Annotated in this window: 58 protein-coding genes (2 of these 58 only partly in view); 28 read left to right on the top strand and 30 right to left on the bottom strand. The window is 66.8% G+C overall.

The window, feature by feature from the left end; translation table 11 throughout:
- Together G6N32_RS13795 and G6N32_RS13790 are read left to right on the top strand one after the other, a co-directional pair.
- A protein-coding gene (locus G6N32_RS13795) for a fatty acyl-AMP ligase (RefSeq protein ID WP_115320077.1) crosses the window boundary here: on the top strand, positions 1–1,723 show its 3' portion. The gene continues 131 nt to the left of window position 1, outside the view; the window shows 1,723 of its 1,854 coding nt (coding positions 132–1,854); its start codon lies beyond the left edge, outside the window; its stop codon occupies positions 1,721–1,723.
- Positions 1,724–1,727: 4 nt separating this feature from the next.
- Positions 1,728–2,516, top strand: coding sequence for a transporter substrate-binding domain-containing protein (locus G6N32_RS13790; protein ID WP_163789261.1), 789 nt, complete (start codon positions 1,728–1,730; stop codon positions 2,514–2,516).
- A 5-nt stretch (positions 2,517–2,521) separates the two neighbouring features.
- Here the strand turns inward: G6N32_RS13790 and G6N32_RS13785 are convergent, their stop codons facing one another.
- The 8 genes from G6N32_RS13785 to G6N32_RS13750 all read right to left on the bottom strand — a co-directional run bounded on the left by G6N32_RS13785 (position 2,522) and on the right by G6N32_RS13750 (position 10,657).
- Positions 2,522–3,295, bottom strand: a complete 774-nt coding sequence (locus G6N32_RS13785) for an enoyl-CoA hydratase/isomerase family protein (RefSeq protein WP_115320075.1) — start codon at positions 3,293–3,295, stop codon at positions 2,522–2,524.
- Positions 3,296–3,331: 36 nt separating this feature from the next.
- Complete coding sequence (locus G6N32_RS13780) at positions 3,332–4,222, bottom strand: acyl-CoA thioesterase domain-containing protein (protein ID WP_232077654.1); 891 nt, start codon at positions 4,220–4,222, stop codon at positions 3,332–3,334.
- A gap of 101 nt (positions 4,223–4,323) precedes the next feature.
- Positions 4,324–4,659 carry a thiocyanate hydrolase gene (locus tag G6N32_RS13775; RefSeq protein ID WP_115320074.1) on the bottom strand — a complete coding sequence of 112 codons (336 nt, stop codon included), beginning with the start codon at positions 4,657–4,659 and terminating at the stop codon, positions 4,324–4,326.
- Complete coding sequence (gene scnC / locus G6N32_RS13770) at positions 4,656–5,372, bottom strand: thiocyanate hydrolase subunit gamma (protein ID WP_115320073.1); 717 nt, start codon at positions 5,370–5,372, stop codon at positions 4,656–4,658. Before scnC ends, G6N32_RS13775 begins: the two co-directional genes overlap by 4 nt.
- 12 nt (positions 5,373–5,384) lie before the next feature.
- Positions 5,385–6,221 carry an SH3-like domain-containing protein gene (locus G6N32_RS13765; RefSeq protein WP_115320072.1) on the bottom strand — a complete coding sequence of 279 codons (837 nt, stop codon included), beginning with the start codon at positions 6,219–6,221 and terminating at the stop codon, positions 5,385–5,387.
- 115 nt (positions 6,222–6,336) lie between these two features.
- Positions 6,337–6,840, bottom strand: coding sequence for an isoprenylcysteine carboxyl methyltransferase family protein (locus G6N32_RS13760; RefSeq protein ID WP_115321164.1), 504 nt, complete (start codon positions 6,838–6,840; stop codon positions 6,337–6,339).
- Between the two features lie 25 nt (positions 6,841–6,865).
- A complete protein-coding gene (locus tag G6N32_RS13755) occupies positions 6,866–7,972 on the bottom strand; it encodes a type III polyketide synthase (protein WP_115320071.1) in 1,107 nt (368 codons plus the stop codon).
- Positions 7,973–8,308: 336 nt separating this feature from the next.
- Positions 8,309–10,657, bottom strand: a complete 2,349-nt coding sequence (locus G6N32_RS13750) for a Tex family protein (RefSeq protein WP_115320070.1) — start codon at positions 10,655–10,657, stop codon at positions 8,309–8,311.
- Between the two features lie 196 nt (positions 10,658–10,853).
- On the opposite strand from G6N32_RS13750, the gene G6N32_RS13745 reads away from it, so the two are divergent.
- Positions 10,854–11,285, top strand: coding sequence for a pyridoxamine 5'-phosphate oxidase family protein (locus G6N32_RS13745; RefSeq protein WP_115320069.1), 432 nt, complete (start codon positions 10,854–10,856; stop codon positions 11,283–11,285).
- Between the two features lie 3 nt (positions 11,286–11,288).
- Here the strand turns inward: G6N32_RS13745 and G6N32_RS13740 are convergent, their stop codons facing one another.
- The gene (locus tag G6N32_RS13740; protein ID WP_115320068.1) at positions 11,289–12,140 is read right to left on the bottom strand and encodes a helix-turn-helix transcriptional regulator; all 852 of its coding nucleotides are present in this window, start codon (positions 12,138–12,140) and stop codon (positions 11,289–11,291) included.
- 84 nt (positions 12,141–12,224) lie between these two features.
- On the opposite strand from G6N32_RS13740, the gene G6N32_RS13735 reads away from it, so the two are divergent.
- The 6 genes from G6N32_RS13735 to G6N32_RS13710 all read left to right on the top strand — a co-directional run bounded on the left by G6N32_RS13735 (position 12,225) and on the right by G6N32_RS13710 (position 15,767).
- Positions 12,225–12,998 (top strand): SDR family NAD(P)-dependent oxidoreductase, encoded by a 774-nt coding sequence (locus G6N32_RS13735; RefSeq protein ID WP_115320067.1) that lies wholly within the window; start codon positions 12,225–12,227, stop codon positions 12,996–12,998.
- Position 12,999: 1 nt separating this feature from the next.
- Positions 13,000–13,365 carry a hypothetical protein gene (locus G6N32_RS13730; RefSeq protein WP_410432757.1) on the top strand — a complete coding sequence of 122 codons (366 nt, stop codon included), beginning with the start codon at positions 13,000–13,002 and terminating at the stop codon, positions 13,363–13,365.
- 214 nt (positions 13,366–13,579) lie between these two features.
- Positions 13,580–14,185, top strand: coding sequence for a hypothetical protein (locus tag G6N32_RS13725; protein WP_115320066.1), 606 nt, complete (start codon positions 13,580–13,582; stop codon positions 14,183–14,185).
- 99 nt (positions 14,186–14,284) lie between these two features.
- Positions 14,285–14,551, top strand: coding sequence for a hypothetical protein (locus G6N32_RS13720; protein WP_115320065.1), 267 nt, complete (start codon positions 14,285–14,287; stop codon positions 14,549–14,551).
- A gap of 139 nt (positions 14,552–14,690) precedes the next feature.
- Positions 14,691–15,149: a DUF5078 domain-containing protein gene (locus tag G6N32_RS13715; RefSeq protein ID WP_232077652.1), complete on the top strand. Its 459-nt coding sequence runs from the start codon at positions 14,691–14,693 to the stop codon at positions 15,147–15,149.
- A gap of 90 nt (positions 15,150–15,239) precedes the next feature.
- Positions 15,240–15,767, top strand: a complete 528-nt coding sequence (locus G6N32_RS13710) for a hypothetical protein (protein WP_115320063.1) — start codon at positions 15,240–15,242, stop codon at positions 15,765–15,767.
- A gap of 4 nt (positions 15,768–15,771) precedes the next feature.
- On the opposite strand, the gene G6N32_RS13705 is transcribed toward G6N32_RS13710, so the two are convergent.
- Positions 15,772–16,392 carry an FKBP-type peptidyl-prolyl cis-trans isomerase gene (locus tag G6N32_RS13705; protein WP_410432754.1) on the bottom strand — a complete coding sequence of 207 codons (621 nt, stop codon included), beginning with the start codon at positions 16,390–16,392 and terminating at the stop codon, positions 15,772–15,774.
- 287 nt (positions 16,393–16,679) lie between these two features.
- Here G6N32_RS13705 and G6N32_RS13700 point away from each other — a divergent pair, with 287 nt between their 5' ends.
- From G6N32_RS13700 to G6N32_RS13675, 6 genes are all read left to right on the top strand, one after another.
- Positions 16,680–17,954 (top strand): S1C family serine protease, encoded by a 1,275-nt coding sequence (locus G6N32_RS13700; RefSeq protein WP_115320061.1) that lies wholly within the window; start codon positions 16,680–16,682, stop codon positions 17,952–17,954.
- Positions 17,955–18,046: 92 nt separating this feature from the next.
- The gene (locus tag G6N32_RS13695) at positions 18,047–18,484 is read left to right on the top strand and encodes a hypothetical protein (RefSeq protein WP_147292026.1); all 438 of its coding nucleotides are present in this window, start codon (positions 18,047–18,049) and stop codon (positions 18,482–18,484) included.
- 37 nt (positions 18,485–18,521) lie between these two features.
- Positions 18,522–20,135, top strand: coding sequence for a S53 family peptidase (locus G6N32_RS13690; RefSeq protein WP_232077648.1), 1,614 nt, complete (start codon positions 18,522–18,524; stop codon positions 20,133–20,135).
- The gene (locus tag G6N32_RS13685; RefSeq protein WP_115320058.1) at positions 20,132–21,313 is read left to right on the top strand and encodes a zinc ribbon domain-containing protein; all 1,182 of its coding nucleotides are present in this window, start codon (positions 20,132–20,134) and stop codon (positions 21,311–21,313) included. Before G6N32_RS13690 ends, G6N32_RS13685 begins: the two co-directional genes overlap by 4 nt.
- Entirely contained in the window at positions 21,310–22,050 is a 741-nt protein-coding gene (locus tag G6N32_RS13680; protein WP_115320057.1) for a hypothetical protein, read from the top strand. The genes G6N32_RS13685 and G6N32_RS13680 overlap by 4 nt, the downstream gene beginning before the upstream one ends.
- 21 nt (positions 22,051–22,071) lie before the next feature.
- Positions 22,072–23,112: an alpha/beta fold hydrolase gene (locus tag G6N32_RS13675; protein WP_115320056.1), complete on the top strand. Its 1,041-nt coding sequence runs from the start codon at positions 22,072–22,074 to the stop codon at positions 23,110–23,112.
- A gap of 2 nt (positions 23,113–23,114) precedes the next feature.
- On the opposite strand, the gene G6N32_RS13670 is transcribed toward G6N32_RS13675, so the two are convergent.
- The 4 genes from G6N32_RS13670 to G6N32_RS13655 form a co-directional block, all read right to left on the bottom strand.
- Positions 23,115–24,359, bottom strand: coding sequence for a glycosyltransferase (locus tag G6N32_RS13670; protein WP_115320055.1), 1,245 nt, complete (start codon positions 24,357–24,359; stop codon positions 23,115–23,117).
- Positions 24,360–24,397: 38 nt separating this feature from the next.
- The gene (locus tag G6N32_RS13665) at positions 24,398–25,345 is read right to left on the bottom strand and encodes a phytoene/squalene synthase family protein (RefSeq protein ID WP_115320054.1); all 948 of its coding nucleotides are present in this window, start codon (positions 25,343–25,345) and stop codon (positions 24,398–24,400) included.
- 36 nt (positions 25,346–25,381) lie between these two features.
- Complete coding sequence (locus G6N32_RS13660) at positions 25,382–26,497, bottom strand: polyprenyl synthetase family protein (RefSeq protein WP_115320053.1); 1,116 nt, start codon at positions 26,495–26,497, stop codon at positions 25,382–25,384.
- Between the two features lie 112 nt (positions 26,498–26,609).
- Positions 26,610–28,856 carry an MMPL family transporter gene (locus tag G6N32_RS13655; RefSeq protein ID WP_172507313.1) on the bottom strand — a complete coding sequence of 749 codons (2,247 nt, stop codon included), beginning with the start codon at positions 28,854–28,856 and terminating at the stop codon, positions 26,610–26,612.
- A gap of 232 nt (positions 28,857–29,088) precedes the next feature.
- Between G6N32_RS13655 and G6N32_RS13650 the strand changes: the two genes are divergently transcribed.
- Entirely contained in the window at positions 29,089–30,012 is a 924-nt protein-coding gene (locus tag G6N32_RS13650; protein ID WP_115321161.1) for a TIGR03564 family F420-dependent LLM class oxidoreductase, read from the top strand.
- Between the two features lie 178 nt (positions 30,013–30,190).
- On the top strand, positions 30,191–30,964 hold the full coding sequence (locus tag G6N32_RS13645) for a cutinase family protein (protein ID WP_115320051.1): 774 nt from the start codon (positions 30,191–30,193) through the stop codon (positions 30,962–30,964).
- A 68-nt stretch (positions 30,965–31,032) separates the two neighbouring features.
- On the opposite strand, the gene G6N32_RS13640 is transcribed toward G6N32_RS13645, so the two are convergent.
- On the bottom strand, positions 31,033–32,406 hold the full coding sequence (locus tag G6N32_RS13640; protein ID WP_115320050.1) for an NAD(P)/FAD-dependent oxidoreductase: 1,374 nt from the start codon (positions 32,404–32,406) through the stop codon (positions 31,033–31,035).
- A gap of 175 nt (positions 32,407–32,581) precedes the next feature.
- Between G6N32_RS13640 and G6N32_RS13635 the strand changes: the two genes are divergently transcribed.
- A complete protein-coding gene (locus G6N32_RS13635) occupies positions 32,582–34,852 on the top strand; it encodes a putative bifunctional diguanylate cyclase/phosphodiesterase (protein ID WP_232077644.1) in 2,271 nt (756 codons plus the stop codon).
- 40 nt (positions 34,853–34,892) lie between these two features.
- Here the strand turns inward: G6N32_RS13635 and G6N32_RS13630 are convergent, their stop codons facing one another.
- The 4 genes from G6N32_RS13630 to G6N32_RS13615 form a co-directional block, all read right to left on the bottom strand.
- A complete protein-coding gene (locus tag G6N32_RS13630) occupies positions 34,893–36,104 on the bottom strand; it encodes a thiolase family protein (protein WP_115320048.1) in 1,212 nt (403 codons plus the stop codon).
- A gap of 35 nt (positions 36,105–36,139) precedes the next feature.
- Positions 36,140–36,538, bottom strand: a complete 399-nt coding sequence (locus tag G6N32_RS13625) for a Zn-ribbon domain-containing OB-fold protein (RefSeq protein WP_115320047.1) — start codon at positions 36,536–36,538, stop codon at positions 36,140–36,142.
- Between the two features lie 75 nt (positions 36,539–36,613).
- Positions 36,614–37,057 (bottom strand): thiol-disulfide oxidoreductase DCC family protein, encoded by a 444-nt coding sequence (locus G6N32_RS13620; RefSeq protein ID WP_115320046.1) that lies wholly within the window; start codon positions 37,055–37,057, stop codon positions 36,614–36,616.
- Positions 37,058–37,115: 58 nt separating this feature from the next.
- Positions 37,116–39,470, bottom strand: a complete 2,355-nt coding sequence (locus tag G6N32_RS13615) for a putative bifunctional diguanylate cyclase/phosphodiesterase (protein ID WP_232077641.1) — start codon at positions 39,468–39,470, stop codon at positions 37,116–37,118.
- Between the two features lie 212 nt (positions 39,471–39,682).
- Between G6N32_RS13615 and G6N32_RS13610 the strand changes: the two genes are divergently transcribed.
- The gene (locus G6N32_RS13610; protein ID WP_115321159.1) at positions 39,683–40,474 is read left to right on the top strand and encodes an SDR family oxidoreductase; all 792 of its coding nucleotides are present in this window, start codon (positions 39,683–39,685) and stop codon (positions 40,472–40,474) included.
- Between the two features lie 216 nt (positions 40,475–40,690).
- Here the strand turns inward: G6N32_RS13610 and G6N32_RS13605 are convergent, their stop codons facing one another.
- The 5 genes from G6N32_RS13605 to G6N32_RS13585 all read right to left on the bottom strand — a co-directional run bounded on the left by G6N32_RS13605 (position 40,691) and on the right by G6N32_RS13585 (position 43,951).
- Positions 40,691–41,260, bottom strand: coding sequence for an HD domain-containing protein (locus tag G6N32_RS13605; RefSeq protein WP_115320045.1), 570 nt, complete (start codon positions 41,258–41,260; stop codon positions 40,691–40,693).
- Positions 41,261–41,343: 83 nt separating this feature from the next.
- The gene (locus G6N32_RS13600; protein ID WP_115320044.1) at positions 41,344–42,132 is read right to left on the bottom strand and encodes a DUF1906 domain-containing protein; all 789 of its coding nucleotides are present in this window, start codon (positions 42,130–42,132) and stop codon (positions 41,344–41,346) included.
- Between the two features lie 89 nt (positions 42,133–42,221).
- Positions 42,222–42,623 carry a type II toxin-antitoxin system VapC family toxin gene (locus G6N32_RS13595; protein WP_115320043.1) on the bottom strand — a complete coding sequence of 134 codons (402 nt, stop codon included), beginning with the start codon at positions 42,621–42,623 and terminating at the stop codon, positions 42,222–42,224.
- Positions 42,624–42,665: 42 nt separating this feature from the next.
- Positions 42,666–43,409: a DUF5666 domain-containing protein gene (locus tag G6N32_RS13590; RefSeq protein ID WP_147292025.1), complete on the bottom strand. Its 744-nt coding sequence runs from the start codon at positions 43,407–43,409 to the stop codon at positions 42,666–42,668.
- 68 nt (positions 43,410–43,477) lie between these two features.
- Positions 43,478–43,951 carry an SRPBCC family protein gene (locus G6N32_RS13585; RefSeq protein WP_115320041.1) on the bottom strand — a complete coding sequence of 158 codons (474 nt, stop codon included), beginning with the start codon at positions 43,949–43,951 and terminating at the stop codon, positions 43,478–43,480.
- Positions 43,952–44,023: 72 nt separating this feature from the next.
- Between G6N32_RS13585 and G6N32_RS13580 the strand changes: the two genes are divergently transcribed.
- The gene (locus G6N32_RS13580) at positions 44,024–45,574 is read left to right on the top strand and encodes a phospholipase D family protein (protein WP_115320040.1); all 1,551 of its coding nucleotides are present in this window, start codon (positions 44,024–44,026) and stop codon (positions 45,572–45,574) included.
- A gap of 6 nt (positions 45,575–45,580) precedes the next feature.
- On the opposite strand, the gene G6N32_RS13575 is transcribed toward G6N32_RS13580, so the two are convergent.
- Positions 45,581–45,907: a hypothetical protein gene (locus tag G6N32_RS13575; RefSeq protein WP_115320039.1), complete on the bottom strand. Its 327-nt coding sequence runs from the start codon at positions 45,905–45,907 to the stop codon at positions 45,581–45,583.
- Positions 45,908–45,984: 77 nt separating this feature from the next.
- Positions 45,985–46,194 (bottom strand): hypothetical protein, encoded by a 210-nt coding sequence (locus tag G6N32_RS13570; RefSeq protein WP_115321158.1) that lies wholly within the window; start codon positions 46,192–46,194, stop codon positions 45,985–45,987.
- Positions 46,195–46,630: 436 nt separating this feature from the next.
- Here G6N32_RS13570 and G6N32_RS13565 point away from each other — a divergent pair, with 436 nt between their 5' ends.
- Entirely contained in the window at positions 46,631–48,097 is a 1,467-nt protein-coding gene (locus G6N32_RS13565) for a sugar transferase (RefSeq protein WP_232077639.1), read from the top strand.
- A gap of 84 nt (positions 48,098–48,181) precedes the next feature.
- Here G6N32_RS13565 and bla read toward each other — a convergent pair whose 3' ends face one another.
- On the bottom strand, positions 48,182–49,081 hold the full coding sequence (bla, locus tag G6N32_RS13560; RefSeq protein WP_115320037.1) for a class A beta-lactamase: 900 nt from the start codon (positions 49,079–49,081) through the stop codon (positions 48,182–48,184).
- Positions 49,082–49,244: 163 nt separating this feature from the next.
- On the opposite strand from bla, the gene G6N32_RS29110 reads away from it, so the two are divergent.
- The 5 genes from G6N32_RS29110 (at position 49,245) to G6N32_RS13535 (ending at position 53,269) form a co-directional block, all read left to right on the top strand.
- Entirely contained in the window at positions 49,245–50,126 is an 882-nt protein-coding gene (locus tag G6N32_RS29110; protein WP_115320036.1) for a LysR family transcriptional regulator, read from the top strand.
- Positions 50,123–51,022 carry a serine hydrolase gene (locus G6N32_RS13550; RefSeq protein WP_115320035.1) on the top strand — a complete coding sequence of 300 codons (900 nt, stop codon included), beginning with the start codon at positions 50,123–50,125 and terminating at the stop codon, positions 51,020–51,022. Before G6N32_RS29110 ends, G6N32_RS13550 begins: the two co-directional genes overlap by 4 nt.
- Before the next feature lie 28 nt (positions 51,023–51,050).
- Positions 51,051–51,368: a hypothetical protein gene (locus G6N32_RS13545; protein WP_147292024.1), complete on the top strand. Its 318-nt coding sequence runs from the start codon at positions 51,051–51,053 to the stop codon at positions 51,366–51,368.
- 174 nt (positions 51,369–51,542) lie between these two features.
- Complete coding sequence (locus G6N32_RS13540) at positions 51,543–52,337, top strand: SDR family oxidoreductase (RefSeq protein ID WP_115320033.1); 795 nt, start codon at positions 51,543–51,545, stop codon at positions 52,335–52,337.
- 38 nt (positions 52,338–52,375) lie between these two features.
- On the top strand, positions 52,376–53,269 hold the full coding sequence (locus G6N32_RS13535; RefSeq protein ID WP_115320032.1) for a helix-turn-helix transcriptional regulator: 894 nt from the start codon (positions 52,376–52,378) through the stop codon (positions 53,267–53,269).
- Here G6N32_RS13535 and G6N32_RS13530 read toward each other — a convergent pair.
- Positions 53,227–53,814 (bottom strand): TetR/AcrR family transcriptional regulator, encoded by a 588-nt coding sequence (locus G6N32_RS13530; protein ID WP_115320031.1) that lies wholly within the window; start codon positions 53,812–53,814, stop codon positions 53,227–53,229. The two genes, G6N32_RS13535 and G6N32_RS13530, sit on opposite strands and share 43 nt — an antisense overlap.
- Before the next feature lie 103 nt (positions 53,815–53,917).
- Between G6N32_RS13530 and G6N32_RS13525 the strand changes: the two genes are divergently transcribed.
- A complete protein-coding gene (locus G6N32_RS13525) occupies positions 53,918–54,544 on the top strand; it encodes a stage II sporulation protein M (protein WP_115320030.1) in 627 nt (208 codons plus the stop codon).
- Between the two features lie 117 nt (positions 54,545–54,661).
- Here G6N32_RS13525 and G6N32_RS13520 read toward each other — a convergent pair whose 3' ends face one another.
- Positions 54,662–55,150 (bottom strand): nuclear transport factor 2 family protein, encoded by a 489-nt coding sequence (locus G6N32_RS13520; protein ID WP_115320029.1) that lies wholly within the window; start codon positions 55,148–55,150, stop codon positions 54,662–54,664.
- 145 nt (positions 55,151–55,295) lie between these two features.
- On the opposite strand from G6N32_RS13520, the gene G6N32_RS13515 reads away from it, so the two are divergent.
- Positions 55,296–55,883, top strand: coding sequence for a TetR/AcrR family transcriptional regulator (locus G6N32_RS13515; RefSeq protein ID WP_115320028.1), 588 nt, complete (start codon positions 55,296–55,298; stop codon positions 55,881–55,883).
- A gap of 76 nt (positions 55,884–55,959) precedes the next feature.
- Here the strand turns inward: G6N32_RS13515 and G6N32_RS13510 are convergent, their stop codons facing one another.
- Positions 55,960–56,665: the 3' portion of a dienelactone hydrolase family protein gene (locus tag G6N32_RS13510; RefSeq protein WP_115320027.1), read on the bottom strand. It continues 68 nt past the right edge of the window; only the last 706 of its 774 coding nucleotides appear in the window; the start codon falls outside the window, past its right edge — the gene reads right to left on this strand; the stop codon is at positions 55,960–55,962.

Here is a 56,665-nt window from a genome sequence, read left to right as displayed (position 1 = left end):
CGGCGACACCATCGCCTACCGCTACCTCGACTACAGCCGCTCGGCCGAACCGGTGGTGTTCGAGCTGACCTGGACTCAGCTCGGCGTGCGCCTGCACGCGATCGCCGCGCACATACAGCGCAGCGCTGAACGCGGTGACCGGGTCGCGATATTGGCGCCGCAGGGGCTGGACTACATCGCCGGTTTCTTCGCCGCGATCAAGGCGGGCACCATCGCTGTGCCGTTGTTCGCTCCCGAATTGCCCGGCCACGCCGAACGTCTCGACACCGCTCTCGGTGATTCGCGGCCCACTCTGGTGCTCACCACCGCAGCCGCCGCCGACAGTGTGCGCGGGTTTTTGGCCAAGCTACCGCCGGCTCGGCAGCCGCAGCTGATGATCATCGACGAGATTCCCGATTCCTCGGCCGCCGACTTCGTCGAGACCGTTGTCGACGTCGACGACGTGTCGCATCTGCAGTACACCTCGGGCTCGACCCGACCCCCCGCCGGAGTGGAGATCACCCACCGGGCCGTCGGTACCAACCTGATCCAGATGATCCTGGCCATCGATCTGCTCGATCGAAATACCCACGGCGTCAGCTGGTTACCGCTCTACCACGATATGGGCTTGTCGATGATCGGCTTCCCGACCGTGTACGGCGGACATTCCACACTGCTGTCACCGACCGCCTTCATCCGTAGGCCGCAACGCTGGATCCGGGCGCTCTCCGATGCGTCCCGGTACGGCCATGTCATCACCGCCGCACCGAATTTCGCGTACGAGTGGACCGCTGCGCGCGGCCTGCCCGACGCCGGGGATGACATCGACCTGAGCAACGTGGTGATGATCATCGGGTCCGAACCGGTGAGCGCCGACGCGATCGCCACCTTCTCCGAGGCGTTCGCACCGCATGGTCTGCCGCCGACGGCCTTCAAGCCGTCCTACGGCATCGCCGAGGCCACCCTGTTCGTCGCGACGATCGCACCGACCGCGCAGCCCACAGTGATTCGGCTGGACCGTGAGCGGTTGGCCGAGGGAGTGGCGCAGGAGGCCGACGAGGACGCGGACGCGATCACCCAGGTTTCGTGCGGCCAGGTGGCCCGCAGTCTGTGGGCGGCGATCGTCGACCCGGCGACCGGCGAAGAGCTGCCCGACGGCAGGGTCGGTGAAATCTGGTTGCACGGTAACAATGTCGGCCGCGGCTACTGGGGCCAGCCGCAGGAGAGCAGGCGGGTCTTCGGGGCCAGGCTGGTCCGCCGGCGATCCGAGGACGGCCACGCCGGCAGCGTGCCCGCCGACGGCGCCTGGTTGCGCACCGGCGACCTCGGCTTCTATCTCGGCGGCGAGCTCTACGTCGCCGGCCGCCTCGCCGACATCGTGGTGCTCGACGGTCGGACACTGTATCCGCACGATATCGAGAAGACCGCCGCGGATTCCTCAGCACTCGTCCGGCACGGGTACGTGGCGGCGTTCACGCTTCCGAAGAACCACATGCCTGGTGCGACAACACATGACACCACAGAACAGCTGGTGATCATCGCCGAACGCGCGGCCGGCACCAGTCGCAGCGATCCGGCAGCCGCGATCGCGGCGATCCGGTCGGCGGTGTTCGATCGTCACGGTATCGAGGCCGCCGATGTGCGGCTGCTACCCGCCGGCGCCATCCCGCGCACCACCAGCGGCAAACTGGCCCGGCGAGCCTGCCGCGCCGAATACCTCTCCGATGCGCTGCGGGTGCGGTGATCGTATGCGGCCGTTGACCTTTGGCGCGCTTGCCATTGCCGCGGCGCTCACCGCGTACGTCGCGCCGCCGGTCGCCCGGGCAGGCGGCCCGGCCGTCCTGAAGGTCTGCACCACCGGCGACTACCGGCCCCTGACCTACCGCGACCCGGCGACGGGACAGTACAGCGGGGTCGACATCGACATGGCCGCCGATCTGGCCGCACATCTCGGGCGCACCGCGGTGTTCGTGCCCACCACCTGGTCGACGCTGGTCGCGGACCTCACCTCACACCAACGATGCGATATCGCGATGGGCGGCATCACCGACACCCCGGAGCGCCGCCGCGTCGTCGACGTGACCCGGGCCTACCTGGCCGGCGGCAAGACCGCGCTGGTCCCGGCGGCCGACGCCGAGCGGCTGGTGACCATCGAGCAGATCAACCAGCCGGGTGTGCGGGTCATCGAGAACAGCGGCGGCACCAACGAACGTTTCGCCCGCACGCACTTGCCCGACGCGGAGCTCACGATCTGGCCGGACAACACCACCATCTTCGATCAGCTCGCGGCCGGTGGCGCCGACGTCATGGTCACCGACGCCATCGAAGCGATCTACCAGTCGTCGCTGCACCCCGGGTTGGTGGCCCAGCACCCCGCGGACCCGTTCACCTCCGAGGTCAAGGCCTACCTGCTGCCCAAGGGCAGTCCCATCGCCGCCGCCACCGACGCCTGGCTGGCCGGCGCGCTGCACGACGGAACCTATGCCGACAGCTACCAACGGTGGCTGCACGCGCCGGCGCCCGAGCCGCCCGGCTAGGCGCCTCAGCGGCCCTTCCACTGCGGCCTGCGCTTCTCCCGCCATGCCTGCAGGCCTTCGCCGACATCCTCGGTGGCGCCGGCGACCTTGCGCATCACCTCGCCGAAACGCACCGACTCGATCCAGCCCATGTCGGCGGTCCGCCAGGCCACTTCTTTGGTGGCACGCTGCGCCAGCGGCGCGGCTTCGGTCAGGGTTCTGGCCCAGGCCTGGGCCTCGGCTTGCAGATCCGCGGGTTCGACGAGCTTCCACACCAGCCCGATCTCCTTGGCCCGCTCGGCGCTGATCGGTTTGCCGGTCAGCAGCAGCTCCATGGCGTTGGCCCAGCCGACACGGTGCGGCAACCGAATGGCGCCGACGATGGTCGGTAAGCCGAGGGTCACTTCGGGGAAGCTGAACGTGGCTTCGGTCGACGCGATCACAAAGTCGCAGAACAGGACTCCGGTGACGCCGTATCCGACGCAGGGACCGTGCACGGCGGCGATCGTGGGTTTGAACAGTTCCATGCCGGACTCGAACGAATTGATCGTCGGCTTCTCCCAGAACGTCCCGCCGAAGGTGCCCACCGAGCCCTCGCCGTCTTTGAGGTCACCGCCTGCGCAGAAGACGTCGCCGGTGGCGGTCAGAATCCCCACCCAGGCGTCCTCCTCGTCACGGAACCGATCCCATGCGGCGTTGATGCCCTGGCGGAGCGGGCCGTTGATGGCGTTGCGCGCTTCGGGCCGGTTGAGGGTGATCGTCGCGACGTGGTCTTCCAGTTGGTAGGTGACGAGGCTCATTGCTGCACTCTAGTTTCGGGCGAGGCTGCCCGACGCTCAGTCTCGCCGACGGCTGACGCCGCGGCCCGCGGGATTCGCCACCGCGGTGACCATGCTGGTGCCGAAGGCGCCCGCATCGTCGAACAGGGTGGCACTGCCCACCGACACCCCGTTCTCGGCGAAATGGGTGTCGGCTTGCACACCGATGAACACGCCGTGGGGCAGCCGCGACAATGCCACCGTCAGGTCCCCGTTGATGTAACCGACTTCGCCGTCGCCCAGATTGGTCACCAGGTTAGCGGCTGCCTCGGCGACCACTGCGGCACGGACGAAGGGCGTGGCCCGCAGACCGGCCACCGCGTCCAGGCCGCCGTAGTACGCGCGTTTGCGTCCGGCCGCGGCCTGTTCGCCCATCGGGCTCCAACCGGTTCCGTCGCCGTCGATGTAGAGGGCCTGGTTCTCGGTGTCGGGCGGTGCGCCGGCGGGCTGTGTCTGCGCCGCGACCGGGCTGTCCGGTGTGCGAGTCAGGCGGTATTGCAACAGAGTTGCGCGTGCCACGATCCAGTCGTCCTGGATGATGTCGCATTCGGCGGTGCGCATGCGGTTTCCGTGCCGGATCAGCCGCGTCTGAGTATGGGTGGGGACGGCACGGGCAGGTTTGAGCAGATCCAGCGTCAGCCGGGTGGGCAGGTAGCCGGCGCTGCCGTACTTGCGTTCCAGCGTCGATGCCGCGAGCCCGGCGATCGCCTGACCGCTGAGCAGACCCTCGCTCCAGGATGCCGCCGCAGAGGGGGTGGGGCGGAAGATGCCGTTTCCGTGCTGAACGAAATACGCAGGGCGGATACCGATTGCGCTCGACGCCGCTGCTGTGCGCTTGGGCAAGACCATGCCGCTGTTCATCGTTGCCATCCTCTGAGTCGGGGAGCCGCCGCTTGCTTGACGGCTCACCAGGCAACTATGACGCGCCGTGGCCACCCGAAATATCCGCCGATCGGCCGTAACGCCGGATGAATGCGGTGTCCACCGATCGGGGGACACACCCGCTGGTGTCAGGCCTCCAACCGGGCGCGGACAGCGGAAAGTCGTTGCTGCAGTTCATCTTCGGTGATGACACCTCGGGACAGCAGCGAGTGTGCCAGCGAGACCAGCTGGCTCTCGGGGTAGGGGAGGCCGGCGTACACGCTGGCCGACAGCTCGTCCTCCTCGTCGCGCCGTTCTGTGAAGGTCGGGACGTCGGCGTCACATGCCGCGTGATCGAGTGCGTCACACAGCCCGTCGAGGCTGGTCTTCCATGGCGGCACCGGGTTCTCCACCCCGTATTTGGCCGCCATGACCGGCCAGACCTGATTACGGTCGACAATCTGTTGTAACGGCTCGGGTTTCATTCGCCGACCGGATGCATGGCAGGGCGGGTGTCGGTGATGACATTGGTGGTCACCCCGGGTTTCGGCAGCGCGACGCCGATCAGGCAGTCGCGGGTGATGATCTCGGTCAGCTGGTCCTCGGTCCAGCCGTCGGTGCCCTCTGGTCGCATCGGCATGACCATGAAGCGGTGTTTTTGGTTGGAGTCCTGCACACGGACTTCGATGTCGTCGGACAGGTAGAGGCCGAACTCGGCGAGAACCTGCCGGGGCCAGCGCACCAGCCGCCGCCGGTAGTTCGGTGTGCGGTACCACTCGGGGGAGTTGCCGAGGATGGGCCGCGGGTAGCAGGAGCACAGCGCGCACACGATCACGTTGTGCACGGCCGGGGTGTCTTCGAGAATCTGGAACGCGGTGAAGTCGCTGGGGGTGCCGAACCCGGTCGGCTCGAGCCAGTCGACACCGACCTCCTTGCTGGCGGTCATCGGTTCGGCGAGGGCAAGAGCTTTGAAGGCGGGATCCAGCCAGGCGCGGGCCACCAGGCGAGCCGCCGGCATTGGGCCGATCTGCTCGGCGAACTCGGTGAAACGGCGGTGCTCCTCGGCAGTGAAAATGCCCTTCTCGATGCACAATTCGCGCAGCGCGATCTCGAGCACTTCGAAGTCGGTGATCTCGTCGACCATCGGCTTGACGGTGCGGTCGTGATCGTGATCGTGATCGTGATCGTGGTCGGTCATGTCGGTCCGTTCCTATGCGGGTGCAAGCCAGTGCTCGGGGATCTCGGTGCGCAAGCTGTCGCTGTCCGGGCCGTTGAAGTCGTCCCACAGCTCGGACATGCGGAATTTGACGACGTAGAACCATTCGGGCTTGGCGTCGGGGATGTCCCAGGTCTCGTCCTCGGCGGCCGGGCTTTCATAGGCCACCGCGTCGATGACACCCGTGGCACCGCGGACGTACTCCGGCGTGCGGGTGTAGAACAACACCGGCAATTCACGCACGACCACGGGGTCGCCGACCGTGAACCTCGGTTCGCCGGCCCTGCCCGCGTAGACCTGCGGGTCGCCCTTGCCCTGGGCATGCACAATGTGACTGTTGCGCTTGACCTGCGATCCGTCACCTTCGAACTTGGGCTTGGCCGCCAGGGTCTTGCCCGCCAGTCCGCCGGCATAGCGTTCCTTGACCTCGGCCATCCGCTCGGTCAGCTCGGTCAGACCGATGTGGTGCTTTTCGATCAACACTCGGGCCACCGACAGCAGCCAGCGGCCGTAGTAGGGGAAGCCGAGGTAGACGGCGCGTTGGACGTCGACGTTGCCGATCCGGCGCCGTTCCTCGGAGAGCCAGATTCCGCGCCACGCCAGCACCTCGCAGATGACGTAGGTCATGTGCTCCCAGTACTCGTAGTCCTTGTTCTCGTACTTCATCGGAGCGTCCGGCTCGCCGCCGACATCGTGCACCGGCTTCATGTAGGCGACGAACCTGGCGTGGTCGAGCAGATCCGGGGTGGGAGCATCCGGCAGTTCCGGATAGGCGGACTTGAGCCGGGCCACCAGAGCCAACTGATCGGCGCGTTCTGCGGCAGTGCTCATCGAAAGCCCCCTTGTGACCGTGCACAGGTCCAACGAGAGCCAACGTAACACCGACTATGCCCGAAAGTGGTTGCAATCCATGGACTCTTACCCGCCGGACAATTGCGGGAACTTCTCAGGCGTAGCCCAGCGCCGCGTTCTCGGCGCGGATCCGCACGGTGAGCACCAGGGCGTTGGCGATGCTGAACACGATCGCTGTCGTCCAGGCTGAGTGCACCAGTGGCAGCGCCGCCACTTCGGCGACCACCGCGGTGTAGTTGGGGTGGTGCATCCAGCGATAGGGGCCACGGTCGATCAAGGGCGCACCCTTGATCACGATCAGCCGCGGATTCCAGCGCTTACCCAGCGTGGACACACACCACCACCGCAGCCCGGTGCTGGCTGCCACCACCGCCACCATCGGCCAGCCGAGCCAGGGCAGGAACGGCCGGTGCAGGGTCGCCACTTCAACGATGCAGGACACCAGCAGCAAGGTGTGCATGCCGACCATCACCGGATAGTGCCCGCGGCCGAACTCCCGGCCGCCCTGGGCGAAGGACCATCGGGCATTGCGCCGCGACACCACCAGCTCGACAAGGCGTTCAGCGCCGATCGCGAGGATGAACCCGTAATAGAACATCGATGTGTAGATCATCGGGACCCCTTCACCAACTCAGAAGCAACAGTTCGAAGCTGAAGCCGGGCCCCATTGCCAGCATGATTCCCAGCGAGCCGGCCGCCGGCGCCTCCGCGAGAGTTCGGTTGAAGACGTCGAGCACCGACGCCGACGACATGTTTCCGTTGTCGCGCATCGATTCCCAGCTGTGCCGCAAGGCTTCGGCCGGCATGCCGACCGCGTTGGTGATCGATTCGAGCACCTTGGGTCCGCCCGGGTGACACACCCAGGTGGTGATGTCGGCGGTCGTCAGCTGATGCTCGGCGAGGAACCGGTCGACCTCCGCGCGGAGGTGGTCATCGGCCATCTTGGGAACGTCTCGTGACATCACGAGCTGGAATCCGCTGGAGCTCACATTCCAGCCCATCACCTCGACCGTGTCGGGCAACAGCGCACTGTGGGTCGCCAGGATCTGCGGTCCCTGCTGCAGGGGGAGTCCGGCGGGGACCCGATCGGCGCCCGTGCCGACCACCGCTGCAGCGCCGTCGCCGAACAGGCAGACGCCGATCAGCGCGGGGATCGAGGTGTCGTCGCGTTGCAGCGTCAGAGAGCACAGCTCGACGGAGAGCAACACGGCGACGTGGTCGGGAAAGCCGCGCAGGTAGTCGTGCATGCGCGCCATCCCGGCTGCGCCGGCCACACAGCCGAGCCCGAACAGCGGGATGCGCTTGACGTCGGACCGGAGCCCCAGCTTCGACGCGATGCGGGCATCGATGGTGGGCACGGCCACTCCGGTGCTCGACACAGTCAGGATGGCGTCGACCTCGTCAGGGCGTAGGTGGGCCTCGTCGAGGGCCCGGCGCACCGCCTGCTCGCCGAGTTCGACGGCGACCTCGAGATATGCCTCGTTGGCTTCGGTGAAACCGGCCAGTTTCGGGTAGCGCTCCACCGGCAGCGCGAGGTTGCGGTATTCGACGCCGCTGGTTCGGGCGAACCGGGCGAACCCGGGTTCGGCGAACTCGGTGAGCGCCCTGGCCACCTCGTCCTGGTCGTAGCGATGTGTCGTGAACGCGACCGCGGTACCGGTGACGCGGGGATCGCCGCAGCGGGGTGTGCCGATCGGGTTCAGCGAGTGGGAGAAAGCAATATCTGTCATGCGCGATGCAACACCGGCAATGCGCTAAAACCATTCCCGTTTAGCCCGGTCGTGAAATATCGCACACGAACCCGAAATATCCGTCGACCTTCTGTATAAGTCCCGATCGGTGCGGAATTTATGAAAAACTAAGAGGCACAACATAAATGAAGGCTGAGAATTCCCAGGAAAGCGGCCTCTTCTGACAATTAATTGTGCTGGGGCTGGGGGACTGCTGATAACCCGAAATATCGTTGAACTTTCTTTCCGGGTATTTCGTGCACGGATGTGATCATGAAAAGTATTGCCCCATTTGGCCAGCCTCCCCCGGAGGCTGAACCGAACGGAAGGGCAGTGCTATCGGCCGAAACCGGCGTCGCGCAGGGCTTGTGCCATCGCACCGGAAGACCGGTTGTTGGTGTCCCGCCGACCGCCGTCGCCGCCGCGAGCGGGCTGGCGTCGCTCGCCGCGGCCGGCAGTGGCGCCACTGCGCCCAGGGCTCGTGGACTGCTTGGCTTTCGGTTCGTCGCCCAGCCGCAGGGTGAGTCCGATCCGCTGGCGATCCACATCGACGTCGACGACTTTCACCCGCACCACCTGACCCGAGCGCACGACTTCATGCGGATCGGATACGAATCGATCCGACATCGCCGAGACGTGCACCAAACCGTCCTGATGGACACCGACGTCGACGAAGGCGCCGAACGCCGCGACGTTGGTCACGACACCTTCGAGCACCATTCCGGCCTTGAGATCGGCCACCTTCTCCACACCCGCGGCGAAGGTCGCGGTGGAGAAGGCCGGCCGCGGATCGCGGCCCGGCTTTTCCAGCTCGGCGAGGATGTCGGTCACCGTGGGCACGCCGAAGCGGTCGTCGGCGAAGTCGGCCGGGCGCAGTGTCCGCAACGCTCGTTCGTTGCCGATCAATTCGGCCATCGTGATGCCCGAACGGTCCAAAATGCGCCGCACCACCGGATAGGCCTCCGGGTGGACACCCGAGGCGTCGAGGGCGTCGTCACCGCCGCGGATCCGCAGGAAGCCGGCGCACTGTTCAAAGGCTTTGGGGCCCAGGCGTGGAACATCGAGCAAGGCGGTGCGGCTGCGGAACGGACCGGTCTTCTCGCGGTAGGCCACGATCGCTTCGGCCAACGACTCGGAGACTCCCGACACCCGCGACAGCAGCGGAACCGACGCGGTGTTCAGGTCGACCCCGACGGCGTTCACTGCGTCCTCCACCACCGCATCGAGGCTGCGGGCCAGGGTGCCGGGGGTGACGTCGTGCTGGTACTGGCCGACGCCGATCGACTTCGGTTCGATCTTCACCAGTTCGGCCAGCGGATCCTGCAGGCGGCGGGCGATCGACACCGCACCGCGGACCGTCACGTCCAGACTCGGCAGCTCGCGGGCGGCGTAGGCCGACGCCGAATACACCGACGCCCCGGCCTCGCTGACCATAGCCTTCGCCGGTGCGCTAGCACCCGCCGCGCGAATATCGGCGATCAGCTCGGTGGCCAGTGCATCGGTCTCCCGGGACGCGGTGCCGTTACCGATCGCAATCAGCTCGACGCCGTGCCGGGCAACCAGGGCGGCCAGCGTCGCCTTGGCCGAATCCCATTGGCGCTGAGGCTGATGTGGGTAGACCGCGCACGTCTCGAGCACCTTGCCGGTGTCGTCGACGACGGCGACCTTGACCCCGGTGCGGAACCCCGGATCGAGTCCGAGCGTGGTGCGGGTACCGGCAGGCGCCGCCAGCAGCAGATCCTTGAGGTTTTTGGCGAAGACGGCCACGGCGTCCTCTTCGGCGCGCTGACGCAACCGCATCCGGGCATCGACCGCACCGGAGATCATCAGCCGGGTGCGCCAGGCCAGCCGGACCGTGGTGGTCAGCCATGGGGTGGCCGCAGCTTTGGCGGTCAGATCGACGCCGAGGGCGTTGGCGACCATCACCTCGTAGGCGTCGTCGCTGCCGCCGTCGAAGCGCACGGCGAGGGCTTGTTCCTTCTCTCCGCGCATCACCGCCAGCACCCGGTGCGAGGGCATGTCCTCCAGCCGCTCGGTGAATTCGAAGTAGTCCCGAAACTTCTGTGCCGCTGGGCTCTTCGCGGCCTCGTCGGAGAACGGTGCGGTCCGCACCGCACCCTCGGCCCAGAACTTGGTCCGGATCGCACCCACCAGCTCGGCATCCTCGGCCGCCCGTTCGACGAGGATGTGCCGCGCGCCGTCGAGTGCCGCCGCGGCGTCGGCGACGTCGGCGGTGAGGAATTCGGCAGCGGCGGCTTCGGGGGCGACAGCGGGGTCGGCGAGCAGACGGTCGGCGAGCGGCTCGAGGCCTGCTTCCCTGGCGATCTGGGCTTTGGTACGCCGTTTCGGCTTGTACGGCAGGTAGATGTCCTCGATCCGAGACTTCGTGTCGGCGCTCAGCAGCGCGGACCTCAGCTCGTCGGTCAGCTTGCCCTGCTCGTCGATCGACGCGAGCACCGCGTCCCGTCGTTCGTCGAGCTCGCGCAGATAACGCAGCCGCTCCTCGAGGTCGCGCAGCTGACCGTCGTCCAGGCTGCCGGTGACTTCCTTGCGGTAGCGGGCGATGAACGGAACGGTCGCACCCTCGTCGAGCAGCCGGACCGCGGCGGCCACCCGGGCCTCTGCGACGGCGAGTTCTTCAGCAAGACGGGCATTTACAGATTTGACGGTTGGGCTCGAAGTCACGCGCAGACCCTACCGAACCGCGCCGACAATCCTGCGAACCCGTCGCGGGTGTTGCATAGAGTTCGAGGCTGCCTTCACCACACGACTGGGCGCCGCCGTCATCGACGGCTTCATCGGTGCCCCCGAGTACGCCGGCGTACCTCAGTACGAGGCGGCCGGGAGGAATAGCCACCAACATCGAAGGGTTTGGCGCTATATGCCCAGAGAAATGACCGAGTCCGAGCGGCAGGAATACCTTGCCGCCAAGCACGTGGCGGTCCTGTCCGTCGCCACCACCGACGGCCGGCCGCCGGCCAGCATCCCGATCTGGTACCAGTACGCCCCCGGCGGCAACATTCTGATCTCCACCGGCCCCTCGTCGCGCAAGGCCCGGCTGATCAGGCAGGCCGGTGCGGCGACGCTGGTAGTGCAGGACGAGGAGCCGCCGTATCGCTACGTCGTCGTCGAGGGAACTTTGGTGGACACCACCGAACCCACGCCGCCGGAAGTCTTGGAAGAAACCGCGGTGCGCTATCTCGGTGAGGAGGGTGCGCGCCAGTTCCTCCGCTCGATGGAGGGACACGCCAACGTGTTGTTCACCTTCCGGCCGGACCGATGGCTGACGGCCGACTTCTCCGACGAGTTGTAAACCTCAGCCGGGAACGTCAAGGCGTTGCGTCCCGACCACGTTCAGCAGGCGCAGGGCCTCCTCGGAGGGCGAGCCGGGCTCGGCGGTGTAGATGACCACACGCTGATCGCGGTCGGCCACATCGAGCGGATCGCAGTTGACCGTGATCGGTCCGACGACCGGGTGGTGGAAGGTCTTGCACAGCATGGGACGTGTCACGACGTCACGGGAGTTCCAGAGCTCGGCGAATTCCGCGCTGCCGCTGCATAGTTCGTCGATCAGTGCGGTCGTCTCGGGGTCGTCTGGGTAGCGCGCCGACGCGGCCCGGAGATGAAGGGCGCACGTGCGTGCGAATTCGTCGGAATCCGAGACCCCATACAAGCGCCGGCCCTGTGCCCCAGGACCCAGGAAAACCCGCCGGGCAAGATTGCGTTCGCGGGGCGACAGGGCCGAGAAGTCCTCCATCAACGCACACGCGAGGTCGTTCCACGCCAGCACCTCGTAGGTCGCCGACACCACGATCGCGGCGGCCTGTGGCAGCCGGGTGATCAGATCGGTGATGCTTGGGCGCACGACACGCGGCGGTCCCGGTGCGGCGGCCGGTTCCACACCGGCCAGCCGGTGCAGGTACGTCGTCTCCGCATCGGAGAGCCGCAGCGCGCGCGAAAGACCTTGCAAAACTTCGCGCGACGGGTGGGGTGCCCGGGCCTGTTCCAGCCGGGTGTAGTACTCGGTGGAGATGAAGGCCAATTGCGCCACCTCGTCGCGGCGTAGACCGGGGGTCCGCCGCCGTCTCCCGTGGGCCACACCGATGTCGGCCGGTGTGATCCGTTCGCGTCTGCTGCGCAGGAACGCACCGAATTCGCGCTTGTCCACAGCTCCATTGTGCGCACGTCGGCGACGCCAGCCAGGTACCGCCGGTACCTGGCTGTCACACGCGCCACCGGACACGCTCGAAGCATGGATCATCACCACAACGGACTCTTGGCCGGCAAGGTCGCCTTCGTCAGCGGAGCCGGGCGCGGCATCGGCGCTGCCGCCGCGCGGCTGTTCGCGCGGGAAGGCGCCGCCGTACTGCTGGCGGCCAGAACCGAGGCTCAGCTACGCGATGTCACCGAGGACATCACCCGCAGCGGCGGTTCGGCGGCGTACGCGGTATGCGATCTCGCCGACGGCGACAGTGTGCGGCGCGCGGTGGATTCGGCGGTGCAAACGTGGGGCCGCCTGGACGTCGCCTTCAACAACGGCGCGACGATCGCGCCCCCGGGGCCGCTCGATCAAGCGCTCGACGACGACTTCGACCGGGTCTACACCGTCAATCTCAAGGGTGTGTTCCTGGCCATGAAGGCCGAGATCGCGGCCATCCGGGCCACCGCCAAATGCGGTGCGATCGTGAACACGTCGAGTGTCGGCAGCTTGAAAGGTAATCCGGAGTTGCCGGCGTACGGCGCGATGAAGCGTGCGGTGAACAGCCTCACCGAATCCGCTGCGGTCACCTACGGCCCCGAGAACATCCGCGTGAATGCGATCACGCCGGGCACCACGCTGACCGAGATGATTCAGGAGTGGGAGGACGCGACCCCGGGGGTGATCGAGCGACTGGTGGCCGACAACCCGCTGCGGCGGGCCGCCGACCCCGCTGAGGTCGCCGAGGCCGCCGCGTGGCTGTTGAGCGACCGGGCCTCCTACGTCACCGGCGCGATACTGCGGGTCGACGGCGGGACGTGGGTCTGAGTTGGGATCGGTAGCCGTCCGGCAGTTCTTCACTTCTCGCATCGACGCCACCGAGGCGGCGGACAACGAGAGGAACAACCCCATGAAGATCGTGCCGACTCCCATCGCGCAGCACATCGACCGCGTCGAGCGCCAGCACAGTCTCTACATCGCCATCAGCACCGGCCTGCTGGCCTTCTGGTCGATCTACCGGGTGCTCTGGTCGATCTACCTGGCGGTCACCTACGACTTCATCTTCGGCTCGCTGGTGTTCCCGATCATCCTGTGGGCCGTCATCGGTGTGGTCGCGGCAGTCGCGTCGATCGGTTTTGCCACCCGCTACCTCAAGGGATCGGCGACCGGCAGCACCGAAACCAATCAGGTCTGACCCGGCCCCCACGTGTGCCCGCTTCCGGTGCCTGCGCCGCGGCGCGGGCACCGGGGCGTGCTGATACGCATCCTGAAACGGGATGCGTCGGCCGTGCGATAGGACGGAAAGCACACCGGTTCTGCCGTCGGCACGCCGACGGCCAATGTGTGCGACGATGCCTCTACGCCAAGGGGCAACCCTTCGCAGGGAGATCGAGAGGACCGCCGGATTCATGAGTGAACGGCACCGCACCGCGGCACTTGTCCACGCAGTCGCCATCGCGAGCGTCACCGTGGGCGCCGCCCTCGCCGGAGCCGCGACGGCCGCCGCCGACCCGATGACTCCGACGCCCATTCCGGTCCCGTCGGATCCTGCCGCCGTCCCGCCGGGTCAACCTGTGGCGATGCCGGTCGACCCGGCGGCTCCACCGGCACCCGCACCTCCGCCGCCCGGGGCACCGCCCTCGGTGCCGGAGATCGCCAACCCGACCTACGGTTCGCAGAACACCCCGGGTGTCCTCGGGTCACTCAAAGACATGTGGCACAACGTCCGCGACCCGTACTACGGGCCCGATGAGTCCGCGTCGGCCAGCGGCTCGGTCGCGCCGCCCCCGGGTGCCGGAGCGCCGCCGCCGCTGCCCCCCGGATACAAGTCGTATACCGCCCCTGGTTCGGAGGCGCCCCCGAGTGAGTACGGCCCGGGTAAGCCGCCGCCACCCGGAACGCCGGCGCTGCCGCCGGGCTATTACTCGCTGAGCGGTCCGCCGCCGCCGGGGTATGAGTTCAACGCCCCCGGTCAGCAGGCACCGATCACTGCGACGCCCGCGCCGACGCCCTAGCCCGCGATCAGCGAAGGTGCGGGGTAGGGGATTACCCGCGCCGTCTGCTGGTTATATTTGCTAAGTATTCGCACATCGTCTGAACGTTGGAGTCTGCACATGGCTGGGATCAAAACTGCGCTGAGCGTTGCGGCACTCGCGATCGGGCTGACGATGGGCGCCGCGCCGGCGATCGCGATCGCGGACCCGCCGCCGCCGGATCAGAACGTGGGGGAGCCGGTTCCGGACTGGGCGCCCCGCAAACCGGCTGAGGTATGGGCCGGCCATCCAGTGGTGTGGACGCACATGTGGGGCGGCCGCTGGGGTGTGTGGATCAACGACCAATTCATCACGTTGTCGTCCAACCCGGTGACCAACGGCGGCTGAGTCCGTTTCCGGCGGCGAGTCTCACTCGTCACATTCGCCGTCCAATCGCGGGCTGGGGTGGATACTGCGATGTGGACCGCTATATAGTTAGTCCGCTTAAGGTTTTAGGGATTGGGGCAGGAGAACGATGGCTGGTTTGATGAGTCGCGCGAAGCTGGCAAGTCTCGCGCTGAGTGCGATGGCCGCTGCAGGTGTCATCACCGCCGGCCCCGCCGCCGCCGATGCCAGTGACGACTTCCCGATCCCGCACCGCATCATCATCACCCAGTGCGACGTCGAGCAGTACATGGCTGCGGCCCGTGACACCAGTCCGGTGTACTTCGAGCGCTACATGATCGACCGCAGCAACCGGCCCGCCGATGTGCAGCAGATCGCGTTCGACCGCATTCACTGGTTCTTCTCGCTCGACCCCGTCGCGCGCCGGCAGTACTCCGAGGACACCGCGACCAACGTCTACTACGAGTTCGTCGCGACCCGCTGGGGCAACTGGGCCAAGCTGTTCTTCAACAACAAGGGCGTCGTCGCCAAGGCCACCGACGTCTGCATGAATTACCCGCCCGGCGACATGTCGGTCTGGGACTGGCCCGTCGCCAGGTAGCCTCGGCTAATTCCTGAACGGCGGTAACACCGCCGTCAATTCCAGCTATGTACAGGCATCAACGGTGATGCCCCAGTATGTAGGTGGACTATGAAGCAAACCCAACTTATTGCGGTCGTGGCGCTCGTTACCTGCACCTCGACCATCGCGTCGCCCCCGGTCGCCGCCGATCCCGCCCGGGTGCCCTGCAGGGTGCTCGACCAGGTCCGCGAGAGCCTCGACAACGACATCAACGCCGGTATCGGCGGAGTGCGGATCGTGATCAGCTCGCCCTATGCCAGCGGAGCCGCGCAACAGCGCGACACCAACGTCAAGCTCGCGATGATCAGCCACGGCGTGCACTACATGGAAGACGTCAACGGCCCAGGCATTGTGCCGGGCCTGGCTCCCGCCCTGGTCGACCTGCGCCGGGCCAGCGACGACGTGCGAGACGCCGTGGGCGCGCTGTTCGTGGTGTCCCCGGGGTACGGGTACGGGGATGGCTACGGAAACTACGGCCCGACGGTGTCCAACGCCTGGCCACAGCCCTCGACCTGGACCGCGATCGACTACGCCGACCAGAAGAAGGACGACATCTACGCCCTCGTGAACGGCCTACAGAGCACCTGTACGCCGTAGTGGACTACGAGGCGCTGAGGATCTTGATGGCGAAGACCAGCGTGTCGCCCGGCAGGATGCCGGCCCGCGGCTGGCCCTGCGGGTAGCCGTCGGCGCTCACCATCGCGACCGCGACGGTCGATCCGACCTTCTGGCCCGCGATCGCCTTCTGGAAGCCGGGAACCACGCCGTCGAGCGAGAATTCGGCCGGCTCGCCCCGTTGGTAGCTGCTGTCGAAGACGCTGCCGTCGCGGCCGTTGACACCCTCGTAGCAGACCGAGACGGTGGCCGTCGGTGCGACGACGGGTCCGGTACCTGCTTGCAGCGTGTGCACCTCGGTCGCGTTCACGCTGAAGGGAGCGGTCACCGTGACGACCGGGGCCGCGGTGTCCGTCGAGCCGGTGACAGCGACACTGCCGGTCGCGCCGGACAACGTCCACTCCGGAGTGCCCGCGCCTGCCGGGGGTGTAGTCGGGCATGTCGTATCCGGGCCTGCCGCCTGGGTGACGGTGGCCGAGACCGCAGGGGCGGTAGACGACTTGCTCGCCGACGGGGTGGTGTCCGAGCCGCAGGCCGCAAGGGTCACGGCAAACGCGGCAGTGCAGGCACCGAACGCAACAACAGAGGGCAGGCGGGAGAAGTTCACGCTCGTCACGCTACAGCGGATTGACTCGGCGAAAGTCTTGGCTCACACCGAACTCTTTCTCAGCAAAGCCTCAGATGGCGTAGGCAAACTGCTTTCAGGCGCCTTGAGGCGCAGATGGTTCTTGTCACGAGAAAGCGAAACGCAACGCAATGGACTACAGGTCACAACAGTCGCCCCAGGAAAGCCACTACCGGTGGCAGCCGAAAGATTCTGTGGAACATTCTAATTCAGGGCAGTGGCGCCCCGGTGGATATCAATATGGTTACGGCGACGCCGACACCACGCAGATGTATCCGCCACCGTACGTGGCCCGGCCCCGGGATGGGAGATCTGCATCACAGCAAAATCCCCGGCAACGGATGAGGTCGCGGGTGGGTGTGTTGGTCGGCGGTACGGCCGTGGTCGCGATGATTGCCGGCGCCGCCGGGGCGGTCGCCGTGGTCGACCATGCCGGGCGCCCGACGGCTACCGCACAGGGGCAACTCGTACCCGGGGCGCCGAAGAACCCCGCCGTCGCCGGCCAGCCGGCCAGCGCGGCACCCGTCGGGTCGGTCGAGCAGGTCTCGGACAAGGTGCTGCCCAGTGTCGTGAAGCTGCAGATCTCCACTGGTCAAGGCAGTGAGGAGGGGTCCGGAATCATCCTGAGCTCCGACGGGCTGATCTTGACCAACAATCACGTCGTGGCTGCCGCTGCCCAGGGCGCGGGTAGCGGGCCGATGGCAGTCGAGGACGGGCCGGACGGTCAGTTCCCCGGCGGACGCGGCGGCCGGCCGTTCGGCCAGAGCGGCGGAGGGATTGCGGCGACGGTCACGTTCTCCGACGGCCGGACCGTGCCGTTCACGGTCGTGGGCGCTGACCCCGCCGACGACATCGCGGTGGTTCGGGCTCAGAACGTTTCGGGCCTGACCCCGATCACGATCGGATCCTCGAAGGATCTGAAGGTCGGCCAGAACGTTGTCGCGATCGGCTCGCCGCTGGGTCTGCAGGGCACCGTGACGACGGGCATCATCAGCGCGCTGGACCGTCCCGTCGCCACCGGCGACGAGCAGTCCGGCCAGCATTCGGTCATGAGCGCCATCCAGACCGATGCGGCGATCAACCCCGGTAACTCCGGTGGCGCGCTGGTGAACATGAACGGCGAACTGATCGGCGTCAACTCTGCGATCGCTTCCCTTGGCAGCGGCCAGGATTCGCAGGCGGCGCAGAGCGGATCAATCGGGCTTGGCTTCGCGATTCCGGTTGACCAAGCGAAACGCATTGCTGACGAACTGATTTCGACCGGAACGGTGCAGCGAGCCTCGCTCGGTGTTCAGCTCAGCTCCGACGACAGCGCACGCGGTGCACTGGTCGCCGGTGTCGCCGACGGAAGCCCGGCCGCAGCGGCAGGCATGTCGAAGGGTGCGGTGATCACCAAGGTCGACAACAAGGTGATCGACGGCCCGGAGGCGCTCGTCGCGGCCATCCATTCCAAGGCGCCTGGCGACAACGTCACGCTGACCTACAACGACCCGTCGGGCGCGTCACGCACCGTGCAGGTCACCCTCGGACAGATTCAGTCCTAGCAGCACAACCCATCTCGAAATGGACGGTGGCTATTGTCTGATGGCCACCGTCCATTTTTGGCAGTCCATTTCGGCACTGGGGGAGACCGATGATGAACCACACCGCCCGTCGACTGGGCGTCGTCGCGCTGGTTGGGCTGACGATCATCGGTCTGTCCGGATGCTCGTCGTCGGGTTCGCCCGCACCGTCGGGCACCACGAGTACACGTACTGCCGCTGCGGCCGGTTGCGACAAGGCAGCGTTCGCCGACGCGGCCACCGCGGCCGTCCATGCCGTGAGCAAGGACAACATCTACCGGATCGACAACGTGGCATGCGCCGACGGTTGGGCGGTCACCAGCGGGCTCTGGTCCAGCACGGCCAATCCGGACATGGGTGCCCCGAGCACGCTGGTGTTCGCGCAGCACGGCGGCCAGTGGGTCAGCCAGGACAAGCAGAAGGTCTGCGGCACCAACGCCTCGACCACGCCCGCTCCCGCGGACGCGACGATCCCCGCTGCGCTGTACCAGCTCGGCTGCCTGACCGGATAGCTCGCCATTTATTTGCCCCATGCGCTAACTTGGCGGGGTGTCGAGGGGAGCACAGGTCGCTGTGCGCGCACTGCGGGTGCCACTCGTCCTGTTGGTCGCCGGTGCAGTGGTCGTCGCGGCGATCGCGTTCCGACCGCATTCGGACTCCGGGCTCCCGCAGCTGATTTCGGGCCCGTTCGCGTTGCTGCTCGCGGGGGCGACGAATCTGGGCGACTCGCAGGCGCGCAGCGTCGAGCTGACCGCGGAGCTGCCTGACGCGCAACGCCCCGACCGGCTCGACGCGTGGGCCACGGCCAACGGCCTGTCGGTCCGGTGGCAGCCCGGAGCGCGCTGGGCGGTGATCAGCGGCCCACCCGCTCGTGTCGCGGCCGCGTTCCACGTGGTCGTCCACGACTTCCGCGCGAAGGCCGGCCAGGTGTTCTACGCCTCGCCTCAGCAGCCCGCGGTCCCGGCATCGTTGCGTGACAAGGTGACTGGTCTCGGGCGGATCCTCAGCTACTCGCCCTACCACTCCAACAGCCCGTCGTTCCGGCCGCTGGACGTGCCCGACCACAGCCTGCCGCCCGACTCCCTGCGGACGACCTACAACGTGCGCCCGCTGACCGAGGCCGGCTACACCGGCAGGGGTGGCACCATCGCGGTCTTCGGATTCGACGGATTCGACCAGGCCGACCTGGACATGTTCACCGCCACCTACGGTTTGCCCCGGCTGGTTCCCGAGGTCGTCGGCGGCGTGCCCGAGCAACGCAGCGGCGAATCGACGATGGATCTGCAAGTCGCCCACGCGATCGCACCCGATGCACGCAAAGTGCTGGTGAACGCCAGGACGACGGTCGCCGGTGGTAGCACCTACGTCAAGATCGCCGAGCTGATGCAGTCGGTGGACCGGCAGTTCCCCGGGGCGGTGTGGAGTCTGTCCATCGGCTGGGGCTGCGACAGGCTGATCACCGCGGCCGACCTGGCCCCGATCCGTGGTGCGATCTCGACCGCACTTGCCCACGGCACCACGGTGTTCGACGCGAGCGGAGATCTGGCCGGCCTGGAATGCAAACGCGGCCATGACTGGTCGGCGCCACCCGGACCCGCCGACGTGGGGCTCGATGCCGTCGCGTCGCTACCCGAGGTGACCAGCGTAGGTGGGACCACGCTGTCCACCGACGAGAACTACCGGTGGCTGGGTGAACAAGCCTGGAGCGACGGTCCGTTGACGCAGGGGAGTGGTGGTGGGGTGTCCAACCTCTTCGACCGGCCGCCGTGGCAGGCCGCTGTGACCACGACGACCAACACCGTTCGCCGGCTGACACCCGATGTCTCGGCGGTGGCCGACAACTCGACCGGTGCGGTCATCGTGCAGAACCAGCAGCTGGTGGTCGGGGGTGGCACGTCGCAATCCGCACCGATCTGGGCCGGTATCGCCGCGGTGATGAATCAGTTCCTGGTCGCCAACGGCGGGCGGCCGGTCGGTGAGCTCAATCCGATGCTCTACCGGCTGAAAGCCGGCGCTGCCCGGCCGGCATTCCACGACATCACGTTGGGCACCAACGCTGTCGCGATTTCACAGCCGGGCTACGACATGGTCACCGGCCTGGGCAGTCCCGACGTCGACAACATGGTGCGCGACATCCTCGACGTGCAACGGTCCCCGCGATGACCGATCATCCAGACATCGCGACGATGCCGTGCCCGGGCTGCGCCCATGACGTCCCCGCGGGCCGGTTCTGTGTGCGTTGCGGCGCACACCTCTCGGTGGCTTCGGACAAGCGTCCCAGCCGGCTGCGGGTGAGCGACTTCGCCGCCGCGCCGGGCGAGAACGTGCTCCAGCCGGCGATCGTGAGCTCGATGTTCCCGCACCTGCCGAGTCGCTCCCGGGTCGCGTTCCGGTTCGCACTCGGGCTTCTGCTGGCCGTGCTCGTCGCGTTCTGCGTGCTGCAGTGGTACGTCCCGATGCTGGCGCTGGCCATTTTCGCGCCGCCCACGCTGATCGCGATCTATCTGATCGAGTCCCGGCTGTTGACCGACCTGCCTGCCTGGGTATGGGTTCTGACCGCCGTCCTGGGGGCTGCGGTTGGGGTGGCGTGGGCGACCTTGACCGGCGCCATCGTGGCCGAGTCCTACAGTCTCGGGCTGGGCGCGCAGGTCCCCACCGCACGTCTGCTGCGCGACGCGGTGATCATTCCCTTCGGCGGCTTGCTGGCGATGCAATTACCGGTGATCGTCGTCCGGTTGCTGCGGCCTCCGGTGCGAGAGTCGTTGCACGGCGCCGTAATCGGCCTGCTGGGCGGCGCGATGTTCCTGCTCGCCACCAACGTGATCAGAATGATCCCGCAGTTCGGGGACAGCGCGGTGACCGGCGATCTGCCCGTCGAGGACCTCCTGCTCCAAGCCGGGGTGCGAGGAATCGGGGAGCCGTTGACGGGCCTGTCGCTCAGCGCCCTCATCGGAGCATGGCTGTGGTACGTCAACCGCCGCAATCTGCGCACGGTGGCGGTCGGCGGTGTCGGGTTGATCATCGGCGCGGCGGCCTACGCCTGCGTCGGCCTGGCCCAGGCCTACCGGCTGCCGCCCTACCTGCAATTCTGCGTGCACATCGTGTTCGCGGTCGCAGCGGTGATCGCTTTGCGACTGGCGCTGCAGGTCACCATGTTGCGGGACGAGGACGTCGAGACCTATCCGGCGCTTCCGATTCTCTGTGTGTGGTGTCAGCACGTGGTACCCGACACCACGTTCTGCCCAGCCTGCGGCGTCGCCGCACAGGCGGCTTCGCAGACCTCCCGGGCGCAGCGTCGACAAGACCGCCCGCAGCGCCAGATTGCGACGGCAGAATCATGAGTGCGCCGACCGCGCCACAGACATCGGAACTCTATCCCGGTTACGCCGTGGAGCCGGGTGCGTATACCGCTGGGCCGCAACGGTTCACCCCGTTGCGACGGATGCTCGTGCCACTGGTCGTCACGCTGGGGGTACTGGTCGGGGCCTCGACGGCGGCCTGGGCGGTAGCCGGTGGCCCGTCTGTGCGTTACGCGTGTCCACCCGATTGCGGGCGGCCGCCGACGGGTGTGCCGGTTCAGGCGAGTCCGCGTTTCGTGTCTTCCGACGGCGAGTTCTCGGTGTCCTATCCGGCGGAGGGCACGGCGTACAAGGTCACGATGCAGGACGACGGCGTCTCGGCGACGTACACCGGCGGCGACGGCGGGGCGATGGAGCTGTTCGGGGTCCCGGCCCAGGGCCGTTCCGCCGAGGAGGTGATCGACGATCTCCTCAAGGACAAGCAGCCCGACGCAACGGTGGCCTATGTCCTGCCCAACTCGACGGTCGGTTACCAGCTCGGTTTCGGTGAAGTGCTCGACGTCTATCCGCAGGGCGGCGCAGCGGGGTCCCGCACGAGGATCGTCGTGATGGCGGCGGTGAAGAACGATCTCGCGCTGGTCGGTGCCGCCATCGGGCCCTACCGTAAGTTCGCACCGGGCAACGGGCCCGGCGTGCCGTCGGGCGCGAATCTGGAACTGGCGCAGGATCTCGGCAAGTACGTCAACAGCTTCTTGTGGAAGGGTGATCCGCCCCGATAAGGCGTCGTAAGCTCACCGGCGATGCTCGAGAAATCCGAGATTCGCTTCCTGCCGGTCGGCGAGCGGCGTCTGGCGTACGAGGTGCGCGGCGACGGTCCGCCGCTGGTGGCGCCCGCGTGGTGGGTGAGCCACCTCGAACTGGATTGGCAGAACCCCGGTGTCCGGCGGTTCTGGGAGGGCGTCGCGGACGGGTACACCCTGATTCGCTATGACCGGCTCGGGGTCGGAATGTCGGACCGCGCGGTGCGCCGGGCCGATCTCAGTCTCGACGGCGAGGTCACGGCGTTGCGTGCGTTGCTCGATGAGCTCGGGCTCGATCGGGTGTCGCTGATCGGCGGTTCGTCGGGCAGCTGTACCGCCACGGCCTTCGCCGCCGCGTTCCCGGATCGCGTGGAGCGGCTGGTGTTGTACGGGTCGTACCCGCACGGGGAAGAGCTGACGGCCCCGGGGGTTGGCGACGCGATCGTGGCGGCGGTGCGCGCCCACTGGGGGCTCGGGTCGCGGATGCTGAGCGACATCTTTCTCGGCAGTGCCGAGGCGGCCGAGCATGAGCGTTTCGCGCGGCTGCAACGTGAGTCGGCGTCCGCGGACACCGCCGCCGAACTGCTGAGCCTGGTCTACCGATTCGATATCCGCGAACACCTTCCGCTGGTGCGTCAGCCGACGACGGTGGTGCATCGGCGTGATGACCGCGCGGTCCCGTACCGGCTCGGACGAGAGGTCGCAGCCGCCATCCGTGGCGCGAAATTCATTCCGCTGCAAGGGCAATCGCACTTTCCCTGGCACGGTGACATCGAGTCCGTCATCCGCGCCTGCCGTCAGGGTCTGCTCTCCGACCAGACGGCGCAACCCGTTGCCGACCGCGAGTCTGTGCTGCTGTCCGAGCGGGAACGCGAGGTTCTCGGTTGTGTCGCACACGGTCTCGGGGATCGCGAGATCGCCGAGCAGCTCCAGCTGAGCCCGCATACCGTGCACCGGCACGTCGCGAACATTCGCCGCAAGCTGGGGGCGACGTCCCGGACGGCCGCGGTCGCGCAGGCAGCCCGCCTCGGGCTGGTCTAGCGTCACGGCGTTCGCAGCGGCCATTTCTGCAGCAGGCCCTCCACGCGGTCGGCGCCGCGACGCACCCCGCCGGTGGCCTCGAACCCGGCTGCCACCGCGGCCGCACCCTCAGCCATCGTCATCGCCTCTTCGACCGCGGCGCGCAGGCGCGCTCTGGTGAGCCGGCGGGCCGGTAAGCGCGTCCCGCATCGCGCGATTTCGACCCGGCGCGCCACTTCGAACTGGTCGCGCCCGAAAGGCACCACACAGACCGGGATTCCACGGGCCAACGCCTTTTGCGTGATGCCCATCCCGCCGTGGGTGATGACGCACACCGTGCGATCCAGGATCGCCGAGTGCGAGGTGAAGCGGGACAGGGTGGCTCCGGGACGTTGCCGCACATCGACGTTGCCCCCGCCGGGCAGTGTTGCCACCACGTGCACCGGCAGCCCTTCGAGTGCGTCGATGGCGGTGCCGACGAGTTCGTTGTCGGCTTGGGCCAACGACGACGTTGTCACCAGCACGATGGGGGCCTCGATCTCGTCGAGCCACGATTCGTCGCCGGTGCGTGGTGGGTCGAACGCGGCCGGACCCATGAGCTCCACGTTCGGGCCCCAGTCGGTGTGCCGGTACTCGAACGGCTTCCCGGTCGCAATCAGCAGCGCCGGGGCCCGTCGCAGGAGCTGGCCGGCGCTACGTACTTTCGGCAGCCCCAAACGCTTTCGCACCGGCGATATTTCGGACCTGAACGGCAGATCGAACACGACGCTGGTGACCAGCTGTATGCCCCAGTCGCGCACGAGGCCGATCGGGCCGGGGCGGGGAGCGACGCCGGCGCCGAACGGAGCGGAGCCGGGGGACCTCAGGTAAGGGATGAACGGACTGAGCACCACCCATGGTCCCGGCATCGTTTCGGCGGCTGACTGGGCTCCCCAGCTGTTGGCGTCGATCACGCAGATATCGGGCCCGACCTCGGTGACGGCATCTCGGAAGTCGTCGACTTCGTATTGTGCGCACTGGCCCAACACGCGCACGGTGTTGCCTGCCGAACGCAGCACGCCGCCGGCGGGCGGGCCCGCGCTCTGAAGCGCCTCGATGCGCGGATCGACGGCCTCGGCCGCGAAGCCCAACTCGCGGCACAGCTCCACTCCCGCGGCGAGGGTGCGCACGTGCACCCGGTGACCGCGCGACGCGAGCTCGGTCAGCAGCGCGCAGAACGGGAAGAGGTGGCCCAGCGCGGGTGCGGTGTAGGCCAGTACTACCGCCATCGCGGCTCGGGGCGGGTTGGGGCGAAACGGCAGCCCACTCAACGGCTCCTGTCTCGGATGCGGGCGGCCCAGGCCCGTCCGAGGCCGCCGGCGGCGACAACGACACGCTGTGGGGTGCCCACAGTGGCCCGCTGCGTGAAGATCTCGAAGTCCAGCGCTTCGATGCGGGACAGGATTTTGGCGTACAGGGTCAGCGCGGTTTCGACACAGGGACGCGAAATCGGTGCCAGCATTGCGATTCCCGGCTGGGCTTGCGCGTACACGGCGCGGGTGAGCGCATGTTGTTCCATCAGCGCCGAACGTACCCGCGCATCGGTTCGCCGGTGCGCTTGACACCACGACAGCAGGTCGCGGTCGACGCCATGCGCGGCCAGCTCGTCGGCGGGCAGATATACCCGGCCACGAGCAAGGTCCTCGTCGACATCACGCAGGAAGTTGGTCAGCTGAAAGGCTTTTCCCAGAGCCGCGGCGTAGGGCGCGGCCTCCTCGCGTGGCGCGACGGTTCCCAGGATCGGCAAGGTCTGGAAGCCGATGACCTCGGCTGAGCCGTACATGTAGCGCTCCAGCGCGCTGCGATCCGGATAGTCGGTGACGGTGAGGTCCATCCGCATGGAGGCCAAGAAGTCGTCGAACAACTCCCAGCCGATCTCGTATCGCCGTGCCGTGTCGACCACTGCCGCCAGGATCGGGTCGTCGTCGCACGGTTCGTGGTCGACCAGACCGGTGAACAGTTTGTTCGACAGCGCGGTGAGCTCCGAGGTGCGCTGGTCCGGACTCAGGCCGGTGTCGCGATCGTCGAGGATGTCGTCGGCGCGACGAGCGAAGGCGTACAGCGCGTGCACCGCAGGACGTTGGTAGGGGGCAAGCAGCCGGGTGGCCAGGAAAAAGGTCTTGCCGTGGCGGGCGTTGAGCACGCGGCACTGCCGATAGGCCTCCCGCAGTGCGGGCTGGTGCACACCGGCGGCGTCGAGTTCGGAGCCGATCATGGGCGTCTCACCGCGGCTTCGGTCGGTCGTCGCACATCAGGCCACCCGCACCGTGCACGCATGCGCCATGCCGGTCAGCGCGCTGCGCGGCTGCTCCGGAATCTGGACGCTGTCAAGCAGATTCAGCGCCCGGGTACGTAATTGGACAATCCGGTCCTCGACCCAGTGCACTGCACCGCTGGCACGCACCAAGGAACGCCAGCGCTCGACAGCGTCATCATCCAGTTCGGGGAGAGCTCGCAACTCGTCGAGCTGCGATCGCACCTGCGGGTCAGCCAGCTCGTGGGCCGCCACCAGCACACTGGTTGCCTTGTGCGACTCCATGTCGGTGCACGCCGATTTCCCGGTCACCGCGGGGGAGCCGAAGACACCCAGCACGTCGTCGCGCAGCTGGAAGGCCTCGCCGATGGTCGCGCCGTATCCCGACAGCGCATCGAGGACCGTGGCATCGCACCCGGCCATCTCCGCGCCGAGCTCCAGAGGTCGCCGCACGGTGTAGTTCCCCGATTTGCGGCACAGCATGTCGAGCACGGCATCCAACGTCGGCAGGCCCCCGGAACCACCCACCAGGTCTGCGAACTGCCCGACGGCCAGCTCAACCCGCATGTCGTCGTAGCGCGGCCAGACCCTGGCCAGGGCATCGGCATCGACCCCGCTGCGGCGCAGCATCTGCTCGGCCCACACCAGGCACAGGTCGGCCAGCAGTGTCGCCGCCGACTCGCCGAAACGGTCCGCGGGCCCGCCCAGGGAGCGGTCGCGATGCCATTGCCGCAATCGCACGTGGACCGACGGCTTGGCACGGCGCATCACCGAACCGTCCATCACGTCATCCTGGATGAGCGCGAATGCGTGGAGCAACTCCAGGCTGGCCGATGCGCGCAGTGCGGCCTCGCTGGCCCCGGCACCCGACAACCAGCCCAGATACATGAACGTCGAGCGCAGATACTTGCCGCCGTCCACGAAGTCGGCCAGCACCTCACCGGCGATATCGACCCCCGAGTGCGCCAAGCGGGGCACACACTCGGTCCGCACGAAGTCGCCCACGTAGGCGCGGGCCGAGGCGCGCACGTCGTCGAGCAGGCGGGTCGACTCGGCCGACAACGGGCTGCCCGGTGCCCGGTGCTCACCCGATTGCCCGGCGACGTGCGTCATGAGTGGCGTGCCGGCTCTGTCACCGCTGGTCAACGGCCCAATCCTTTCCTGGGGCAACGATGGCCTTTGCTGGGGCAACGATGGTCCTTCCTGGGACAAACGATGGCATCCATCATTCGGAGTCGACGCCGCCATGGATGGGTTCTTTTTTCACCGGGGCGGCCGGCGACGTCGGATGACCGGTCAGACGGGCATGCCAGCGGGCGATCGGGGCCGGTGCCCACCAGTTGTGCCGGCCCAGCAAGTGCATGAACGCGGGCAGAAGCATCATCCGTACGACCGTCGCATCGAGGACGATCGCCAAGGTCAGACCCACCCCGAACATGCGCATGAAGGACACCTTCGCCGCGAACAGCGCGCCGAACGAAATCGTCATGATCGCCGCGGCGGCAGTGACCACCCGGCCGGTGTGGGCTAGACCCTGTGCCACCGCCTCGTCGTTGGCGAGTCGAGTTCGATCGCTGGCCAGCCAGAATTCGCGGATGCGCGCGACGATGAAGACCTCGTAGTCCATCGACAGCCCGAACGCGATGCAGAACAGCAGGATCGGCATATTGGCGACCAGCGTTCCGGTGACCGTGGTGCCCAGCGCGCCGAGATGGCCTTCCTGGAACACCCAGACCAGCGCCCCGAACGACGCGGTCAGCGACAGCAGCGTCAGGATCAGTGACTTGACCGGCAGCACCACACTTCCGGTCAAGACGAACATCACCGCGAACATCACCACCGCGATGATGCCGAGCACCACCGGCAGCCTCGAGGTGATCGCGGCCACGCTGTCCAGTCCGACTTGCGTCGCGCCGGTCAGCCAGATGTCTCGGCCGCCGGGGCCCGGCAGCGCCTCGACGCCGCGGAGGGTGTCGACCGCGGCGGGGGAGAACGCAGGCTCGGTGGTGCTGACCGTCAGGAAGGCCGAGCCGTCACGTACTGCGGCCATGCCCGCCGGCGGACCCGCGCGCACTCCGGCAGCGAAGACACCCGTCGGCGTGCTCACCTCGGCGACACCGGGCACCTGCGATACGGCCATCGCGTAGGTGTCGATGTCCTGGCTCGACAACCCCGCGGCGTCGGGCACCACGACCTTGATCGCGCCTTCGGCGTTCTCGGTGAAATCGGTCCGCAGCATGTCGCCCACCCGATGAGCCGACGCCGAATTCGGCAGCACCCGTTCGTCGGGCAGACCCCACCGGACGTCCAGGAAGGGCAGGCACAGGGTCACCAAGGCGGCCGAGCCCAGCACTGCGACGATCCCGGCGCGCCGCGTCATCACCAGCGTTGTCCGATACCAGAATCGGTCGTCGGCCCGCCGGTGTCTGCCGCCGGCGTCCCGTGCGGTCAGCCGGCTGCCCAGCAGGACGATCGCCGCCGGCGTGATCACCATGGCGGCAAGGGAACACAGCGCCACGGTCGCCACACCGGCATAGGCGAACGACTTGAGGAAGTACAGCGGAAACACCGCCAGCGCGGCCATCGACATCGCCACGGTGAGCGCGGAGAACAGCACCGTTCGCCCGGCCGTCGCCATCGTGGCGAGCAGGGCGGCGTCCGGTTGCGCCCCGGCGCCGATCTCGTCGCGGTAGCGGCTGAGGATCAGCAGGGTGTAGTCCACTGCCAGGGCGAGCCCCAGCGCCGCGCTGAGACTCAGAGCGAAGACCGACACGTCGGTGATCGAGGCGATGACGCGGAGCAATGCCAGCGAGCCCACGATCGAGAACGTGCCGACCGAGATCGGTAACAGTGCGGCCCACACACCCCGGAAGACCCAGATCAGCACCACAAACGTCAGGGGTATGGCGATCGACTCCATGACCACCACGTCGCGCTGGGTCTGAGAGTTGATCTGCGCGAAGACCATCGCCGAGCCGCCCGCCATCACGTCGATCTGCGGGTACTTGCCGTCCAGGCTGGCCGCGACGGCGTCGGCCAGGCGCTGCGCGTGCCTTGGTGCGGCGTCCTCGCCGCCGCGAAGACCCACCACGACCAGCCCGGAGCGGCCGTCCGTGCTGATCAGCGATGCGGATACCGCCGACGGCGTCGTCCATGGCGAGGCCACCGCCGTCACGGAAGGGTCTTTGCCTGCACGATCGGCGATGGCTGTCCCGACGGCGCGAGCAGCCCCGCTCTGGGCGTCCTGCGGGTCGGTGACGGTGAAGACCAACTGCATGTCACCCTGACCGAACGTGTCGGTCAGAACGCGCGTGGCCTGAGCGGATTCGGCATCGGGATCCACGAAGCCACCCGCCTTGAGATTGCCTGCCGCCGAAGCTCCGAAGAGACCCGCCGCGATCATGACGAACACCGCGCACGCCACGATCCGACCTGGTGCTGCCAGAGCCAGCACGGTCATCCGGTGCAGCACAGCGGAGTACCTCGCTTCCCGACCGAAGGCGACCATGTACCGACCAGCTTGTGGAAGATCGACAACCCTGGGAACCGAACTGACGCGTTCGTCACTGAGATGTCACGGTTGGCCGAGCCTGCTCAGGCGTGCTTGATGTGGGCCGCCCCGGTGCAGCAGAGTGAGGTGCGGATCGGGTCGATCAGCGGGCCGGCACGATGACGGACAGTGACGTGAGAGGAGCGTGTTGGTGATGCAGATAAGCATGTTCTCCCAACTCAGCGGATCGGGCAGCGACTCACCGATCGATGCGACGATCGCCAACCTGGCACTGCTTCGCGACGAGGGCTTCAAGCGGGTCTGGATGAGTCAATTGCCTTACGAGCCAGATCTTTTCGAGGTTCTCGCGATCGCCCTGCATGAGGTCGACACCATCGAGGTCGCCAGCGGAGTGGTGCCGATCCAGAACCTGCATCCGATGCTGATGGCGCAACGCGCCCTCACCCTGAGTCTCGCCTCGGGCGGCCGGTTCACGCTGGGGTTGGGGATGACCCATCAGGCGGTCACCGAAGGGATGTGGGGAATCCCGTGGGACAGGCCGGTACGCCGGCTCAACGAATATCTCGACGGGCTGTTACCCCTGCTGGCCGGTGAACCCGCCGACGCGGCAGGGGAGACGGTGACCACCCGCGGGGCGCTGATGATCTCCGGCGCGCCCCGGCCCGAGGTCTACATCGCCGCCCTCGGTCCGCAGCTGTTGAAGATCGCCGGTCGGCGGACCTCGGGAACCTGCACGTGGATGACCGGACCGAAGACACTGGCCGAGCATGTCGGGCCGGCATTGCGTGAGGCCGCCGCGGGCGCCGGACGCACCGACGCGGTTCGCGTCGCCGCCTCGCTTCCGATCAGCGTCACCGACAACGTGGACGAGGCCCGCAAGCAGGCGGCCGAACAGTTCGCCGTCTACGGTCACCTGCCGTCGTACCGCGCGATGCTCGATCGGGAGGGCTACGCCGGTCCCCAGGACGCCGCCATCATCGGTGACGAGGACACGGTGCGCGGGCGCCTCGACGAACTGGCGGCCGCCGGTGTCGACGAGTACGTCGCAGCGACGTTCGATGCCTCACCGGAGGGCCGGGCGCGGACCCGCGCCCTGCTGCGCGCCTACGACGCGTAGGCGCCGCGCCGATTCCGCGGACGGCGGTGAGCCGCATAGCCAACGCCGAGCACGGCGCCGGCCATCCCGCCGTCCCGGTTTTGTCCCGGTGAGATAGATCACTTGACACCGGCGGAATCGCAGGTAGGGCATCCCCGCTTGTAGCAGGCAGAAGCCGCTCGAGGATGGGGACGAACCGATGAACACACCACTGGCCCGCATGAAGAACGCCACGAAGACAGGTGCTCTGGCGGCATTCGCGTCGTTGGCCGTCGTCGCCGGTCTGTTCGCCGGTCCCGCCGCCACCGCCAGCGCCGCCGAGGATTCGTGCGCCGCAGTCGAGGTCGTCTTCGCACGGGGTACGTTCGAGGCACCCGGCGTGGGTGCCACCGGCCAGGCGTTCGTCGACGCGCTCAGCGCGCGGCTGCCGGGTAAGACGGTCGAGGCGTACGGCGTGAACTATCCGGCGTCGCTGAACTTCGGGCAGGCTGTCGACGGTGTCGCCGACGCGGCCAACAAGATTCAGTCGATCGCGACCGAATGCCCGTCGACCAAGATCGTGCTGGGCGGCTACTCGCAGGGCGCGGCGGTCGCCGGCTACACGACGTCGAGTACGGTTCCGGCCGGAATCACGTTGCCCGCCAGCATCTCCGGACCGCTGCCTGCGTCCGTTGCATCCCATGTCGCCGCGGTGGCGTTGTTCGGCACACCCGACGACTGGTTCCTCGGCCTGGCCGACCGCAACGCGCCCCCGATCTCCATCGGCGGCGCCTACGCAGGCAAGACCGTCCAGCTGTGCGCCACCGGCGACCCGGTCTGCTACCCGGGCGGGCTGGACCGCAGCGCCCATAGCTCCTACAAGACCAACGGAATGGCCGATCAGGCCGCTGACTTCGTGGTGGGCAAGCTCGGCGGCCCCGCGCCTTCGGCCACGCTGGTGCAGACCGCAGCGCAGGTCGACGCGGCCAACTGACGCCCGTTATCCGACGGCCGGATGCCAGTCCGAGAGGACGGTGTCCGGCCGTCGGCTTGTCGCCACGCTCACCCGGCGCTCTGACCGTGACGGTCGGTCGGCGTCGCCTCTTCGCGGCCCTGGTGCACCGGCGACTGCCACGTATACGGCTCCTCGGGATGCCCGGATCCACCCAGGATGAAGGTGCGGTCGCTGCGGTTGGCCCGCGCGATGGACGCCATCCATGTTGCGACGGTGCTGAATCGGTTGCGGATGCCGGTGAGGAATGCGATGTGGATGAAGCCCCACCCGAGCCACCCCGCGATGCCGCTCAGCTTGATCGGCCCGGCCTGCAACAGGGCGTGGCCGCGACTGATGTAGGCGGCGGACCCGAGGTCGCGGTAGCGGAAGTTCCTGCGGCCACGTCCACCGAGGTCCCGCCTGATGCACGCGGCGACGTGCAGACCGCCCTGCATGGCGTTCTCCGCCACACCGGGCAGTCCGTCGCGGCCGGCGAGGTCCCCGATGACGAAGACCGTCGGATGCCTCGCCACCGACAGGTCGGCCTCGACCGAGATGCGGCCCGACCTGTCGGTGCCGGCGCCCAACACCTCCGCGGCGTGGCGCGCGAACGGCACCGCCTCGACGCCGGCCGTCCACAGCACGGTGCGCGCCGCGTAATCCTTGTCGGGCCCGCCGCCTTTCGAGCTGACAGTCACCCCGCCGCGGCGCACATCACTGACGTGGACACCGAAATGCATCTCGACGCCCAGCTTCTCGAGTTCGCGCATCGCGCGGTCGGTCAGCGCGGGAGCGAAGCTCTTGAGTACGCGATCCCCGCCGTCGAACAACAGCACCCGGGCTTCCTCCGGTTCGATGCTGTGAAATTCGTTGGCCAGTGCCCGGGTCGCGAGTTCCCTGATCTGCCCAGCCAATTCGACGCCGGTGGGACCGGCGCCGGCAACAGCGAAGGTGAGCCACTCGTCGCGTTCGGGGCCGGGCGGCAAGGTCTCGGCGATCTCGAATGCCGCGAAAACTCGGCGGCGGATGCTAAGCGCATCGTCGAGGGTCTTCATCCCTGGCGCCCACGCGGCGAATTCCTCCTTCCCGAAGTAGGACTGCCGCATGCCGGCCGCGATCACCAAGTAGTCGTAGCCGATGTCGAACGTCGTCTCGTCGGGACGGCGGGCCGTGACACGACGCGCGCCGGCGTCGAGCCGGATCGCTTCGCCCAGCAGTGTCGTGACGTTGCGGCGGTCCGCCAGTTCTTCCCGCAGCGACCGGCTGATCTGCCCGATGCTGAGTGTTCCCGTGGCGCATTGATACAACAGCGGCTGGAAGACATGGCAGGCGGCGCGGTCGAGCAACGTCACATCGACGTCGACGCGCCCCAGCCGACGGGCGCAGAACAGGCCACCGAAACCGCCTCCGATGATGAGCACCCTGGGGCGTCCACTACCCATGTCGAATCAACCTCATTGTCGTTGAAGTACCCGTTCGGGAAGTGATGAATACGGGCTGCCCGATCGATTTGCCGGTCGAACGCCGACCGTGGTCAGTTGCGCGATAACGGCCCCGGCCGTCGTGCCATTCTGCCACGATATGGGGGGTCGACGCCGCGGGCTGGAGGGGAGCGCGTTGTCGCTTTTGAGTCGCCGCCTGCGTTGCGGGCTGTCTGCTGCGGTGGTCGCCGCGGCAGCGTTCAACGCGCTCGGCCTGTGGGGCGTGGCGACGGCACTGCGGGTGCAATTCGCTCTCGAGGCCGTCGTGTGTGTCGCTGCATTGGTTGTCGGGCTGGCCGTCGTACCGCGAGTGACCGGGCTGTCGCGATGGTGGCGGACGACCCTCCTCACCGCGGTGGCCATCTTCCTGGGAGCCGAACTCCTCTGGAAGCTCACCGGCCACGCCGACCGGCATGCGACCGCGCCGTGGCCGACTGTGGTCGGCTATTTCGTCGCGGCCTTCTTCTTCGCCGTGGCGATGGTCCTGCTGATCCGTGCGGGCCGCGACCACGACGTGCCCGGGCAGACGCTGGCGCGGCCACGGGTCTTCACCACCCTGCTCGACGGACTGATCAGCGCACTGTCGTTCGCCCAGTTCATCTACCTCGCCCGGCCCGACGCTGTGGACAGCAGCGCATTGCCGCGATCGACCAACACTGCGGTCATCTTCAGCATCGCCATCGTGGAACTCGTCGTGGTCATGGTCGCTGTTCTCCTCGCGATGTGGTACCCGCCGTACCGCCTGGGGCGGGCCAACTACATGTTGCTCGCGGCGGCAGTGATCACCCTCGTCTCCTCCGATCGGCTGTTGGCTTACCTTCGCAGCGTCGACGTGACCAACCTGGATCTATGGATCGGCACCGGGTTCGTGTTCGCGCCGCTGCTGATCGCGTGGAGCCTGCTCGAACTGCCACCGCGGCCCCGGCCGCAGAACGAACTCCCGACCAACTGGGCGCAACTGACGCTGCCCTACGTCGGCTTCATGGGGAGTACGGCCCTGCTCGCATTCCAGGTACTCGTCGGCCGCGGCATCGACATGTTCTTCGCGTCCACCTATCTCGGCTTGGCATTGCTGGTCGCGACCCGCTATCTGATCGCGATGCGGATCCAGCGGGTGCTGACCGCGCAGCTCGTCGACGCCAAGCGCCGCCTGGCCCATCAGGCACACCACGACGCGTTGACGAAGCTGCCCAACCGGTTGCTGCTGGGGCAGCGGCTGGACGACGCGATCCGCGATGGACCGTTCGTGTTGATCTTCGTCGACATCGACGACTTCAAGGAGGTCAACGACCGGTTCGGGCATGCAGCCGGTGACGAGTTGCTGTGCGCGATCAGCGCCCGCCTCCGCAGCTGCCTTGGGCGCGACGACACACTGGCCCGCATCGGGGGAGACGAGTTCGCCATCCTGATCGCCGGTGAGGTCGGAGCACCGGAGATCGTCGCCGACCAGCTGCGCGTCGCTCTTCGGAGTCCGTTTTCGGTGCACGGGACCTCGGTCCGGGTGCGGGCGAGCATGGGCCTTGTCAGCCCGGGGCATCACGGTCTGCCGCCGACGTCGGACGATCTGCTCCGGCAGGCGGATATCTCGATGTACACCGGCAAGCGAATGGGCAAGGACACCGCGGTGGTCTACCGGCCGGCGTTCAGCGTCTCAGAGGATTTTCCGACGGCGCTTCGCCAGGCGAAAGGCAAAGTGCCGCAGGGGTTCCACCTGAAGTATCAGCCCATCGTCACGCTCCCGCACGGCGCGCCGGTGGCTGTTGAGGCGCTGGCGCGGTGGACGACGCCGAGCGGGATGCAGATCCCTCCGCAGACGTTCGTCTCGCTGGCCGAAGCCAACGGCCTGGGCGCGCAACTGGATGCGCTGGTGCTGGATCAGGCCTGCGCGGAGATCACGGCCGCTGACCTGGACTTGGATGTGCACGTCAACATCGGTGCCGCGCGCCTGGGCAGCGCGGAATTCGAAGGCATCATCAGCCGTACGCTCGCCCGGCACGGCCTGCCGGCAGCCCGCCTCGTTCTGGAGATCACCGAGACCGTTCCGATCGTCGACCTGGTTGAGGGGGCGGCGGCCATCACACGCTTGAACGACCTCGGCATCAGAGTCGCCCTGGACGATTTCGGCGCCGGTTACAACTCGCTGACCTATCTGCACGAATTGCCGGTGCAGATCGTGAAGTTGGACCGCGGGCTCGCTCTGGGCGTCGACCCGGGACGCAATCTCACCCTCTACCGGTCGGTCATCGGATTGTGTAAAGCGTTGAATCTCAACGTCATCGCCGAAGGTATCGAAAGTGCCGACCAGGCGGAGACCATATTCCTGGCCGGTTGCGGACTCGCCCAGGGTCACCTGTTCGGGCGGGCGATGGGGTTGTCCGACATCGGGGTGTCGCTGACCGCACCGTGAGAATGCCGGATCCTCCGAATTGGTTGCACACCAAGGTTATTCAGGCGGCGGACTTCTCCAGGATGTGGACACCGCACGCCGACCCGAGCCCGATCACGTGGGCCAGCCCAACCTTGGCGTTGGCGATCTGCCGATCGCCGGCCTCGCCCCGCAGGTGGTGGCAGATCTCCCAGATGTTGGCGATGCCGGTCGCCGCGATCGGATGGCCCTTGGACTGCAGACCACCGGACACATTGACCGGCGTCGAGCCGTCCCGCCAGGTGGCGCCGGAGTTGAAGAAGTCGGCGGCGCCGCCTTGCTCGCACAGCATCAGGTTGTCGTAGTGGACCAGCTCGGCGGTCGCGAAGCAGTCGTGCAATTCGACCAGGTCGAGGTCCTTGGGTCCGATGCCGGCCTGCTCGTAGGCGGTGGCGGCGGCATTGCGCGTCAGGGTGTTGACGTTCGGCAGCACCTGGCAGCCCTCTTCGTACGGGTCGGAGGTCAACACCGACGCCGACACCTTCACCGCGCGCCGACGTTGTTCGGCCGACAGCGTTTTGAGAGTCTCGCCGCTGCATACGATCGCCGCCGCGGCACCGTCACAGTTGGCCGAGCACATCGGGCGGGTGTTGGGGTAGGCGATCATGACGTCGTTCATGATCTGCTCGAGGGTGAAGCGCTTCTGGTAGGCCGCCAGCGGATTCAATGTCGAGTGCGCGTGGTTCTTTTCGCTGATCTTGGCGAACAGCTCGAAGCTGGTCCCGCCGTACTTGTGGCCGTATTCGGTGCCGATCTGGGCGAACACGCCGGGCATGGCCTCGGTGCCGATGCGGCCGTCGATCGGCGCGACGGCGCCGAAGCGCCCGGCCGGCTGCCAGACATCGGAGTCGTCCTTTTTGCGTCCACCCGCACCGAGAAGTCCTGCACCCGAGAGCTTTTCGACACCAACTGCCATGCCGTAGCGCACCTCGCCGGCCTTGACCGCCATGATCGCGGTGCGCAGCGCGGTGGCCCCGGTGGCGCACGCGTTGGCGACGTTGTACACCGGGATCCCGGTCTGGCCGATCTGCTTCTGCAGCTGCTGGCCGATGCCGGCGCTGGCGTTCATCAGGTTGCCCGCGGCCAGCACGCCGATGTCGGCCATGGTCACACCGGCGTCGGCGAGCGCGGCCATCGCGGCCTCAGCGGCCAGGTCAACGGTGTCTTTGTCGGCGTGCTTGCCGAATTTGGTCATCCGGATACCGAGGATGAAAATGTCGTCGCTGGCACTCATCGCATCTCCTTGGAACAGTTCGGCGGCGGGGGAGTTCAGGCCACGGGCTCGAAGCCGAAGCCGATGGCCTCGGTGCCCTGTGCGTCGGCGCCGAGCGAATAGGTGCTCAGACGCACCTTCATGCCGTCGTGGACGTGCTCGGGATCGGGCTCGACGTTGACGAGATTGGCACGCACCTGCGTGCCGTCGCAGTCGATCACCGACGCGACGAAGGGCACAGGCACGCCCGGTGCGGCGAAAGTGACGATCGTGAATGTGCGCACGGTGCCTTCGGTTGCGACGGGGACCGTGCGGAAATCGGTGGCGAAGCAGTTGGCGCAGGCGTTGCGCCGGTCGAAGAATCGGGCACCGCACGCCGTGCACTCATGGGCCACGAGATGGGGTTCACCGTCGTCGAGCACGAGGTAGTCGACCATCGGTATGCGCTCGGCCATGCGGACCTCCGTTCGTGGGTCCTTGTGACGCTAGCGAAGGGCCGGAGGCCTCAACAGGGCGGGTGTGCCGAGAGCTCAGCCGTAGGCCGAGTCGAGGAAGCGGCTGCGCACGTCGGCGGTCGGGATCGGGCAGGTGTCATGGCGGCCGCCGATGCGATAACGCACGGCGGCGAACCGCTCGTAGAGCCAGTCACGCGCGGCTGGTGGGATCGCGTAGGCCGTCAATGCCAGCCGCCACCAGCCGCCAAGATATGCCGCCACCTGCAGCAACGCCGTCGAGCGAAGGTATACGGTCTCGCCGGGTCGTCCGGCGTCGCGTACGAACACCGCGGTGTCCGCACCCGCCAGCTCGGGATGCCGAGCGATCGTCTCGCGGGCGAAGTCGCTGTCCAACGCGGCGAAGCGCAGAGTCCCGTGCTGGTCGTACCGAAGAATGGTGCGCACCGCGCTGTTGCAGACCCCGCACACACCGTCGTACAGCAGTACAGGCGCAGTAGCGGAGTTGGTTGATGGCGTCATCGCGACCTCCCTCGCCGGCGCGGTTATTCGGCCTCCATCATCCCAAATCGAGCCGGGCTCAGGTCCGGTCTGTTCCTGATGTCACAGGGGATCCCGTACTGATGGGATCCGCGGCCTCGGTGACCATCCGCAGCACGTCGTCGGCGGACAAGGGCACGCTGAAGTAGAAGCCCTGCACCACATCACAGCCGAACTCGACGAGACGCGCGGCGACGTCGGCGTCTTCGACTCCCTCCGCGACGACGATCAAGCCCAGTTCGTGGGCGAGCGTGATCACCGCGTTGACGACGGTCGACACCCGGGCATCGTCCACAATCTGCACGACGAGCCGCCGGTCCAGCTTGACTTCGTCGACTGGCAGCTCGCACAGATAGGACAGGGTGGAGTAGCCAGTCCCAAAGTCGTCGATCGCGATGCGAATTCCACTGCGGCGCAACTGGTTCAGTACGTCGCGGGTACCTTCGATGTTGCCGAGCACCAGGTCCTCGGTGATCTCGACGGTCAGCGCACTGGCGGGCAGGTTTCGGTCATCCAACGCACGGCGGATGCGGGTGGGCAGATGCGGGTCGGCAAGCAGCGGTGCCGACATGTTGACCGCGATCGGCAGATGCACGGCGGCCCGGTTCCATCCCTGCGCAGCGTCGAGCGCGGTATTGATCACCAGATCGGTGACCGGGCGCATCAGACCGTGATGGCGCACGAGCGGCAGGAATTCGTCGGGACTGAGCAGGCCCCGCCGGTGGTGCGGCCAGCGCACCAAGGCCTCGACGCCCACCATGCGGCCGGTGAGGAGGTTGAACTTGGGCTGGTAGGCCAGCGTCAGCTCGACGGAGTCGATCGCTTGACGCAGTTCGCCGAGCAGCTGGACCGCGGCCGCATCCTCGGTGGACGGCGCGCTGCGCAGCCGGTGGATCAGGCCGTCGTCGGGGGACTGGGCCTGCTGTAGATCGGGGGTGAACCGGTGCACGCCGACGGTGCGGGTCTTCTTGGCCGCATACATGGCGGTATCGGCGCGTTTGACCAGCTCTTCGGCCGATACGCCGGGTTCGTCGGCGCCCGCCACCGCCAGCCCGACACTGGGCCGGATGAACAATTCCTGGCCATCGATGGCGAACGGCTTGTCGAAGGATTCCGCCACACGCTGTGCGATCTGATCAGCGTGCTTGTGCATGGGGTCGTCGTCGACGAGTACCACGAACTCGTCGCCGCCCAGACGCGCGACGGTGTCGCTGTTGCGGACGCAGCCCAGGATTCGTTCACCGGCCCGGTTCAGCAGTTCATCACCGGCCGGGTGTCCCAGCGTGTCATTGACGAGCTTGAAGTCGTTGAGGTCCAGGATGATCAGCGCCACCGCGCCGCTGTCCCGCTCGCGGCGCTGCATCGCGTCTTCCAGCCGGTCGGAGAACATCGCGCGGTTGGCCAGGCCCGTCAGCGGATCGTGCAGCGCCTGCTCGGCCACAGTGGCGAGCAGGCGGCGGTTCTCCCGCACTGCCAGGTATTGGCGGCCCAGAACAGCCAGCATCAGTAGCGTCCCGATCGTCCCCACCAAGGGCGTTTGAAAGACCGTTGCAGGTTCGGCGGCGGCGACGATGCCGGCCAGGAGAAGCGGCGCGTAGGGGAACCAGACCGATGCCCATCCGGCCAGGTTGGCGTGTGTGCGTGGCCGGCGGACCTCGTCACGGCTGGCGGTGGCGGCCACCATGATGAGCATCAGGCCGGCGACCCATCCGATGTCGATCAGGTTTCCGCTGGAGTAGTCGTTCTTGGCCGACAGATAGGCAAAGCCGCTGTCGGAGAGGGCGATGAACACCATCGCGATCGTCAACAGAGTCGACACGCCCCGCTGATCGTCGGCGGCGCGCAGCCACGCCATCGCCGCGATCGTCAGCACCACCACATCCGACAGTGGGTACGCGAGCGAGATGATCACCGCGGGCGCTCCATCTGAGCCTGCCGAGTAGATCGGACTCAGGATCATCACCCAGCTCACCAGGAAGAGCGACCCGGCCACGATCACCCCGTCGAGCAACGTCCGCGTCCGGGACTGTCCACTGTCGGCGGGGAACAGCAGCAGGCCCACGCAGAAGCCGACCGGCATGATCAGATAGGCCGCGTCGGCCAGTGAGGGGAACGGGGGTTCCTCGAGCGCGAGCTCGTAATACGTCCACAGCACCTCGCCGAGCGCCCAGCCGATCATCCCGATCGTGATGGCAACCCACGCGGCCCGCAGCCTGCCGTGCAGCGCTCGCGCCGCCAGGGCCGTGAAGACCGCTGCAGGAATCGTCAGCAGCACGAACACGATGTCGTCGACGGCTTTGACGGCATCGCCGTGCGATCGCCCGCTGAGAACCCAGACCACGAAGGCCGCGAAGATCACCGAGAAACCGATCGCGACCCGGGCGGTCTTGGGCATCGCGGCCCCTTCCTGCACCGCCCGGTGGCACAACATTCCGGGACAACGTAAAGCCGCAGTCAGAATAGCGGACGTGCAAAGTGGAACAAAGGAGAACCACCGCACGAATGCTGGATTAAAAGCCCGCTAGTGCATCAGCAGCAACTTTTCAGTCGTCGGCGGTCAGGCTGCCTTCACGCACAACGTGCGGCAGGTGAGCTAGACATGTGGCCGTGGACATCGACGGAGCGGTGGCGGTGGTCACCGGAGCGGGCTCAGGCATCGGCAGGTCCGTCGCGGCGGCCCTGGCAGCGGGCGGCGCATCTGTGGTCGCCGGCGACATCGACGCGAAGTCGGCCGCCGACACCGCTGCGATGATCGGTGGCATCGGGGTGGCGGCGGACGCCTCGAGCCCGGACGGAATCGCCGCCCTGCTCGATGCGGCACGCGAGGCGTTCGGGCGAACCGACATCTATGTGGCCAACGCCGGGATCACCGGCGAACCCGGACTCGGTGACGACGAAGCCGCCTGGGACCGGATCATCGACATCAACCTGCGCGCCCACATCCGGGCCGCCAAGGCGGTGATGCCGGAGTGGGTTGCGCGGGGCAGTGGGCACTTCGTCGTCACCGCGTCGGCCGCCGGTCTGCTGACCCAGCTCGGCGCCGCCCCCTACAGCGTGACCAAGCACGCCGCCGTCGGATTCGCCGAGTGGTTGGCGATTCGCTACGGCGACAATGGGATTGGTGTGAGCTGCGTGTGCCCGATGGGTGTGGATACCCCGTTGTTGCGCGGCATGTCCGACTCACCGGAGGAAGAGATCCGGGTGGCCGGTTCCGCCGTCACCAGTGCGGGAGCGGTGATCGGCCCCGACACCGTTGCGGCCCTGGTGGTCCAGGCCATCGTCGACGGGACGTTCCTTGTGCTGCCGCACCCCGAGGTGCTGGCCATGTACCGACAGAAAGGCGCCGATTACGAGCGCTGGATCGCCGGTATGCGCCGCTACCAACGCACCCTGCGGTAGCGGGCCCGCGACGACGTTTCGCGCGTGACGGCGCGGGGTAACAGGTCGCCAACGTCGCAGACCGTCGGCGTCGCCCGCGAGACGAAGGAAACCTGATGATTCCGTTCATCTGCCCGGCTTGCGGGCAACTCGACATCGACAGCCCCGACTGCGCATCCTGCGCTAGCGCCACCAACGACGCCGCCTGAGGCCTTACCCGCGGGGACGCACCCGGAATCAGCGTGCCGCGAGCCACGGTTCGCGGGCGAAGACGTCGGAGACCATCGGCCGGAAGAACTCGAGCGGCCGGTGCTCGAACTGCGCGTCGAAACAATTCTGGTCGTAGCGCTCACAGAATTCCACCGCGTCGTCGAACCACAGGTGCCCCCGATACCGCTCCCGCGCGTCGCGGACGCCGCCCATATGGGGCGCGTAGTAGTACTGCTGAAATTCGGGGTGCACCCGAACAATCCAGGCCACCTGTTCCGAGACGTACGGCGCCAGCACGGCGGCCGCGAACGCACCGTGGGCATGCGGTGCATACGTGTCGCCGATGTCGTGCAGCAGGGCAGCCACGACGTATTCGGCCGGGCGGCCGTCATCGAATGCGCGTGTCGCCGATTGCAGGGAGTGGTCCAGCCGGCTGACCGGGTACGCCTGCTGCCCCTCGGCAAGGGCTTCGACCAATGCCAGCACCCGGTCGACCAACCCGGCATTGTTGGCCGCCTCCGCACGCTCGATCAGCGCATAGTCCTGCGCGGTGCCTTCGGCCATGGTGCGGTAAGTGGCTCGGGTTGGCGCGCTCATCGTCAGCTCCTCTAGCACGGCGTCCGAACAAACCTAACCGCGTCGTGTTTCGGCTACGTGACGCAGCGAGCGCGCGGGTGCCGTCAGGGATGGAGGTTCCACTGGCCGACATCGGAGGCCAGAACGTCGTTGACGTCGACTTCCAGCCCGCCCACCAGGGGTCCGGGGTTCGAGGCCGTGCTCACGATCCGCTGGTAGAGAACGGCAGCGGGGTGCACCCGATTGCCGGACCACGCCTTGGTCTGCCAGGCCCACACGCGGCCAGGCGTGCTCGATCGACCGATGACGCCGTCGGCCAACGCCCACTGGCACACGTCGATACCGCCGTAAACCCCGGTGCGCTGCACTCCGAGAACCGAGTTGATTCCCCGAAACCATTGCAGTGCAACACGATTCCACGTGTCGCGATTGATGTCCTCGTCGATGGTGAAGAAGACCGGCGCGCTCTGGCCGCCGCCCGCCGCGGTGTGCAGCTGCCAGGCGGTGCGTGCGTCGGCGACGCCACCGGCGTACCCGCGCAGGAAGTCCGACGGCGCTGTCCCGCCCGGCTTTCCGTACTGATAATTGCTGACGATCACCAGGCCCGCGGCGGTCAGCGACTGGGCGTAGGGCAGCGTGATCGGCTTGGCGCCGAACGACGAGCCCGGACGCGACGTCGAGACGTAGTTGACCACCCCGGAATGCCCGGCGGCGCGGATGTGCTGCGCGGGGATTTGTTTGGCGGCGAAGTCGATCAGCGTGGGGGCCGCGGCGGCGGCTTCGGGCGTGCCCCAACCCAGCGATGCGGCGCCCAGGCCCGCCACGGCACCCGCGAAGCGCAGCGCGTCACGCCGGGTGACCGGGCGGCCTGCGGCCGCGGGCAAATCGTGCATCGCGCGATGTTAACGATGTGACAGCCGTGAAGGGTGTTCCCACGCTGATCGTTGTGCGTTTCAGCTCAAGATGAGCTTCGATCGTTACCCTAGGGCCGCAGAATCGCGGCGGAGGAGACGGTTTCGACGAATTGGCCGGCCGCGACCGCGAGTTCCTCATCCACGGTGGCCAGCGCGTCTGCTTGCAGCTGAGTCAAGGCGATGTATTCGGATCGATAGGTGTCCGGCCAATTCAGCGTGGCGGCGATCCGCCACGCACGGTCCTGCAAGGCTCGATCGCCGAGCAGGCGGATGCGAAGTCCACGGATATCGTCGAGAAGCCGCCGGCCGGTTCGTTCGTCGTAGTCACCCCGACGCACCGAGCCGTACACGAGTGCGAGCGCCTGGGAGCGGAGCAACGTTGGGGCGGTGAGACTGTGTCCCGGCGGGATGGTCCGCCCACCGGTCGCGAGGTCGATGGCCACCTGTGCGTCGACGACGAAAACTGTCATCCGGACACGGTTCCACGCCAGTGCTCTCGGCGCAGGCAGAGCTCATCGGTTCATGGCCGGACAGCTGCCGTTGTTGGCCGGCCGCAGGCCGATCATGCTCGCCTGCAGCGTGCCGCTGGCATCCTTGGTGCCTCGCGCGGTGACGCACATGCCTTGCGCAATCGCCTGGACGTCGGCGGCGGCACGCTTGGTGTACGTGGTAGTTGCGGACAGGGTGACGTTGGTAGGTGTGGTGCCACCCGCGACCGTCACGACCAGCGTGCCGCCACTGACCGAAGCAACCGTGCCGCGTAAGTCACCGTGACCCGCGGGGCCGCCGGGCGGGGTAGACGCCGTGGAGCCGGCCTGTTGCCGAGCGCCCGCGAAGCAGTGGCCGTCTCTCGGTGCGCTGACCGATATCGCCGCTGCAGCAACCGATCCGTCCGGGGCAGGGCTGCTCCCGCGGGCCGGACGCACCGACACACAGCTGCCGACGGTGACGTCGGTGACAGCAGCCGGGGTCAGTTCGGAGACCTTCGTCGCCGAGGTGAAGCCGACGTTGGACGTGACGCTCTTGTCGCTGACGGCCAACGTGCCGCCGTTGACCGACGTGATCAGTCCCGACACGTGGTCTTTGCCTGCGCCTTTCGCCGGCGCCGTCGCAGTCGTCGACCCCGCAGCTTGTGTCGAGGAGGTCGCGGCGGTGGGAGAGGAGCCGCAGGCCGCCAGCGACAGGGCGATAAGGCCGATGAGGATCGGCACCGCGCGCCGACACCGCGTCGGTGATTCCGGAATGGTGAGAGTCATGCGTCCACAGTCGGCCGCCGAACTTGGACTGACCTTGACCGCCCGCGTGAGTGAGCTGTGCGCGGCGGCTACCGCGGATAGCCTCGCCGCACGGCCCGCTCGAGGATGCCGAGTGTCGCGCGCAATGCCGGCTCACCGACGATCGGGAAGATCTTGGCGTCGCGCCAGTGCTGATCGATGTCGGACCAGTCGTAGAACGAAGTGACCGCGGTACCGCCGTCCGCCGGCTCCAGGCGGTAGCCGTATACATGCCCGATGTCGGGCTTCAGCTGGCCGAAGATCGTCCAGGCGATCAGACTGTCCCGTTCGAATTGCGTGATCGACACGGTGACGTCGTACTTGCCCAACGGATAGTCGTTGAGCGATTCGCGGTCCATGTGCACAACGAAGCTGTCGCCCACCGCGCCGACGGACGACCCGTCGGCGTCCTGCAACATGCCGGTGGCGTCGATCGCGACGTGCCCCTGCGGATCGCAGAGGACCGCGAAGATGTCCGCGGCCGGCGCGGGGATGAATCGTTGAACCTCGATGCGTTCGCTCACCAATGGATCCTGTCACGTGCGGTACCCACCCAGTAGTGGCCTGGTGTAGCCCGACTGCCGAACGGGCACTTCATGGGCGTGGTGACGCCGGCCGATTGGTTCCTGACCCGTGACGAGCGAGGTAACCCCGCCGCCCGGATACCGGCATGGTCGGAGGGCAACCGCGCCGAACCGCTCGTTCACGGTGCCACCTATTTCGAACGGCTGGTCGCCGAAGTGGAGGCCCTACGTGCAGGCGACTACGTCTTCTTCACCGACTGGCGTGGCGACCCCGACGAACTCCTGCGCGACGGCGGCCCGACGATCCGGGACCTGTTCTGCCAGGCCGCGAAACGCGGCGTGGTGGTCAAGGGCCTGGTGTGGCGATCGCATCTGGACAAGTTTCAGTACAGCGAAGAGGAGAACCAGCATCTGGGTGAGGCCATCGAAGCGGCCGGCGGCGAGGTGCTGTTGGATCAGCGCGTGCGGGTGGGCGGATCGCATCACCAGAAACTGGTCGTGATTCGGCATCCCGAAGCGCCCCAACGCGATATCGCATTTGCCGGCGGCATCGACCTGTGCCATTCCCGCCGCGATGACGAATCGCACGAGGGTGACCCGCAGGCGGTGCAGATGGCCGAATGCTATGGGAGCACTCCGCCATGGCATGACGTGCAGCTGCAGATCCGCGGGCCGGCCGTCGGGGTACTCGACACCACCTTCCGGGAACGCTGGAAGGATCCGACGCCGCTCGACGCGTTGTCGCCCGTCGCCTGGGTGATGGACAAGTTGCGAGGCGCGGACCTCTCGGCGGACCGGCTACCGGAACAACCACCAGATCCGCCGGCGTGTGGACCTCACACCGTGCAGGTGTTGCGCACTTACCCGGATGCGCACTTCCGGTACGCCTTTGCGCCCCGGGGGGAGCGCAGCATCGCCCGCGCGTACAACAAAGTCGTACCCCGCGCCCGCCGACTGATCTACGTCGAGGACCAATATCTGTGGTCGGCACGGGTGGCCACCTTGTTCGCCCACGCACTGCGCACCAACCCCGATCTCCACCTGGTGGCGGTGATCCCGCGCCACCCCGACGTCGACGGTCGGTTGCAACTGCCGCCGAACCAGGTCGGCCGCTGGCAGGCGATTGCGACATGTCAGGCTGCGAGTCCGGAGCGTGTCCACATCTTCGACGTCGAGAATCACCGTGGCACACCGGTATACGTGCATGCGAAGGTCTGCGTGATCGACGACATCTGGGCCTGCGTCGGTAGCGACAACCTGAACCGGCGGTCCTGGACCCACGACAGCGAACTATCCTGTGCGGTACTCGATTCCGAGGGCATCTTCGCTCGCGACCTGAGACTGCGACTCCTGCGTGAGCACCTGGACCGGCCGGCTGATGGGAGCGCGGACGGAGATCTGGTCGACCCGGTCACCGCGGTACGCGAGATCGTCGCCGCGGCGGAGGCACTTGACGCGTGGTATCTGTCGGGATGTCAGGGGGAGAGGCCACCGGGTCGCTTGCGGCGGCACAAGCCAGAGCGTCTCGGCTGGCGGACCCGCGTGTGGGCGGAGCCCCTGTACCGCATGATCTACGACCCGGACGGGCGCTCGTATCGCGACCGAATCCGCGATCGGCTGTAGAGCACGTCAGGCGGTGGGCGGGATTTCGATCGGGTTTGCGCTCAACGGTTCGATGACGATCCCAGCACCCTTCAACACGTCGATGGACCGGATCAGGTCACTGACGCTTGTGACGTCGCCCTGGAGAACCGCGTAGGCGGCGCGGTTCGATTGTCTGTAGAACTCTTTCATCGAGTCCACGCTGAGAAAGACCGGCATGAACAAGACGCCCTCCCGCTGGAGGAAGAACAGCTTCTGATTCCCATCGTCGGTGTCGCCAAAGGGCGTCGAGTAGTAGACATGGGTTTCGGCTGGATCCGGATTACGGCGCTCGGTCTTTCTGAACAGGCCCATGACGTCTCCTTCGTGGCGGATGGTTCACCCTGCCAAATCGGCGGCGCCTCGCCCAGTCACCCTGGATCGTGCCCCGTTCACACCACACTGCTGACGATCGCGATCACCAGTCCGAGGAGGGTCAGCAACCCGACCATCACCGTCGCTGCGATTGCCCGGCCCCGCCGGTGTCGACGGAAGTCGTAGATCGCGACCGCAATGCCGGCGAAGATCAATGCCGCATAGGCAGCCAGTCCCACTGTCAGAGCCGCCGTTGACGCAGCACTGGCCAGGATCACGGTGTGCACGCCGTGAAGCCTACGGTGCGAGGGGACCATTGCAGCGTCTTCGACGGCGAGAATGATCGACGCACAATTGATTTGTGCCGTAATCGATTGCGAGGACGTCATCGCGACGCGGGGTACCGCAACGGTTCACGCCAATGTTTCGCCGAACCTCTGATGGGTTATTAACACCGCGAATTGCGGAAGCCGTCACATCACGGATCGCGACGGCTCTTCTTGGTTTGGCTGTGGTCGTGACGGGGGAGAGCGGACGGTGTCGGATATGGCGCAGAGCGCTAGTGACCGTGGATCGCTCCCGAGTAGCGGCCTTTCACCGGGGCTGCCGGGCCGCACCTCGCACACTGCACCTGGTCGTCTTGGGCCGACGAAAGGGACTGTGGGCCTGGCGATCACATTTGCCGCGGACCTGACTTCGGCGTCCGCCGCCTCCGCTATCGGTTTGAGCTTGGCGCACAACGCCGGACTGCCGATGCCGCCGCTCTGGATGATGGCGTGTTATGCGCCGTTGGTCGTTGTCATCTTGGCTGCCCGCGCGTCGTATCGACCCAAGTTGCACGACACCCTCATCGGCGAGTTCATGTCTGTTCAGGCAGCTGCGGCGCTGGCGGCCATGCTGCTGCTGGCGGGAATGGCGTTCGCCGACATCGCCGGCGACTTGGGCGACACTGTTGCACAGGTGTGGCTGACGACCGCAATGGGTCTGCCGATCGGGAGGTTGTTCGCGGTTGTCGTGCAGCGCGCACTGCGTCGCAACCAGGTCCTGCAGTCACCGACTTTGATCATGGGCAACGGCGAGATCGCCTGTCATCTCGCGAAACGCTTCCGTGACAACCCTCGATACGGCATCCGGCCGGTCGGCCTGGTCGACGCGGACGCGCCGTGGGCCGCGTCAGCGGGGGACTGCCCCATTCCTGCGGTTGGCACACCGGCCACCATCGCCGATGCGATCAGGGCCACGGGGGCAGAGGCCCTGGTGGTGGCCTTCTCCAGGACCAGGGACAAGGATCTGGTTTCGGCGATGAAGACTGCGCGCCTCGCTGGGCTGACGGTATGGATCGTTCCGCGGATGTTCGACACGATCGGGCAGCGATGCCGCATGGATTATGTCGGTGGTCTGCCCGTGATGACGTTGTCCAGCACCAATCCGCGGAGCTGGCAATTCACCACCAAGCACATCAGTGATCGCGTCATCGCGACCGCCGTCCTCACCGTCATCTCGCCACTGTTCCTGTTCCTGATGGCTGCTGTGCGACTGTCCTCACCGGGTCCGATCTTCTTCCGTCAGCCCCGAGTCGGCCGGGATGGAATTGTGTTCGACTGCCTGAAGTTCAGATCGATGCGCATGCCCCGGCCTCGTGACACGGCGTTCGTCGTCCACGACGGCAGGGCGCCGGGTGGGGTAGAGGGTGCCGACCGGCGCACCAGAATCGGCAAACTGATGCGCGTGAGCTCCCTTGACGAACTCCCACAACTCCTCAACGTGATCAGGGGAGACATGAGCCTTGTCGGGCCCCGCCCAGAACGCCCGGAGTACGTAGAGCGTTTCGACTCACAGATCCGGCGGTACGGCGAACGGCACCGCGTCAAGGCAGGGATGACCGGCTGGGCGCAAGTGCACGGACTGCGAGGCCAGACGTCCATTGATGATCGTGTCGAGTGGGACAACTTCTATATCGAGAACTGGTCGCTCGCGCTAGATCTGCAGATCCTGCTGATGACCATCCCCGCAGTGTTGCGCCCCAGCGAAAAGCTCTCGTACACAGGCCCGATCAGCAGATGTCAAGCACCGCAGGAGCCGAGGCCGTCCCGCGTCACTGTGCATCGTCGCCTCTACCGGACTCCCTCTGTGCAGAGCTCTCGCTCGCGCTCAGACGCGAGAGCCACTCCTTTCGCCGCCACCGGTTGAGTGGTTGCGCGTCCCTGAAGCGGCGCTCGGGCAACCAGGGCCTGCGGGATCAGGCCGGCGACCGGCCGATGGACTTCCAGTGCCTCACTGACGATCGAATGCTGCCAGAGTGAGTCGCACCGTCTCGGCGATGGCGTTGTTGAGGGGTGGCGCATCGGGCTCGTCGTCGCGCGAGCGGGTGAGGACGGCCATGATGATCCGTTGCCCGTTGGGCCCGCTGAGCAATCCGGCATCGTTGGTGGAGCCAAAACTTCCAGCGCCGGTCTTGTCGGCGCTGGTCCAGCCCGTGGGCAGACCTGCTCGGAAACGCTTCTCCGACGTGGCGTTCCGGCTCATCCAGCCCAGCATCTGCTCGCGGTGTCCGTCGTTTAACACTTTGCCGGTCAACACTTCTCGGTAGCCCGCTGAAAGGGCGCGCGGAGTCGTCGTGTCGCGCGGATCCCCGGGCACCGCAGCGTTCAGTTCGGTTTCCCAACGGTCCAGCCGGCTCCGGTCGTCACCGACACTGCGCGCGAAGGTGGTGATCTCTGGCGGCCCGCCGATGCATCGCAACAGAAGATTGCCGGCGGCGTTGTCGGAGTTGATCAATGCCGCCGAGCACAACTCGTCTAGGCGCATCGACCGACCGACATGGGCGCTGGTGACCGGTGAGTTCTCGACGATGTCGGACGCTGCGATCTGTTGTGTCATCGCCAGATCCCGTCGACCGAGTTCGGCCAATTGCAACACCCGGGCCACGGCATAGGTCTTGAAGGTCGAGCACATCGAAAATGGGGTGTCCGCACGGTGCTCGAGAGAGCCGCCCGTGTCGAGGTCGAGGGCATACATGCCCACGCGTGCCGAATAGCGATCCTCGATCGGGGTGAGGTCAAGCGAAGCGGTGTGTCGGGGGACAGGATCCGCGGCGGCCCTGCGGCACGCTGTCAGCGCTGCGATTGTGGCCAGTCCCGCCAGGGCCTGGCGCCGGGTCAGGTGTGCTGTCATGGCCGATACCGAAGCACGGCCGGCGGTGCCGTAGCCAAGTCTGCGGGCCGGCGACAGCCATAGCGATTGTGAATCAGTGCATCTAGGAGTGCCAATCTTGGCCGACGACAAGGTACCTCCGGCGATCTGGGCCCGGCGTCGTGGTCGTGTTGAATGGGTAAGCGTGGACCTCATTCGACACTTGCGGTACTTCGTGGCGGTTGCCGAGCACCGGCATTTCGGCCGGGCCGCCGCAAGCCTCGGCGTGACTCAGCCGCCTGTCTCGCAAGGTCTGCGACGCCTGGAACGGCATCTTGGATTGCAGTTGGTCGACCGGACGTCCAGCGGTGCGACGCTGACCGAGGCCGGGGCAGCGCTGCTGCCACGCGCGCGGCTGATCGTTGACGACTCCACGCGTCTGCTCGCTGATGCCGCTCAGCTGTTCGGCGCCGCCGCTGGGCTACGCTGGGGCGCGATCCCGGAACTCGACGACGAGATCCTGTCCCGCTGCACAGTAGCGTTGCGCGCTGCGATGACTCAGAGCGACGCTCCACTCACGACCGTCACCAAGGGCACCACGGCCCTGCTCGCCGATCTCCGCCGTGGGATCATCGACATCGCTGTGGTGGCGCACCCGGCAGTTCTCGCGGACCTGGACGCCGGCCCGATTATCGCGGTGAATCGCAATGTCGTTGTGCCGTCGGGGCATCGAGTCGCGAGCACCAGGAGTCCGCGCGCCCAGATGCTGAGCGATCTGACACTGGCGACCACTCCACGGGAGGACAACCCACCTGCCCACGACCTGCTGATGGACGGGCTGCGCCGGCACGGGCTTGACAGTTCTCTTCACCCGGCAACTACCCACCGCGACGTGAGCGCCATGGTCGCGACAGGGACGTGCTTCGGGCTAGCGACCCCAACCGCGACGGTCCACACCGGAACAAACCATCTGCGAATGCTCGTCGAGGAGGTCGCATTGCGCGTGCGGATAGTGACCGCACCCGGTCGCGAGCTGGGCGATCTCGTCCACGCGCTCGATCGAGAGCTGTTGCGGAACAGAACATGAGCAACGTAGTCCGAAATATCAACGATGTCTTTGTGGATGCCGGGTGCCAAGGCTGGCTGCGAGCGGAGGCCATCGGCCGGCCGGACAGCCTGGTGGATATCGGCGGCGACGAACCCGTAGTCGCCGCATCGGTGTACAAGCTGATCGTCCTTGTTGCGCTGGCGCGTGCCTTCGATTCTGGAATCCTCGACGCGCACGCCACGGTCCGCGTCGTGCCGGCAGATTGCACGCCCGGGCCTACCGGGTTGAGTCTGTTCAGCGATCCCGTCACGCTGTCGTGGCTGGACTTGGCCCGAATGATGATGGTGCTATCGGACAACGGCGCGGCGGACATCATCCTCGGCGCCCTCGGGCTGGATCCGATCGACGCCGTGATTGCCGACCTCGGGCTCGCATCGACGCGCGTGGTCGGCGGAACTGCAGCCCTACAGCAACAGATCATCCATGATGCCGGCGCGCTGACGCTTACCGAAGCGGTGGGACTGTTGGCCAGCAACAACAGTATTCACGACAGCGCTGCGTTCGATCCTGCGTACACGACCGCGACGAGCGCTGCCGACATCAACGCTGTGCTGAGCGCGATCTGGACCGACGACGCAGCCTCCCCGCGCAGCTGTCACGAGATGCGGACGATTCTGGCGCAACAGATTTGGCCCCACCGAATCCGGTCCGGCTTTCCGTTCGCCGATGTCATCGTGGCGGGTAAGACCGGAACCATCGGACCGATCCGCAACGAGGCAGCCGTTGTTGAGATCCCCGGGGAGGTGCCGATAGCGGTGTCGATTTTCACCCGCGCAGCACGCTCGGATCTGTCGTTGCCCATCGTCGATGCGGCGATCGGGCGGGCCGCGTTCCTCGCCGTCACGGAGCTGAGGACTTGGTGCCGCACTGAATGAGGGGACCGCGTGCCCGTGAAGCGTGGTGGTGAGCCTGCCGGTCCTGGCGGATGAAGCTGCAGCGGCCGGCACGATAGACCCGATGAAACAGGCCATCGCCCAACAGATCGCCGGCAGTACGGCAGAACCCATTGATGTCGGATCCAACGGATTCCTGTTCCAGGGCACCCGCGCCGATACGTCGAAGTTGGGCGCGTCGGAAATTTCGGAAGTGGTCTTCAATCAGGGCCGGGTGCTGGTCAACCTGGAGATCGACAGCGCGCCGGGCAATCCCACTCCTCGCGATGTCATCCTTGACCTGGCCCGCAAACAAGCTGACGTCATCAAAGCTGCTATGCCGAGTTGACCTTCCGCTGAAGGCACGTCTGTTCGAACGCAAGGGATACTGGTCAAGGGGGAGTCTGTCAGTACCCGTATCACCGCGAACTCCTTGACGTCCGCCCCACCGCCTAGCCTGGCGCTCGGGCTTCCTGCCGATCGGCTGATCAGTAGACCGCCCGACGACTGAGAAGGGTGACAAGTGGCCGACCGCCAATTTCATACGCATGCAGAACTTTTCGACCTGAGCGGGAAGCGCGCCCTGGTGACCGGGGGCACCAGGGGCATCGGCATGATGATCGCGCGGGGGCTTCTCCAAGCAGGCGCCCGCGTGGTGATCAGCTCACGCGACCCCGCTGCGTGCGCGCAAGCCCGGGACCAGCTGTCCGAATTCGGTGAGGTGATGGCGGTCCCTGCTGATCTGTCGCGGCACGAGGAGTGCGAGCGCCTCGCTGAGCTCGTCACGGCAGACTCGGAGAATCTCGACATCCTTGTCAACAATGCGGGCGCGATGTGGGACGAGCCATTGGAGACGTTCCCGGATGCCGCCTGGGACACGGTCCTCGACCTCAATCTGAAGTCGCCATTCTGGTTGGTGCAGGCGCTACTGCCGGCGCTGCACAGCGCTGGGACCGCCGACGATCCAGCGCGGATCATCAACATCGGCAGCATCGCCGCCATCCACATTCCGGCACGGCCCAATTACTCGTACTCCAGCAGCAAGGCCGCACTGCATCAACTCACCAGAGTGCTCGCCAAGGAACTGGGCCCGCAGCACATCACGGTGAACGCGGTGGCGCCGGGACCGTTCCCGTCGACGATGATGGCGGCAACTCTCGACGAGCTCGGCGAGGCGATCGCGGCGTCGGCCCCACTTCGCCGGATCGGCCGCGACGACGATATGGCAGGTGTCGCCGTATTCCTCTCCAGCCGGGCGGGCGGCTATCTGACGGGCGCGGTCGTACCCGTCGATGGAGGGATCGCCACGACCGCGTGAGCCCGCCTGCCCTTCGTCGTGCGGCCTACGGTGGACGCATGGACGTCACGCTAGATCTGCGCACCGAGATCCGGGAGTTCCTGCGATCTCGTCGCGCCCGTATCGCACCTGAGATGGCCGGTCTGCCCGCCTACGGGGGGAGACGCCGGGTCAAGGGTTTGCGTCGAGAGGAGGTGGCGCTCCTGGCCGGGGTCTCCGTCGAGTACTACGTACGCATTGAGCGCGGCAGCCTGGCAGGCACCTCGGATGGTGTGCTCGACGCGCTGGGCACCGCGCTACAACTCGACGATGCGGAGCGCGACCACCTGTTCCATCTCGCACGGCAATCCGCCGCACCCGACCGTCGACGGCACACCGTACCTCCCATGACAGTGCGTCCGGCACTGCACGAGGTGCTCGACGCCATTACCGGTGCGCCGGCATTGATTCGCAATGGGCGCCACGACGTGCTCGCCATGAATCGGCTCGGCCGCGCGCTGTATTCACCGGTGCTCGCCGACCCGCGGCGGCCGGCCAACACCATCCGGTTCCTGTATCTGCGTCCCGTCGAGGCGCGGAGCTTCTTCGTCGACTACGACCAGGCAACGCGAAATGCGGCCGCCGTGTTGCGCATGGAAGTTGGCCGCAGCCCCCACGACGAGGAACTCATCGCCTTGGTAGGCGAACTATCAACGTGCAGTGAGCTATTCCGGCAGCAATGGGCAGCTCAGGACGTGCGACTGCACGGGCATGGGAGCAAGAGTGTCAACCATCCGGTGGTAGGCCGGCTCGAGCTCAATTTCGAGTCCATGGAGCTTCCGACCGATCCGGGCATGCAATTGAACGTCTACACCGCAAAGGGAGGGCCGTCCGCGGACAGGCTGGCCAGGCTGGCGTCGTGGGCGAGCGCTCAGGGCGAGCCGGACCCGAGCACCGCGTCGGCGGCAATGTAGAGCGTCTCGGTTTCGGCCTGCAGGACCGATTCCCCGGACGGTAGCGCGCGCTGCACCGATAGGCCGTTAAGAACGGTCAGCAGGAACTGCACCTTCGGGGCGAAATCCTCTCGGGGAAGGGCTCCTTCGTCAGCCAGCACGCCCAGCCAGTACTCGACGCGATCCGCGGACACCCGTTCGTAGGCCCGATATGCCGTCCGGACTTTCGCGCTGGGTTCAGGTGCAATGAATTGTTGATACACAGCACTCCAAGCCGTTCGGGCTTCGTCGCCGACGCCGGCCGCGGCAAGCACCTGTCGCAGGCAGTCCACCAACCGATCCCGTGCCGGCCGAGACGAGTCGCGGATCGGATCGTCCGGGATGAAGTGCTGATAGATCCTGGTCAGCACTTCGTCGCGGAGAGCGCGCTGGGTGGGAAAGTGGAACCGCAGCGACCCGGTGCTCACGCCGGCGCGCGCCGCGACCGCCCGAACGCTGAGCGTGGTGGTCGCGTCTTCAGCGATCATCTCCGCGGCCGCTTTGAGAATTCGCTCTCTGGTGTGCATGGGGGAGCCCTTCTTCGGCGGAGATCCCGCGCTCAGACCACTGTACTAGCACACTGTGTTACCTTCGACTAACACAGCGTACTAGTCAGAGTGAAAGGACCGTATGACGATCCGACAGTGGCGCCCGTTCCGGATCATCGCCGACAACGCCTCGGCCTACATGGCGGCGAATGTGGCTGTCTACGGAGTGCTTCTCGTCGGCTTCGGGCTCGGGCTGGCCTTCCCGCAACTCAGTCAGGCGCAGCACAGGAGATTGCAGGAGGACGGGACAGCCGATCTGGTCCAGGGGCTGATTACCAATCCCTGGCTGTTCGCACTGACGATCCTCGCCGTGAACACACTGCGGATGGGTGTGCTGACCATCGTGGCGCCGTCGTTGGTCATCCCGTTCGGCGGCGTCGCGTTCTTTGCCTATTGGGATGTGACGACGGGGATGACGCTCGTTCCTGCGAGCGGCATCGGGTGGGTGGCATTGATACCGCACACCCTGACGGTGATCGTCGAGTTGCAGGCCTACCTGCTCCTGCTGTTGGGCGCGTTCCTGCTCGGCAGGGGATGGGTCGCCCCGCGGACCGTCGACGCCGATAACCGGCGCCAGGGCTATGTCCGAGGACTGCAAGAACTCGGCTGGCTGGCGCTGCCGGCGCTGGTGCTGCTAGTCGTCGGTGCGGTCTACGAGGCGTTCTCGCTGCGCTACGTCGTGCACCCGCTGGCTGATTGGTTGTTGTAGCCGTGACCGGCGAAACGGTCACACCCGTCAGAACTTCGGGCCGCCTACGCGCAGTGCAGCCCCGCGGGAATCACGGCGAAGCCGCGGACCCAATCGATGCTTGCCACCGTAGAGTGGTCAGAGACCGAGGTCGGACAGGCTCGGATGATCTGCCGGTCGTGGCGCGTTCTGGTCCCAGAAGAACTTTCGCTCACCTTCATCGATCGGCACATCGTTGATGCTGGCGTGGCGATGTGTCATCAGGCCGTGCTCATCGAATAGCCAGTTCTCGTTGCCGTAGGCGCGGAACCATTGACCCGAGTCGTCGCGGTACTCGTAGGCGAAGCGGGCCGCGATGCGGTCGTTGCTGTGCGCCCACAGCTCTTTGATGAGTCGGTATTCGTGTTCGCGGTCCCACTTACCGCTCAAGAATTCGACGATCTGTGCACGGCCTGTCACGAAGACGGAGCGGTTACGCCAGATGCTGTCGACCGAATATGCCTGCGAGACGACCTGCGGATCGCAGGTATTCCAGGCATTTTCAGCCAGCCGGACCTTCTGTGCAGCCGATTCATCAGTAAACGGTGGGACTGGAGGCTTGGACGTGATTGCAGAGGTCGTAGTCATGGTCGTCTTTCACTTTCGAAGGTTGATCGAGTGGGGATGCCTATGTAGACGAACCTGTCTACATAAACCGAACAATAACCCAGGTAGACAGGTTTGTCTACATGAACCGCGTGCATATGTGGACAGATCTGTCTACACTGGTGGGGTGAGCATCGCCGAGACTCTTGATCCGCAGATCGACGTGCCGACCCTCCCGGCCCGGGAGCGGATACTCGCCACCGCGTATCGACTGTTCTACCGCGAGGGAATTCGGGCTACCGGTATCGACAAGGTGATAGCGGAAGCCGGGGTCACCAAGGTGACGTTCTATCGGCACTTTCCAAGCAAAGACGCACTGATCTTGGCGTACTTGGAACTGCGACATCAGCGTTGGATGGACTGGTTCGTCGATGCGCTCGATCGCCACTCCGGCAATCGTCGCCGGTCCCCGGTGGTAGCTGCGGTGGAGGAGTGGCTGACGGCGGACTCGTTCCGTGGCTGCGCCTTCCTGAACAGCGTTAGCGAGATCGGCGCCGAACTGCCCGAGGTTCACGCCATCACGACTCGGCACAAGGCCGACATGGTCACGGCGATCAAGGCGACCCTTCCGCCGGGCGCGAACCGATCCCGGGCCGCACAAGCGCTGGGTGTGGCTGTTGATGGTGCCGTCGTGGCGGCGCAGTATCAGCACAACGCCACGTTGGCGGTGAAAGCACTGACGACGATCGCGTCAGCGCTGGGCCGCGCTCAGTAGGTGGCCAATCCTGAGGCTTAGGCATGATGATCGCCCGAGGACTTTGCCAAGGGGGGAGTGCCGCGTCGTGATCAGCTCACCCCTGGCCTAGAGGCTGTTGTAGCAGTGTCTCGCTGAACAGATCCAGCACCGCCCGCCATGCCCGGGCCGCATGGAGGGGGTGATGCTCCACGCCGGGCACGGTGGCCATGGCGTGGGTTGTGCCACCGGTCAATGAGCCGTCAGGTTGCCTCGGGGCGGCCCAGAAAGCGTGCTTGGCCCCGCCGTAAATGTTGACACGCCAGTCGATTCCGGCGTCCTGGAGCGCGCCGGTGAACGTCAACAGTTGGTCGGGGGTGCAGAGTGGGTCGTCAGAGCCTGTGCAGAACAAGAACGCTCCGCGCGCGTTCATCCAATCGTCGGTGCGGGCGGGCGGCAGGCCCGGATGGATGGCGGCGAGTGCCGTGAAAGGCACTCCAGAGCTGGCGAGTTCGAGGACGATTCGGCCGCCCGCACCGTAGCCCAGCGCTCCGAGCCGCTCGCGGTCCGCGCCAGGTACCGCGAGCAGGATGTCGAGCGCAGCGCGCCCAATGGCCCGCATACGGGCGGGATCGGCCATCAGAGGCATGACCCGTTCCAGCATCGCATCCGGCTCGCCGAAATACGTTCGGCCGGCATGGTAATCCATTGCAAGAGCGACGTACCCGTGCTTGGCGAGGTCGTCGGCGCGGCCGCGCTGATAGTCCTCAAGTCCGATGCCGTCGTGTCCGATGAGCACTGCCGGCCATGGACCCTGGCCGTCT

The organism is Mycolicibacterium aichiense (assembly GCF_010726245.1).
Classification (GTDB): Bacteria; Actinomycetota; Actinomycetes; order Mycobacteriales; family Mycobacteriaceae; genus Mycobacterium; species Mycobacterium aichiense.
Note: the sequence above shows the minus strand (reverse complement) of the source record. Positions and strands in the feature narration are given on the sequence as shown.

Coding starts and splice junctions, on each gene's coding strand:
- G6N32_RS13530 (WP_115320031.1), bottom strand. CDS start 53,814: ATGCACACCAGAGAGCGAATTCTCAAAGCGGCCGCGGAGATGATCGCT.
- G6N32_RS13580 (WP_115320040.1), top strand. CDS start 44,024: ATGGGCGTGGTGACGCCGGCCGATTGGTTCCTGACCCGTGACGAGCGA.
- G6N32_RS13650 (WP_115321161.1), top strand. CDS start 29,089: ATGCAGATAAGCATGTTCTCCCAACTCAGCGGATCGGGCAGCGACTCA.
- G6N32_RS13735 (WP_115320067.1), top strand. CDS start 12,225: ATGGATCATCACCACAACGGACTCTTGGCCGGCAAGGTCGCCTTCGTC.
- G6N32_RS13535 (WP_115320032.1), top strand. CDS start 52,376: ATGGACGTCACGCTAGATCTGCGCACCGAGATCCGGGAGTTCCTGCGA.
- G6N32_RS13645 (WP_115320051.1), top strand. CDS start 30,191: ATGAACACACCACTGGCCCGCATGAAGAACGCCACGAAGACAGGTGCT.
- G6N32_RS13695 (WP_147292026.1), top strand. CDS start 18,047: ATGAACCACACCGCCCGTCGACTGGGCGTCGTCGCGCTGGTTGGGCTG.
- G6N32_RS13665 (WP_115320054.1), bottom strand. CDS start 25,345: ATGATCGGCTCCGAACTCGACGCCGCCGGTGTGCACCAGCCCGCACTG.
- G6N32_RS13605 (WP_115320045.1), bottom strand. CDS start 41,260: ATGAGCGCGCCAACCCGAGCCACTTACCGCACCATGGCCGAAGGCACC.
- G6N32_RS13700 (WP_115320061.1), top strand. CDS start 16,680: ATGTATCCGCCACCGTACGTGGCCCGGCCCCGGGATGGGAGATCTGCA.
- G6N32_RS13595 (WP_115320043.1), bottom strand. CDS start 42,623: ATGACAGTTTTCGTCGTCGACGCACAGGTGGCCATCGACCTCGCGACC.
- G6N32_RS13615 (WP_232077641.1), bottom strand. CDS start 39,470: ATGCCCAAGACCGCCCGGGTCGCGATCGGTTTCTCGGTGATCTTCGCG.
- G6N32_RS13760 (WP_115321164.1), bottom strand. CDS start 6,840: ATGTTCTATTACGGGTTCATCCTCGCGATCGGCGCTGAACGCCTTGTC.
- G6N32_RS13630 (WP_115320048.1), bottom strand. CDS start 36,104: ATGAGTGCCAGCGACGACATTTTCATCCTCGGTATCCGGATGACCAAA.
- G6N32_RS13685 (WP_115320058.1), top strand. CDS start 20,132: ATGACCGATCATCCAGACATCGCGACGATGCCGTGCCCGGGCTGCGCC.
- G6N32_RS13675 (WP_115320056.1), top strand. CDS start 22,072: ATGCTCGAGAAATCCGAGATTCGCTTCCTGCCGGTCGGCGAGCGGCGT.
- G6N32_RS13575 (WP_115320039.1), bottom strand. CDS start 45,907: ATGGGCCTGTTCAGAAAGACCGAGCGCCGTAATCCGGATCCAGCCGAA.
- G6N32_RS13520 (WP_115320029.1), bottom strand. CDS start 55,150: ATGACTACGACCTCTGCAATCACGTCCAAGCCTCCAGTCCCACCGTTT.
- G6N32_RS13725 (WP_115320066.1), top strand. CDS start 13,580: ATGAGTGAACGGCACCGCACCGCGGCACTTGTCCACGCAGTCGCCATC.
- G6N32_RS13670 (WP_115320055.1), bottom strand. CDS start 24,359: ATGGCGGTAGTACTGGCCTACACCGCACCCGCGCTGGGCCACCTCTTC.
- G6N32_RS13785 (WP_115320075.1), bottom strand. CDS start 3,295: ATGAGCCTCGTCACCTACCAACTGGAAGACCACGTCGCGACGATCACC.
- G6N32_RS13600 (WP_115320044.1), bottom strand. CDS start 42,132: ATGCACGATTTGCCCGCGGCCGCAGGCCGCCCGGTCACCCGGCGTGAC.
- G6N32_RS13745 (WP_115320069.1), top strand. CDS start 10,854: ATGCCCAGAGAAATGACCGAGTCCGAGCGGCAGGAATACCTTGCCGCC.
- G6N32_RS13680 (WP_115320057.1), top strand. CDS start 21,310: ATGAGTGCGCCGACCGCGCCACAGACATCGGAACTCTATCCCGGTTAC.
- G6N32_RS13660 (WP_115320053.1), bottom strand. CDS start 26,497: ATGACGCACGTCGCCGGGCAATCGGGTGAGCACCGGGCACCGGGCAGC.
- G6N32_RS13720 (WP_115320065.1), top strand. CDS start 14,285: ATGGCTGGGATCAAAACTGCGCTGAGCGTTGCGGCACTCGCGATCGGG.
- bla (WP_115320037.1), bottom strand. CDS start 49,081: ATGACAGCACACCTGACCCGGCGCCAGGCCCTGGCGGGACTGGCCACA.
- G6N32_RS13640 (WP_115320050.1), bottom strand. CDS start 32,406: ATGGGTAGTGGACGCCCCAGGGTGCTCATCATCGGAGGCGGTTTCGGT.
- G6N32_RS13550 (WP_115320035.1), top strand. CDS start 50,123: ATGAGCAACGTAGTCCGAAATATCAACGATGTCTTTGTGGATGCCGGG.
- G6N32_RS13755 (WP_115320071.1), bottom strand. CDS start 7,972: ATGACAGATATTGCTTTCTCCCACTCGCTGAACCCGATCGGCACACCC.
- G6N32_RS13765 (WP_115320072.1), bottom strand. CDS start 6,221: ATGAGCACTGCCGCAGAACGCGCCGATCAGTTGGCTCTGGTGGCCCGG.
- G6N32_RS13525 (WP_115320030.1), top strand. CDS start 53,918: ATGACGATCCGACAGTGGCGCCCGTTCCGGATCATCGCCGACAACGCC.
- G6N32_RS13625 (WP_115320047.1), bottom strand. CDS start 36,538: ATGGCCGAGCGCATACCGATGGTCGACTACCTCGTGCTCGACGACGGT.
- G6N32_RS13710 (WP_115320063.1), top strand. CDS start 15,240: ATGAAGCAAACCCAACTTATTGCGGTCGTGGCGCTCGTTACCTGCACC.
- G6N32_RS13775 (WP_115320074.1), bottom strand. CDS start 4,659: ATGAAACCCGAGCCGTTACAACAGATTGTCGACCGTAATCAGGTCTGG.
- G6N32_RS13590 (WP_147292025.1), bottom strand. CDS start 43,409: ATGACTCTCACCATTCCGGAATCACCGACGCGGTGTCGGCGCGCGGTG.
- scnC (WP_115320073.1), bottom strand. CDS start 5,372: ATGACCGACCACGATCACGATCACGATCACGATCACGACCGCACCGTC.
- G6N32_RS13715 (WP_232077652.1), top strand. CDS start 14,691: ATGAGTCGCGCGAAGCTGGCAAGTCTCGCGCTGAGTGCGATGGCCGCT.
- G6N32_RS13620 (WP_115320046.1), bottom strand. CDS start 37,057: ATGACGCCATCAACCAACTCCGCTACTGCGCCTGTACTGCTGTACGAC.
- G6N32_RS13790 (WP_163789261.1), top strand. CDS start 1,728: ATGCGGCCGTTGACCTTTGGCGCGCTTGCCATTGCCGCGGCGCTCACC.